The sequence below is a fragment of the Mesorhizobium sp. M4B.F.Ca.ET.143.01.1.1 genome, assembly GCF_004792275.1.
Taxonomy (GTDB): Bacteria; Pseudomonadota; Alphaproteobacteria; order Rhizobiales; family Rhizobiaceae; genus Mesorhizobium; species Mesorhizobium abyssinicae.
Genome location: NZ_SRSR01000004.1, coordinates 164,033 through 219,543 on the forward strand (window position 1 = coordinate 164,033; position 55,511 = coordinate 219,543).

At 64.3% G+C, this 55,511-nt stretch carries 60 protein-coding genes (2 of these 60 running past the window's edge); 23 read left to right on the forward strand and 37 right to left on the reverse strand.

All coding sequences use genetic code 11. The features are described from left to right. From EN786_RS11445 to EN786_RS11495, 11 genes are all read right to left on the reverse strand, one after another. Window positions 1-677, reverse strand: the 5' portion of a protein-coding gene (locus EN786_RS11445; RefSeq protein WP_126054723.1) for a sugar ABC transporter permease. 190 nt of this gene lie to the left of the window's left edge; only the first 677 of its 867 coding nucleotides appear in the window; its start codon is at window positions 675-677; its stop codon lies off the left edge, out of view. Next, window positions 678-1,760, reverse strand: coding sequence for an ABC transporter ATP-binding protein (locus EN786_RS11450; protein WP_127286739.1), 1,083 nt, complete (start codon window positions 1,758-1,760; stop codon window positions 678-680). Window positions 1,761-1,770: 10 nt separating this feature from the next. Beyond that, entirely contained in the window at window positions 1,771-2,850 is a 1,080-nt protein-coding gene (locus EN786_RS11455; protein ID WP_127311277.1) for an ABC transporter ATP-binding protein, read from the reverse strand. Between the two features lie 38 nt (window positions 2,851-2,888). After that, window positions 2,889-4,415: a glycerol-3-phosphate dehydrogenase gene (gene glpD, locus EN786_RS11460; protein ID WP_135908366.1), complete on the reverse strand. Its 1,527-nt coding sequence runs from the start codon at window positions 4,413-4,415 to the stop codon at window positions 2,889-2,891. A 127-nt stretch (window positions 4,416-4,542) separates the two neighbouring features. Then, window positions 4,543-5,310, reverse strand: a complete 768-nt coding sequence (locus tag EN786_RS11465; protein ID WP_127286741.1) for a DeoR/GlpR family DNA-binding transcription regulator — start codon at window positions 5,308-5,310, stop codon at window positions 4,543-4,545. A 127-nt stretch (window positions 5,311-5,437) separates the two neighbouring features. Beyond that, complete coding sequence (locus EN786_RS11470) at window positions 5,438-6,850, reverse strand: aspartate aminotransferase family protein (protein WP_127311650.1); 1,413 nt, start codon at window positions 6,848-6,850, stop codon at window positions 5,438-5,440. A gap of 105 nt (window positions 6,851-6,955) precedes the next feature. Then, window positions 6,956-7,687 (reverse strand): peptidase, encoded by a 732-nt coding sequence (locus tag EN786_RS11475; RefSeq protein ID WP_127285977.1) that lies wholly within the window; start codon window positions 7,685-7,687, stop codon window positions 6,956-6,958. 127 nt (window positions 7,688-7,814) lie between these two features. Further along, window positions 7,815-8,609: a transglutaminase family protein gene (locus EN786_RS11480; protein WP_127285976.1), complete on the reverse strand. Its 795-nt coding sequence runs from the start codon at window positions 8,607-8,609 to the stop codon at window positions 7,815-7,817. Between the two features lie 30 nt (window positions 8,610-8,639). Next, window positions 8,640-9,581, reverse strand: a complete 942-nt coding sequence (locus EN786_RS11485) for an alpha-E domain-containing protein (protein WP_127285975.1) — start codon at window positions 9,579-9,581, stop codon at window positions 8,640-8,642. A gap of 138 nt (window positions 9,582-9,719) precedes the next feature. After that, entirely contained in the window at window positions 9,720-11,132 is a 1,413-nt protein-coding gene (locus tag EN786_RS11490; RefSeq protein ID WP_187331400.1) for a circularly permuted type 2 ATP-grasp protein, read from the reverse strand. Window positions 11,133-11,304: 172 nt separating this feature from the next. Beyond that, the gene (locus EN786_RS11495; protein ID WP_127285973.1) at window positions 11,305-11,541 is read right to left on the reverse strand and encodes an Lrp/AsnC ligand binding domain-containing protein; all 237 of its coding nucleotides are present in this window, start codon (window positions 11,539-11,541) and stop codon (window positions 11,305-11,307) included. A 215-nt stretch (window positions 11,542-11,756) separates the two neighbouring features. On the opposite strand from EN786_RS11495, the gene EN786_RS11500 reads away from it, so the two are divergent. Further along, a complete protein-coding gene (locus EN786_RS11500; RefSeq protein ID WP_127285972.1) occupies window positions 11,757-12,176 on the forward strand; it encodes a DUF4864 domain-containing protein in 420 nt (139 codons plus the stop codon). 5 nt (window positions 12,177-12,181) lie between these two features. Here the strand turns inward: EN786_RS11500 and tgt are convergent, their stop codons facing one another. The 7 genes from tgt to coaD form a co-directional block, all read right to left on the reverse strand. Then, window positions 12,182-13,312, reverse strand: a complete 1,131-nt coding sequence (gene tgt / locus EN786_RS11505) for a tRNA guanosine(34) transglycosylase Tgt (RefSeq protein ID WP_127310646.1) — start codon at window positions 13,310-13,312, stop codon at window positions 12,182-12,184. Continuing rightward, window positions 13,305-13,574 (reverse strand): hypothetical protein, encoded by a 270-nt coding sequence (locus tag EN786_RS11510; RefSeq protein WP_127285970.1) that lies wholly within the window; start codon window positions 13,572-13,574, stop codon window positions 13,305-13,307. Before EN786_RS11510 ends, tgt begins: the two co-directional genes overlap by 8 nt. After that, window positions 13,564-14,652, reverse strand: a complete 1,089-nt coding sequence (gene queA, locus EN786_RS11515; protein WP_127285969.1) for a tRNA preQ1(34) S-adenosylmethionine ribosyltransferase-isomerase QueA — start codon at window positions 14,650-14,652, stop codon at window positions 13,564-13,566. Before queA ends, EN786_RS11510 begins: the two co-directional genes overlap by 11 nt. Beyond that, complete coding sequence (locus EN786_RS11520; RefSeq protein ID WP_127310645.1) at window positions 14,652-15,101, reverse strand: DMT family transporter; 450 nt, start codon at window positions 15,099-15,101, stop codon at window positions 14,652-14,654. The genes queA and EN786_RS11520 overlap by 1 nt, the downstream gene beginning before the upstream one ends. A gap of 13 nt (window positions 15,102-15,114) precedes the next feature. Next, a complete protein-coding gene (locus EN786_RS11525) occupies window positions 15,115-15,627 on the reverse strand; it encodes a peptidylprolyl isomerase (RefSeq protein ID WP_127285967.1) in 513 nt (170 codons plus the stop codon). Window positions 15,628-15,654: 27 nt separating this feature from the next. Next, the gene (locus EN786_RS11530; protein WP_127285966.1) at window positions 15,655-16,242 is read right to left on the reverse strand and encodes a peptidylprolyl isomerase; all 588 of its coding nucleotides are present in this window, start codon (window positions 16,240-16,242) and stop codon (window positions 15,655-15,657) included. 74 nt (window positions 16,243-16,316) lie between these two features. Then, window positions 16,317-16,817 carry a pantetheine-phosphate adenylyltransferase gene (gene coaD / locus EN786_RS11535; protein ID WP_126054740.1) on the reverse strand — a complete coding sequence of 167 codons (501 nt, stop codon included), beginning with the start codon at window positions 16,815-16,817 and terminating at the stop codon, window positions 16,317-16,319. Window positions 16,818-17,009: 192 nt separating this feature from the next. Here coaD and EN786_RS11540 point away from each other — a divergent pair, with 192 nt between their 5' ends. Continuing rightward, window positions 17,010-17,153 carry a hypothetical protein gene (locus EN786_RS11540; protein WP_127285636.1) on the forward strand — a complete coding sequence of 48 codons (144 nt, stop codon included), beginning with the start codon at window positions 17,010-17,012 and terminating at the stop codon, window positions 17,151-17,153. 71 nt (window positions 17,154-17,224) lie between these two features. Here EN786_RS11540 and gyrA read toward each other — a convergent pair whose 3' ends face one another. Beyond that, entirely contained in the window at window positions 17,225-20,011 is a 2,787-nt protein-coding gene (gene gyrA / locus EN786_RS11545; RefSeq protein ID WP_127285637.1) for a DNA gyrase subunit A, read from the reverse strand. A gap of 243 nt (window positions 20,012-20,254) precedes the next feature. Continuing rightward, window positions 20,255-21,082 carry an AraC family transcriptional regulator gene (locus EN786_RS11550; RefSeq protein WP_135908585.1) on the reverse strand — a complete coding sequence of 276 codons (828 nt, stop codon included), beginning with the start codon at window positions 21,080-21,082 and terminating at the stop codon, window positions 20,255-20,257. Between the two features lie 86 nt (window positions 21,083-21,168). Between EN786_RS11550 and EN786_RS11555 the strand changes: the two genes are divergently transcribed. The 3 genes from EN786_RS11555 (at window position 21,169) to EN786_RS11565 (ending at window position 22,833) form a co-directional block, all read left to right on the forward strand. Next, complete coding sequence (locus tag EN786_RS11555) at window positions 21,169-21,699, forward strand: hypothetical protein (RefSeq protein ID WP_127285639.1); 531 nt, start codon at window positions 21,169-21,171, stop codon at window positions 21,697-21,699. Window positions 21,700-21,731: 32 nt separating this feature from the next. Continuing rightward, window positions 21,732-22,109, forward strand: coding sequence for a VOC family protein (locus EN786_RS11560; protein ID WP_127285640.1), 378 nt, complete (start codon window positions 21,732-21,734; stop codon window positions 22,107-22,109). A 94-nt stretch (window positions 22,110-22,203) separates the two neighbouring features. Continuing rightward, window positions 22,204-22,833 (forward strand): MarC family protein, encoded by a 630-nt coding sequence (locus tag EN786_RS11565; protein WP_127285641.1) that lies wholly within the window; start codon window positions 22,204-22,206, stop codon window positions 22,831-22,833. A 30-nt stretch (window positions 22,834-22,863) separates the two neighbouring features. Here EN786_RS11565 and EN786_RS11570 read toward each other — a convergent pair whose 3' ends face one another. From EN786_RS11570 to ssb, 3 genes are read right to left on the reverse strand one after another with little or no spacing between them, the layout of a single operon-like run. Then, window positions 22,864-23,289 carry an OsmC family protein gene (locus EN786_RS11570; RefSeq protein WP_127285642.1) on the reverse strand — a complete coding sequence of 142 codons (426 nt, stop codon included), beginning with the start codon at window positions 23,287-23,289 and terminating at the stop codon, window positions 22,864-22,866. Window positions 23,290-23,318: 29 nt separating this feature from the next. Further along, the gene (locus EN786_RS11575) at window positions 23,319-23,717 is read right to left on the reverse strand and encodes a DUF2306 domain-containing protein (protein ID WP_127285643.1); all 399 of its coding nucleotides are present in this window, start codon (window positions 23,715-23,717) and stop codon (window positions 23,319-23,321) included. Between the two features lie 36 nt (window positions 23,718-23,753). After that, window positions 23,754-24,278, reverse strand: coding sequence for a single-stranded DNA-binding protein (gene ssb, locus EN786_RS11580; RefSeq protein ID WP_127285644.1), 525 nt, complete (start codon window positions 24,276-24,278; stop codon window positions 23,754-23,756). Between the two features lie 209 nt (window positions 24,279-24,487). On the opposite strand from ssb, the gene EN786_RS11585 reads away from it, so the two are divergent. The 9 genes from EN786_RS11585 (at window position 24,488) to EN786_RS11625 (ending at window position 32,947) form a co-directional block, all read left to right on the forward strand. Next, window positions 24,488-24,877, forward strand: coding sequence for a cupin domain-containing protein (locus tag EN786_RS11585; protein ID WP_348627108.1), 390 nt, complete (start codon window positions 24,488-24,490; stop codon window positions 24,875-24,877). Between the two features lie 43 nt (window positions 24,878-24,920). Continuing rightward, window positions 24,921-25,235, forward strand: a complete 315-nt coding sequence (locus tag EN786_RS11590; protein WP_127285645.1) for a metalloregulator ArsR/SmtB family transcription factor — start codon at window positions 24,921-24,923, stop codon at window positions 25,233-25,235. After that, entirely contained in the window at window positions 25,232-25,696 is a 465-nt protein-coding gene (locus EN786_RS11595) for an SRPBCC domain-containing protein (protein ID WP_127285646.1), read from the forward strand. Before EN786_RS11590 ends, EN786_RS11595 begins: the two co-directional genes overlap by 4 nt. Before the next feature lie 16 nt (window positions 25,697-25,712). Further along, a complete protein-coding gene (locus EN786_RS11600) occupies window positions 25,713-26,318 on the forward strand; it encodes an ATP-dependent Clp protease proteolytic subunit (protein ID WP_127285647.1) in 606 nt (201 codons plus the stop codon). A 73-nt stretch (window positions 26,319-26,391) separates the two neighbouring features. Then, window positions 26,392-26,670: a hypothetical protein gene (locus EN786_RS11605; RefSeq protein WP_127311508.1), complete on the forward strand. Its 279-nt coding sequence runs from the start codon at window positions 26,392-26,394 to the stop codon at window positions 26,668-26,670. Window positions 26,671-27,426: 756 nt separating this feature from the next. Then, window positions 27,427-30,348, forward strand: a complete 2,922-nt coding sequence (gene uvrA / locus EN786_RS11610) for an excinuclease ABC subunit UvrA (protein WP_135908368.1) — start codon at window positions 27,427-27,429, stop codon at window positions 30,346-30,348. A gap of 34 nt (window positions 30,349-30,382) precedes the next feature. Then, the gene (locus EN786_RS11615; protein WP_127284543.1) at window positions 30,383-30,847 is read left to right on the forward strand and encodes an N-acetyltransferase; all 465 of its coding nucleotides are present in this window, start codon (window positions 30,383-30,385) and stop codon (window positions 30,845-30,847) included. A gap of 28 nt (window positions 30,848-30,875) precedes the next feature. Next, window positions 30,876-31,682: a DUF72 domain-containing protein gene (locus EN786_RS11620; protein WP_127284542.1), complete on the forward strand. Its 807-nt coding sequence runs from the start codon at window positions 30,876-30,878 to the stop codon at window positions 31,680-31,682. A 113-nt stretch (window positions 31,683-31,795) separates the two neighbouring features. Then, window positions 31,796-32,947, forward strand: coding sequence for a GGDEF domain-containing protein (locus EN786_RS11625; RefSeq protein WP_127312223.1), 1,152 nt, complete (start codon window positions 31,796-31,798; stop codon window positions 32,945-32,947). 19 nt (window positions 32,948-32,966) lie between these two features. On the opposite strand, the gene EN786_RS11630 is transcribed toward EN786_RS11625, so the two are convergent. From EN786_RS11630 to urtA, 6 genes are all read right to left on the reverse strand, one after another. After that, complete coding sequence (locus EN786_RS11630; protein WP_127284540.1) at window positions 32,967-33,140, reverse strand: hypothetical protein; 174 nt, start codon at window positions 33,138-33,140, stop codon at window positions 32,967-32,969. A gap of 425 nt (window positions 33,141-33,565) precedes the next feature. Then, entirely contained in the window at window positions 33,566-34,261 is a 696-nt protein-coding gene (gene urtE, locus EN786_RS11635) for an urea ABC transporter ATP-binding subunit UrtE (RefSeq protein ID WP_127310828.1), read from the reverse strand. Window positions 34,262-34,331: 70 nt separating this feature from the next. Next, on the reverse strand, window positions 34,332-35,078 hold the full coding sequence (gene urtD / locus EN786_RS11640) for an urea ABC transporter ATP-binding protein UrtD (protein WP_127310829.1): 747 nt from the start codon (window positions 35,076-35,078) through the stop codon (window positions 34,332-34,334). A 6-nt stretch (window positions 35,079-35,084) separates the two neighbouring features. Then, window positions 35,085-36,308: an urea ABC transporter permease subunit UrtC gene (gene urtC / locus EN786_RS11645; protein ID WP_127310830.1), complete on the reverse strand. Its 1,224-nt coding sequence runs from the start codon at window positions 36,306-36,308 to the stop codon at window positions 35,085-35,087. Further along, window positions 36,305-37,921, reverse strand: coding sequence for an urea ABC transporter permease subunit UrtB (gene urtB / locus EN786_RS11650; RefSeq protein ID WP_135908370.1), 1,617 nt, complete (start codon window positions 37,919-37,921; stop codon window positions 36,305-36,307). Before urtB ends, urtC begins: the two co-directional genes overlap by 4 nt. A gap of 220 nt (window positions 37,922-38,141) precedes the next feature. Further along, window positions 38,142-39,449, reverse strand: coding sequence for an urea ABC transporter substrate-binding protein (gene urtA / locus EN786_RS11660; protein WP_127310832.1), 1,308 nt, complete (start codon window positions 39,447-39,449; stop codon window positions 38,142-38,144). 292 nt (window positions 39,450-39,741) lie between these two features. On the opposite strand from urtA, the gene EN786_RS11665 reads away from it, so the two are divergent. Continuing rightward, window positions 39,742-40,137 carry a hypothetical protein gene (locus EN786_RS11665; protein ID WP_127310833.1) on the forward strand — a complete coding sequence of 132 codons (396 nt, stop codon included), beginning with the start codon at window positions 39,742-39,744 and terminating at the stop codon, window positions 40,135-40,137. 61 nt (window positions 40,138-40,198) lie between these two features. On the opposite strand, the gene EN786_RS11670 is transcribed toward EN786_RS11665, so the two are convergent. Together EN786_RS11670 and EN786_RS11675 are read right to left on the reverse strand one after the other, a co-directional pair. Next, entirely contained in the window at window positions 40,199-40,906 is a 708-nt protein-coding gene (locus tag EN786_RS11670; protein WP_127284533.1) for a DeoD-type purine-nucleoside phosphorylase, read from the reverse strand. 210 nt (window positions 40,907-41,116) lie between these two features. Continuing rightward, the gene (locus tag EN786_RS11675; RefSeq protein ID WP_127310834.1) at window positions 41,117-43,690 is read right to left on the reverse strand and encodes a PAS domain-containing sensor histidine kinase; all 2,574 of its coding nucleotides are present in this window, start codon (window positions 43,688-43,690) and stop codon (window positions 41,117-41,119) included. A 218-nt stretch (window positions 43,691-43,908) separates the two neighbouring features. Here EN786_RS11675 and EN786_RS11680 point away from each other — a divergent pair, with 218 nt between their 5' ends. Then, entirely contained in the window at window positions 43,909-44,631 is a 723-nt protein-coding gene (locus tag EN786_RS11680) for a flagellar biosynthetic protein FliO (RefSeq protein ID WP_189524279.1), read from the forward strand. Between the two features lie 221 nt (window positions 44,632-44,852). Here EN786_RS11680 and dksA read toward each other — a convergent pair whose 3' ends face one another. Continuing rightward, window positions 44,853-45,269: an RNA polymerase-binding protein DksA gene (gene dksA / locus EN786_RS11685; RefSeq protein WP_126054771.1), complete on the reverse strand. Its 417-nt coding sequence runs from the start codon at window positions 45,267-45,269 to the stop codon at window positions 44,853-44,855. A 246-nt stretch (window positions 45,270-45,515) separates the two neighbouring features. Between dksA and EN786_RS11690 the strand changes: the two genes are divergently transcribed. From EN786_RS11690 to EN786_RS11705, 4 genes are all read left to right on the forward strand, one after another. Then, complete coding sequence (locus EN786_RS11690) at window positions 45,516-46,019, forward strand: histidine phosphatase family protein (RefSeq protein ID WP_135908372.1); 504 nt, start codon at window positions 45,516-45,518, stop codon at window positions 46,017-46,019. 79 nt (window positions 46,020-46,098) lie between these two features. Further along, a complete protein-coding gene (locus tag EN786_RS11695) occupies window positions 46,099-47,571 on the forward strand; it encodes a YcjX family protein (protein ID WP_127309903.1) in 1,473 nt (490 codons plus the stop codon). Next, the gene (locus EN786_RS11700; RefSeq protein ID WP_127309904.1) at window positions 47,568-48,653 is read left to right on the forward strand and encodes a YcjF family protein; all 1,086 of its coding nucleotides are present in this window, start codon (window positions 47,568-47,570) and stop codon (window positions 48,651-48,653) included. The genes EN786_RS11695 and EN786_RS11700 overlap by 4 nt, the downstream gene beginning before the upstream one ends. 89 nt (window positions 48,654-48,742) lie before the next feature. After that, the gene (locus tag EN786_RS11705) at window positions 48,743-49,294 is read left to right on the forward strand and encodes a hypothetical protein (RefSeq protein ID WP_127309905.1); all 552 of its coding nucleotides are present in this window, start codon (window positions 48,743-48,745) and stop codon (window positions 49,292-49,294) included. A gap of 70 nt (window positions 49,295-49,364) precedes the next feature. On the opposite strand, the gene EN786_RS11710 is transcribed toward EN786_RS11705, so the two are convergent. From EN786_RS11710 to EN786_RS11720, 3 genes are all read right to left on the reverse strand, one after another. Beyond that, window positions 49,365-49,631: a hypothetical protein gene (locus EN786_RS11710; RefSeq protein WP_126054776.1), complete on the reverse strand. Its 267-nt coding sequence runs from the start codon at window positions 49,629-49,631 to the stop codon at window positions 49,365-49,367. A gap of 177 nt (window positions 49,632-49,808) precedes the next feature. Beyond that, window positions 49,809-51,017, reverse strand: coding sequence for an MFS transporter (locus EN786_RS11715; protein WP_127309906.1), 1,209 nt, complete (start codon window positions 51,015-51,017; stop codon window positions 49,809-49,811). A gap of 60 nt (window positions 51,018-51,077) precedes the next feature. Further along, window positions 51,078-52,067, reverse strand: coding sequence for an AraC family transcriptional regulator (locus tag EN786_RS11720; RefSeq protein WP_127286307.1), 990 nt, complete (start codon window positions 52,065-52,067; stop codon window positions 51,078-51,080). 160 nt (window positions 52,068-52,227) lie between these two features. Here EN786_RS11720 and EN786_RS11725 point away from each other — a divergent pair, with 160 nt between their 5' ends. Genes EN786_RS11725 through EN786_RS11735 form a run of 3 tightly spaced genes read left to right on the forward strand, consistent with a single transcriptional unit; the run spans window position 52,228 to window position 54,881 of the window. Next, window positions 52,228-54,066: a monovalent cation:proton antiporter-2 (CPA2) family protein gene (locus EN786_RS11725; protein WP_127286306.1), complete on the forward strand. Its 1,839-nt coding sequence runs from the start codon at window positions 52,228-52,230 to the stop codon at window positions 54,064-54,066. Then, window positions 54,067-54,615, forward strand: coding sequence for a DUF924 family protein (locus EN786_RS11730; RefSeq protein WP_127286305.1), 549 nt, complete (start codon window positions 54,067-54,069; stop codon window positions 54,613-54,615). A gap of 26 nt (window positions 54,616-54,641) precedes the next feature. Further along, window positions 54,642-54,881 (forward strand): hypothetical protein, encoded by a 240-nt coding sequence (locus tag EN786_RS11735; protein WP_127286304.1) that lies wholly within the window; start codon window positions 54,642-54,644, stop codon window positions 54,879-54,881. 1 nt (window position 54,882) lies between these two features. Here the strand turns inward: EN786_RS11735 and folK are convergent, their stop codons facing one another. Next, entirely contained in the window at window positions 54,883-55,395 is a 513-nt protein-coding gene (gene folK, locus EN786_RS11740) for a 2-amino-4-hydroxy-6-hydroxymethyldihydropteridine diphosphokinase (protein WP_127286303.1), read from the reverse strand. Continuing rightward, a protein-coding gene (gene folB, locus EN786_RS11745; protein WP_127286302.1) for a dihydroneopterin aldolase crosses the window boundary here: on the reverse strand, window positions 55,379-55,511 show its 3' portion. The gene runs 227 nt beyond the window's last position; the window shows 133 of its 360 coding nt (coding positions 228-360); the start codon falls outside the window, past its right edge; it ends in the stop codon at window positions 55,379-55,381. The genes folK and folB overlap by 17 nt, the downstream gene beginning before the upstream one ends.

Sequence of the window (55,511 nt, forward strand, 5' to 3'; positions counted from 1 at the left end):
TCGGTGTAGATCATGAAGCTGTCCATGAAGCGCAGCAGCACGGCGATCAGAAGCACGCGCTGCATCTTCGGCAGCTGGATGTAGCGGAACACCGCCCAGCGCGAGGCACCGTCGATCTTGGCCGCCTGGTAGAAGGCATCCGGGATCGAGACCAGGCCGGCATAGCAGAGCAGCACGACGAGGCTGGTCCAGTGCCAGACATCCATGATGATGACGGTGACCCAGGCGTCGATCGGATCCTGGACATAGTTGTAGTCGATGCCGAGCGCATTGACGTAGTAGCCGAGCAGGCCGATGTCGTTGCGGCCGAAGACCTGCCAGATCGTGCCGACGACATTCCACGGGATCAGCAGCGGCAACGCCATCAGCACCAGGCAGACCGGCACGCCCCAGCCCTTCTTCGGCATGTTGAGCGCGATGAAGATGCCGAGCGGCACCTCGATGATGAGGATGATGAAGGAGAAGATCAGGTTGCGGACCATCGCTTCCCAGAAGCGGTCGGAGGACAACAGCTCCTCGAACCACTCGGTGCCAGCCCAGAAGAAGACGTTGTTGCCGAAGGTGTCCTGCACCGAATAATTGACGACGGTCATCAGCGGGATGACGGCCGAGAACGCCACCAGCACCAGCACCGGCAGGACAAGGAACCAGGCCTTGTTGTTCCAGGTCTTTTCCATCTATGCCCCCATCTCGACGCGCCAGGAATCGGCATAGATGTTGATGCCTGCAGGGTCGAAGCGAACCTTCGGATCGGCCGGCACGGTGTCGTCCTCGCCGATGACGGCGGCGATCTCGCGGCCCTCGAGGCTGGCGCGGACCACCTTATGGCGACCGACATCCTCGACCTTGCTGACCTTGACGGCCATGCCGTCGCGGCCGAGCCTGACATATTCGGGACGGATGCCGAGCTCGATCGAGCCGGCGCCGGCGTTCGCGCCGACAGTCTTGGGCACGCCCGGCAGTTCGATGCGCTGGCTGCCGATCGTCGCTGTCCTGCCGTCGATCGCCACCGGCATGACGTTCATGCCGGGCGAGCCGATGAAATAGCCGACAAAGGTGTGGCGCGGGCGCTCGAACAGTTCGGCCGGCGTGCCGATCTGGACGATCTCGCCGTCATACATGACCACCACCCGGTCGGCGAAGGTCAGCGCCTCGGTCTGGTCGTGCGTGACATAGACCATGGTGTAGCCGAAGCGGCGATGCAGCTGCTTCAACTGCGAGCGCAGCACCCATTTCATATGCGGATCGATGACGGTGAGCGGCTCGTCGAACAGAATGGCGTTGACGTCGGAGCGGACCAGGCCGCGACCGAGCGAGATCTTCTGCTTCTGGTCGGCGGTCAGGCCGCGCGCTTTCCTGTTAGCCCATGACGCGAGATCGATCATCTCCAGCGTCTCGCGCACCTTGCGGTCGACATCGGCTTCCGGCACGCCGCGGTTGCGCAACGGGAAGGCCAGATTGTCGTAGACGGTCATCGTGTCGTAGATGACCGGGAACTGGAACACCTGAGCGATGTTGCGTTCCTGCGTCGACAGCCTGGTGACGTCCTTGCCGTTGAACAGCAACTGGCCGTGCGAAGGGTGCAGCAGCCCCGAAATGATGTTGAGCAGCGTGGTCTTGCCGCAGCCGGAAGGCCCGAGCAGCGCATAGGCGCCGCCATCCTCGAAGGTGTGATGCACCTCCTTCAGGGCGAAATCTGAGTCCTTCTGCGGATTGGGCAGATAGGAGTGGCGGATGTGGTTGACGTCGATGCGTGCCATCGCTTCCTCCTCAAGCCGCCAGCTTCGGCGCGGCGACGGCGCGGCCGTTTCCGTCGAAGACCATGATGTGGCGCGGGTCGATGAAGACCTCGACTTCGGCGTCCGGCTCGAAGTCGCGGATGCCGTGGGTCAGCATCACCCAGCGCGCGTCGGCGAAATCGAGATGGATGAAGCTCTCCGAGCCGGTGATCTCGGTGATGGTGACCTTGGCGCGCACCGGCACGGCGGCTGCGTTGGGGCGCTCCAGCGACAGATGGTGGGGCTGGAAGCCGATCGTATAGCTTGCATCGGCGATGCCGACGAGCTCCGCCGGCACCGGCAGGGTGACGCCGCCTTCCAGCAGGAAGACCGCACCCTTCTTGGCAAGCACGATGGTGTTGAGCGGCGGGTCGGCGAAGGTCTTCGCCGTCACGAGGTCGACCGGCTTGCGGAACACCTCGATGGTCGGTCCGAACTGGGTGATGCGGCCTTCGGCGAGCGTCGCCGTATTGCCGCCGAGCAGCAGCGCCTCGTGCGGCTCGGTGGTGGCGTAGACGAAGATTGTGCCGGCGGCGGCGAAGATCTTCGGCAGCTCGGCGCGCAACTCCTCGCGCAATTTGTAGTCGAGATTGGCGAGCGGCTCGTCAAGCAGGACCAGGCTGGCGTTCTTGACGATGGCGCGCGCCAGCGCGGTGCGCTGCTGCTGACCGCCGGAAAGGCTGAGCGGCGTGCGGTCGAGATAGGGCGTGAGCTTCAGGAGTGCCGCGGCGTTGCGCACTTCCTTGTCGATCTTCGACTGCTCGGCGCCGGCGACCCTGAGCGGCGAGGCGATATTCTCGTAGACTGTCATCGCCGGGTAATTGATGAACTGCTGGTAGACCATGGCGACGTTGCGCTTCTGCACCGGCTGGCCGGTGACATCCTTGCCGTCGAACCAGACCGAGCCTGACGTCGGCGCGTCGAGACCGGCCATCAGCCGCATCAGGCTGGTCTTGCCTGACAGCGTCGGGCCGAGCAGCACGTTGAGCGAGCCATGCTGAAGTGTCAGCGACACGTCACGGATGTGCTCCGCCGCGCCGACCGTCTTCGACACGTTTCTCAGTTCCAGCATGATGCCTCCTCCGCGGCTCTGTGCATCACACGGCCATCCTATTCGGCTGCCGCGACGTGGCGGCGGCTTATTCCACGCATGAATTCGTCGAGCGTCGCCGCCTGCTCTCGGCTGAGATGCAGGCCGCGCTTGGTCCGGCGCCACAATACATCCTCGGCGGTCAGCGCCCACTCGTTTTGGACCAGATAGCGTACCTCGGCCTCATAGAGATCGGCGCCGAAGTTGCGGCCGAGATCGGCATTCGACTTGGCGAGGCCCAGCACGGCCTGCGCCAGCGTGCCGTAGAGCCGGGTCAGCCGGCGCGCCAGGCGCTGGTCGAGGAACGGATAGGCGCTCTTCAGTTTCGCCACTTGCGCCTCGAAGCCGGTGGCAGGGAAGTTGCCGCCCGGCAAAGGCGCGTCCGCCGTCCAGCGCTTGCCGCGCTTGCCGAGGAAGCCTTCGATCTTTTCCAGCATCGATTCCGAAAGCCGGCGATAGGTGGTGATCTTGCCGCCGAATGCGTTGATGATCGGCGCTGCCCCCTCGCCGCCATCGGACTTCAGCACGTAGTCGCGGGTCGCTTCCTGCGCCTTGGAGGCGCCGTCGTCATAGAGCGGGCGCACGGCCGAATAGGTCCAGACGATGTCCGAGCGCTCGACGGCCTGAGCGAAATATTCGCTCGCCGCCGCGCACAGATAGTCGATCTCGGTGTCGCTGATCTTCACCTCATGCGGATCGCCCGGATAGTCGCGGTCGGTGGTGCCGATCAGCGTGAACTCTTCCTCGTAAGGAATGGCGAAGATGATGCGGCCGTCCTTGTTCTGGAAGAAATAGGCGCGCGGGTCGTCGAACTTCTTGGCGATGACGATGTGGCTGCCTTGCACGAGACGGACATTGTGGACGTCGTTCTGGCCGACCGTCGCCGACAGCACGTGGTCGACCCAGGGGCCGGCGGCGTTGACCAGAAGCCTGGCCTTGACTTCCTCGGTCTCGCCGGTCCGCACGTCCTCGAGCCGGATTGCCCAGAGGTCGCCGTCACGGCGCGCGCCGACGACCTTGGTGCGGGTGCGGATGATCGCGCCGCGGTCGGCCGCGTCGCGAGCATTTAGCGCTACCAGCCGGGCATCGTTGACCCAGCCGTCGGAATATTCGAAGGCCTTGCGGAACAGCGGCTTCAGCGGCTTGCCGGCCGGGTCCCTCGCCATGTCCAGCGTCTTCGTCGCCGGCAGCAGTTTGCGGCCGCCAATGTGGTCGTAGAGGAAAAGGCCGAGCCGAATCAGCCAGGCCGGCCGCAGGCCCTCGGCATAGGGCAGCACGAAACGCATCGGCCAGATGATGTGCGGCGCGTTCTTCCAGAGAACTTCGCGCTCCATCAGCGCTTCGCGCACCAGGCGGAATTCGTAGAACTCGAGATAGCGCAGGCCGCCATGGATCAGCTTGGTCGAGCCGGACGAGGTGCCGCTGGCCAGATCGTTCATCTCGGCGAGAAAGACCGAGAAGCCGCGACCAACTGCGTCGCGGGCGATGCCGCAGCCGTTGATGCCGCCGCCAATGACAAAAATGTCATGGATCGGTGATGCGTCCAAGAAGTCCTCCAGCGATTTCGCATTGCAGCATTTTTGGTCTTTTGCGAAACCGTCACGGAATTAATTCGAAATAGGAACGAATGTCAAACGAAATATCACAGGCGCGTGATGACGCTGCGGAGATAGCCTAGCCGAGCGATGTTTCGATCAGTTGAACCTCGGCTTCGTCGCAGATCTTGCGCACCGAGGGGATGTCGCAGCGGTCGGTGATGAAGGTGTTGACCTGCGACAGATGGCCGATGCGGACCGGCGCGGTGCGCTCGAACTTGGTCTGGTCGGAAACCAGGATGACGTGCCTTGCGTTGGCGATGATGGCTTGCGCAACCTTGACCTCGCGAAAGTCGAAATCGAGCAGCGCGCCATCATGGTCGATGGCCGAGGCGCCAATGACGGCGTAGTCGACCTTGAACTGCCGGATGAAATCGACGGCCGCCTCGCCGACGACACCGCCGTCGGAGCCACGCACGACGCCGCCGGCGATCACTACCTCGATCGAAGGATAGACACGCATCCTATTGGCAACATTGATATTATTGGTGATGACCATGAGGCCGTTGTGGTCCAGCAAGGCCTTGCTGACGGACTCGGTTGTGGTGCCGATGTTGATGAACAGGGAGGCGTTGTCGGGGATCAGCCTGGCGGCGGCGCGGCCGATCGCCTCCTTCTCATCGGCGGCGATCTTGCGGCGCGCCTCATATTCCATGTTCTCGATCCCGGACGGGAACAGCGCCCCGCCATGGATGCGGGTGAGCAGCCTCTGGTCGCAGAGGTCGTTGAGGTCCTTGCGGATGGTCTGCGGCGTCACGTTGAAATGCGTTGCCAGGTCGTCGACCAGCACGCGGCCATGGTCCTTGGCCATCTGGATGATCTCGGCATGACGCGGCGACAGAAACATCGCTCTCCCTCCCGTTTTCGTTTTTCTTGTCTATATCGCAAAACGAAAGCGATGAAAAGGGATAAGCCGGCTAACGAAAACCATATGATCCCAAAGCCAAACCGGCCGCAAGCTGCGGCGAGTTGCTTCAGGTGGGGCGGCGAGCGATTTCGGTGATGACGTCGAATGCCGCCTCGACATCGGCCGCCGTCGCCTCGAACTGGCCGGCCTGGAAACGGATCGCGATCGTGCCATCGACCTTTGTCTGCGTCAGGTAGATGCGGCCGTCATCGTTGATGGCATTGACCAGGCGAAGATTGTGCTCGTCGGGGCTGGCGCCCGGTCCTGTCCGATGCCGGAACGAAAACAGCGACAGCATTGGCTCGGTCACGATCTCGAAGTCCGCCTCCCCCGCAAGCCGCGCGGCGAGAGCCTGGCTCCAGGTGACATGATTGCGGATCATGGTGCGCAATCCTTCCAGCCCATGGGCGCGAAGCAGGAACCAGAGTTTCAGCGCCCGGAACCGGCGACCGAGCGGCACCGACCATTCCGAGTAGTTGATGATGCCGTCGTGGCCGTGGGTCTTCAGATAGTCCGGCTTGATGGCAAGCGTGCGCACGAGATCTTCCGGCCGACGGATGAACTGGATCGAGCAGTCGAATTGCGCGCCCAGCCATTTGTGCGGATTGAACACGATGGAATCGGCGTCCTCGACGCCGGCCCAGAAATGCCGGTACTCCGGGCAGATCATCGCCGATCCGGCCCAGGCGGCGTCAACGTGCAGATAGAGCCCGTGCCGTTTGGCGACAGCAGCCACGGCGGCGATGTCGTCGGTGCCGCCGGTGCTGGTGCCGCCGACGCAAGCGATGATACCCGCCGGCAGCATGCCGGCCTCGCGGTCGGAGACGATCGCGGTCTCGAGGGCCACGGTGTCCATGGCGCGGAAGCGGCCGGCTGCTGGGATGCGGACGAGGTTCTCCTCGCCGATGCCGGCGACCCAGATGGCGCGATCGATCGAGGTGTGGACCTGGTCGGAAGAATAGACGCGCGGCCGCGCCTGCCCGGCGAGACCCTTGCGGTTGCCTTGCCAGTCGAGCGCGCGCTCGCGCATGGTGAGCACGGCGGCCAGCGTCGCCGACGAGGCCGAGTCCTGGATGACACCGGAAAACCCTTCCGGCAGGCCGAGCGCCTGGCGCATCCAGTCGACGGTTCGGGTCTCCAGCTCGGTCGCCGCCGGCGAGGTCTGCCACAGCATGCACTGCGCTGCCATCGCGGAGACTAGATATTCGGCTACCACCGAGACGGGCGCAGCATTGGCCGGGAAATAGGCGAAGAAGCGCGGATGCTGCCAATGCGTCATGCCGGGCACGATCTTTTCCTCGAAATCGGCGAAGATTCGCTCCATCGGCTCCGCGGTTTCTGGAGGCGAGACCTCGATGGCACGGAAAACCTCGCCGGGCGCGAGCGCTGGCCGCACCGGCCGTTCGCGCAAGGTGTCGCGGTAGTCGACGCCCCAGTCGGCGGCACGCCTCGACCATGCGCGGAATTCGCTGTTGTCCATGTTTCCTCCCGATAGCCGGCGGCCGCGCCGGCGAGTTCAGCCGGCTCGAATTTTGATTAACATGTTAAATATATAAAGGCAATGCGCCAGCGAGGTCGCGCCCCCCTAGCCCGGATAGTCCGGCAGGCTGGCAAAGGCCGTCCTCAGCGCGTTCGACCAGCCGTCCGAGATGGTGCGGTAATATTGATCGTCCTGGCCGATGCGCTTCTTCATGCTGACCTTGAAGGCGTCCTTCTCGTAGAACAGGAGATCGAGCGGCAGGCCGACCGACAGGTTCGACTTCAGCGTCGAATCGAATGAGACCAGAAGCAGCTTCACCGTCTCGGCCAGGCTCATGGTGCGCTCATAGGCGCGGATGATGATCGGCTTGCCGTATTTGGTCTCGCCGATCTGGAAGAACGGCGTGTCGTCGGTCGATTCGATGAAATTGCCTTCCGGATAGATCATGAACAGCCGCGGCGGGCTGCCCTTGATCTGGCCGCCGAGGATGAAGGAGGCGTTGAAATAGGAATCGGCCTTGTCGCCGGCCGGCGAGGAATGAGCGATGACCTCCTTGACCGTGTCGCCGACCAGCCGCACCGTCTGATACATGGACGGCGTCTCGAGCAGCGTCGCGTGACGATCGGCAACCGCCTTGGTGCGTTCGTCGAGCAGGCTGACGACGGCCTGCGTGGTCGCCAGATTGCCGGCCGACATCAGCACGATGACGCGTTCGCCGGGCTCCTCCCAGACATGCATCTTCTTGAAGGTGGAGATCGAATCCATGCCGGCGTTGGTGCGCGTGTCCGACATGAACACGAGCCCGCGATCGATCTTCAGGCCGACGCAATAGGTCATGGCTGCACTTCCAGAGCAATTCGAGGAAAAGTGCGTAGCGCCTTTCCGCCCGGAATTGCGTCAAAAACCTGGAGCGGATCGGCGATTCTATCAAAGCCGCACCGCTCCAGCGGCGAATCTTGCTGAATTACTGCTCTACCGTGACGGTGACGGCAAGCTTCTCGTCCGCTTGACCGAGCAGAATCCCCGATATGGGCGAGGCATCGCGGTAGTCGCGACCCGTCGCCACCCTGACATAGCGTTCGTCGGGAGAGATGCCGTTGGCGGCATCGAAGGCAACCCAGCCGAGGCCCTGAACATGCGCCTCGGCCCAGGCGTGGCTTGCTGCCTGCTCGACAGCCGCGTCCATCATCAGATAGCCGCTGACATAGCGGGCCGGAAACCCCATGGCGCGCGCCGCGGCGGCGAAGATATGGCTGTGGTCCTGGCAGACGCCGGTCTTCAACGCCAGCGCCTCCTCGGCCGGCGTCATCACGGTGGTGGCGCCAGGCTTGTAGGCGACACGCTCGCCGATCGTGCCCATCAGCCGGTGCAGCCGCTCGATATCGGTGCCCTTCCCCGCCGAGCCGGCAAGCTCGCGAATGCCTTCGCCGGCGGCGGTCAACGGCGTTTCCTGGGCAAACAGCCAGAGCGGCGCGAAACCATGATGCGGACCGGATACGCCAGTGGTGTCGCGCGTGAGCACCTCGCCCGACGCTTCGATGGTGATGGCGTGAGGCTCGCCTTCGACGCTCAGAAGCCTTGTGTCGTTGCCGAAGTGGTCGGTGAAACGCACCTCCTCGCGCGCGCCGTCGATATTCAGGCCCCAGGACTGCACGGTCTGCGTGTGGCCGCTGACCGGCAGCAGGCGCAGCCGCTGCAGCAGATATTGCACCGGCGCATCGTAGCGGTACTCGGTCCGATGGGTGATCTTGAGCCGCATGGCTTCATTTTCCGTTTGCGAGCATGAAGCTCAATAGAACCTGTAGTCCTGCGCGATCTCGTCGCCGAGCCTGGTGTTGTCGCGGATGAAGTTGGCCAGGAATTCATGCAGGCCGGCGTCGAATATATCCTTGATCGAGCCTGCCCGCAGCATCGCCTGGGTCTTCTCGGCCGTGGCATGGCAGGCGTGGCGCTCGCCATAGTCGTCGCCCAGGAATTTCAGATGCTCGGCGAGGAAGCGGTAGCAGAAGGTGAGCGAACGCGGCATGCGCACGTTGAGGATCAGGTAGTCGGCAATGTTGGTCGGCTTGTAGTCGGCGTCGTAGACCCACCGGTAGGAGCGATGCGCCGACACCGAGCGCAGGATCGATTCCCACTGATAGTTGTCGAGCGTCGAGCCGACCCAGGAGATCGAGGGCAGCAACACGTAATATTTGACGTCGAGGATGCGGGCCGTGTTGTCGGCGCGCTCGACATAGGTGCCGAGTTGCGAGAAATCGAAGATCTCGTTGCGCAGCATGGTGCCGTAGAAGGAGCCGCGGATCAGCGCCGTCTCGCGCTTGATGGCGTCAAGCACGGTCGGCAGGTCGCGTTCGTCGATGGGCTTGGCCAGCATGCGCTTCAGCGACATCCAGGCCTCGTTGATGCTTTCCCAGGTCTCGCGCGTCAGCGCGGTGCGCACCATGCGGGCATTGTTGCGGGCGGTCTCGATCGCCGACATCGTGCTCGACGGGTTCGAGGTGTCGCGCAGCAGGAAGTCCGAGACGTTGGCCGCGGTATAATCCTGATACTTCTGGGTGAAGGCGACGTCGGATCCGGCGCTAAGCAACACGGAATTCCATTCTTCCGACGCGTTCTGCGTACGGGTGAGCGCCATGCGCAGGCCGGCATCGACAAGGCGGGCCATGTTTTCGGCCCGCTCGATGTAGCGGTTCATCCAGTAGAGCCCGTTGGCGGTGCGGCCGAGAAGCATGGGAAGTGGCCCTTCGGGCTAGTGAGTAGGGAATAGGGAGTACGCGGTAGTAAGAGCTTGAATTTCAATGAAATACGGCATTCCCAGTCCCCTATGCTTTCACACTATTGCCTACTCACTAATCCCTACTCACTCAGCTCAATCATCCAGCACCCACGTATCCTTCGTCCCGCCGCCCTGCGAGGAATTGACCACCAGAGAGCCCTCTTTGAGGGCCACGCGCGTCAAGCCGCCGGGCACGATCTGGATACGGTCGGAGACCAGCACATAGGGGCGCAAATCGACGTGGCGCGGCGACAGGCCCTTCTCGGTCAGGATCGGACACGTCGACAGCGCCAGCGTCGGCTGGGCGATGTAGTTCGACGGCTTTGCCGCGAGCTTCTTGGCGAAATCCTGGCATTCCTTCTTGGTCGCCGCCGGGCCGACCAGCATGCCGTAGCCGCCGGAGCCGTGCACTTCCTTGATGACGAGCTCGTTGATGTGCTCCAGCACATATTTCAAGCTGTCCGGCTCGGAGCAGCGCCAGGTCGGGATGTTGCCGAGGATCGCCTTGCGGCCGGTGTAGAACTCGACGATCTCCGGCATGTAGGAATAGATCGCCTTGTCGTCGGCGATGCCGGTGCCCGGCGCGTTGGCGATCGTGATGTTGCCGGCGCGGTATACGTCCATGATGCCGGGCACGCCAAGCGCGGAGTCCGGGCGGAAGGTCAGCGGATCGAGGAAAGAATCATCCACCCGGCGGTAGAGCACGTCGATCTGCTTGTAGCCTTCGGTGGTGCGCATCGCGACGTGGCCGTCGACGACGCGCAGGTCCTGGCCCTCGACCAGTTGCACCCCCATCTGGTCGGCGAGGAAGGCGTGCTCGAAATAGGCGGAGTTGTAGCTGCCTGGCGTCAGCACGGCGATGGTCGGCGCGCCCTTGGTGCTCTGCGGCCTGACCGCTGCCAGCGACTGGCGCAAGAGCTGCGGATAGTTTTCGACCGGCCGCACCTTGATCTGCTGGAACAGCTCGGGAAAGAGCTGCATCATCGTCTCGCGGTTCTCCAGCATGTAGGAGACGCCGGAGGGTGTGCGGGCATTGTCCTCGAGAACGTAGAACTCGTTCTCCGAAATGCGCACGATGTCGACGCCGATGATGTGGGTGTAGACGCCCGCGGGCGGCCTGACGCCGATCATCTCAGGCAGGAAGGCCTCGTTCTTGGCGACCAGTTCCCTGGGCACGCGGCCGGCGCGCAGGATCTCCTGGCGGTGGTAGATGTCGTCGAGGAAGGCGTTCAGTGCCTGGACGCGCTGCTCGATGCCTTGCGTCAGGCGGCGCCATTCATTGCCCGAGATGATGCGCGGAACGATGTCGAAGGGGATCAGCCGCTCCGAGGCTTCCTGCTCGCCGTAGACGGCAAAGGTGATGCCCGTCTTGCGGAAGACGCGTTCGGCGTCCTGCATTTTCTCGGTAAGCCTGGCCGGGTCTTGCTCCTTCAGCCAGCGATCATAAGCCGAATATGGTCTTCTCAGTCCGGAAACTTCCGGAAGCATTTCATCGAACGCTGCCAATCGCGTACTCCCCTGTGAGACCATTTCACTGGCGTCGCCGGAGAAAATCAAGCGCAATCGGTGATTTGATGAGTGACGGCGGTCGTTATGTCAGGACTGCCCAAGATTAAGGCAGGGCCGACAGGACCGGGTCAGGCTTTGCCTTGCTCCCGGGCAAACGACAAAAGGCGACTCAGAAGGCGCGGAAGGTCACGATGGTGAAGGTGTCCTTGATGCCGGGCAGAACCTGCACCTTCTCGTTGATGAAGTGGCCGACATCCTGGTCGTCCTCGACATAGAATTTGGCGAGCAGGTCGTAATTGCCGGCAGTCGAGTAGATTTCCGAGGCGATCTCGGCATCGGCAAGCGCGCTGGCGACCTCATAGGCCTTGCCGAGATCGCACTTAATCTGCACGAAAAATGCCTTCATTGCCCGGTCCTGCCTAGCCTGTGAGCGAATAAGCGGCCCTTTTGGCAGACTGCCGCCCGGCTTTCAAGCATCAGCCGGCCATGCGCAACAGTTGGCTGCTTGGCAGCGCCGAATGGCTGATGCTTGCGAGCTGCTGAAACCACCAAGCGATGCCATGCGTATGTTAGGATGAATCTTCGGACTGCGATTTCCCCCGGGGACAACGGAGACAGGCCATGCGCCGCTCATTATTCGCATTCGCAATCATTCCATTCCTGTTCATGTCCTCGGCCTTCGCCGGCGACGCCGAGATCAAGGCGGCGCAGACGGTCATCGACAGCCAGCTGAAAGCCTTCGTCGCCAATGACGGCGCCAAGGCCTACAGTTTCGCCGCGCCGAACGTGAAGCGCGTCTTCCCGACCGTCGACATGTTCATGAACATGGTGACCAACGGCTACGCGCCGGTGCGCAAGCCGCAAAGCTATGCCTTCGGCAAGGTCGAGCAGACGGGCCCGACCTCGATCATCCAGCAGGTGATGATCGTCGGGCCCGACGGCAAGGACTACGAGGCGGTCTACACGCTGGAGCAGCAGCCTGACGGCAGCTTCCAGATCACCGGCTGCAGCCTGCGGGCGTCGACGTCGCTGAGCACCTGATCCGGTCAGACGACCGGAATATCGCCGCGCGCCCAGGCCTCGGAAATCTCGGCCGCCTGCGCCTCGAAGGCGCCGGCCTGGATGGCGGCGCGGATGTCCTGCATCAGTTTCTGGTAGTAGGACAGGTTGTTCCAGGTGAGCAGCATCGCCCCCAGCGATTCCTGCGAACGCACCAGATGGTGCAGATAGGCGCGCGAATAGTCGCGCGCGGCCGGGCAATCGCTCTCTTCGTCCAGCGGGCGCGGATCGTCGGCATGGCGGGCGTTGCGCAGGTTGACCTTGCCGCGGCGCGTGTAGGCGAGGCCATGGCGACCGGCGCGGGTCGGCATCACACAGTCGAACATGTCGATACCGCGCGCCACCGATTTCAAGATGTCGTCCGGCGTGCCGACGCCCATCAGGTAGCGCGGCTTGCCGGCCGGAAGTTCGGGACAGGTGATGTCGAGCATTTCCAGCATCACCGCTTGCGGCTCGCCGACGGCCAGCCCGCCGACGGCATAGCCTTTCAGATCCATCGCGTTCAGGGCTTGCGCCGAGCGCACGCGCAAATCGGCAATGTCGCCGCCCTGGACAATGCCGAACATCGCCTTGCCCGGCTGGTCGCCGAAGGCCGTCTTGCAGCGCTCGGCCCAGCGCAGCGACAGTTCCATGGCGCGCTCGATCTCCTTCGGCTTGGCCGGCAGTGCCGTGCATTCGTCGAGTTGCATCTGGATGTCGGAATCGAGCAGACCCTGGATCTCGATCGATCGCTCAGGCGACATCTCGTAGGGCGCGCCGTCGATATGCGAGCGGAAGGTGACGCCCTTTTCCGAGAGCTTGCGCAGTTTGGACAGCGACATCACCTGGAAGCCGCCGCTGTCGGTGAGGATGGGATGCGGCCAGCGCGCGAATTCATGCAGGCCGCCGAGCTTCGCCACGCGCTCGGCGCCGGGCCGCAGCATCAGATGATAGGTGTTGCCGAGGATGATGTCGGCGCCGACGCCGCGCACCTGGTCCATATACATGGCCTTGACGGTACCGCCGGTGCCGACCGGCATGAAGGCCGGCGTGCGGATCTCGCCGCGCGGCATCGAAATCACGCCGCGCCGCGCCTTGCCGTCGGTGGCAAGCAGCTTGAAGGTGAAAGCCTCAGCCATTGAAGTCCTTGTCGTGCACAGGCGCGCCGGGTGCCTGCTCGTCGAGCGACTGCCGGTAGCGGATGCAGCCGCGCATGAATTTTTCCCAGGGCGGCACCGCGATGGCAGGTTCGGTCTTTTCCGGCAGCAGGGCCCAGAGGTCGGGGTGATGCCAGCAGAGATCGTGGCCGGTGGAGTCGCGATGGGTGCGAATCCCGGCGCGCAATTTCTTCACCTCCGCGACCAGAGCGTCGCGGTCCATGTGTTCCAGATCATCGTCCATCGCTCGTCTCCGCTCGGTTAAGCAAGCTGGCGTCTCCGTAGGAGTAGAACCTGTAGCCGCTGTCGATGGCATGCGCATAGGCCGCGCGCATCGTCTTCAGCCCGCTGAAGGCCGAGACCAGCATGAACAGCGTCGAGCGCGGCAGATGGAAATTGGTCATCAACAGGTCGGCGGTGCGGAAGTGGTAGCCGGGTGTGATGAAGATATCGGTCGGGCCCGACCATGCGGCGAGTTTGCCGTCTTCCCTGGCGGCGCTCTCCAGCAGGCGCAGCGACGTCGTGCCGACGGCGACGATCCGCCCTCCCCGCGCCCTTGCCGCGTTGAGCGCTTCGGCGGTCTCGGCGCTGACAGAGCCGGTCTCGGCATGCATCTTGTGGTCGGCGGTGTCGTCTGCCTTAACCGGTAGGAAGGTGCCGGCGCCGACATGCAGCGTGACGAAGCGGCGTTCCACCCCCTTGGCGTCGAGAGCGGCAAACAGCTCGGGCGTGAAATGCAGCCCGGCGGTGGGCGCTGCGACCGCGCCCTCCTCCCTGGCGTAGATGGTCTGGTAGTCGCTGCGGTCGCGCTCGTCGTCGTCGCGCTTGGAGGCGATGTAGGGCGGCAGCGGGATGTGGCCGACGGCGTGCAGCGCCTCGTCGAGGAACGGGCCGGAGAGATCGAAGCCGAGCAGAACCTCGCCGGCCTCGCCCTTCTCGATCACCGTGGCGTCGAGCTGGCCGAGGAAGCAGGAATTGGCGTCATGGCCGAAATGGATGCGGTCTCCGGCACTGATGCGCTTGCCCGGCCGCATGAAGGCCTGCCAGCGGTCGGGCGCCACCCGCATGTGCAGCGTCGCCTCGACCTGCGCCTGTGCCTCGCCGCGCCTGCGAATGCCCTTCAGCTGCGCCGGAATGACCTTGGTGTCGTTGAATACGAGCACGTCGCCGTCGCCGAGCAGCGACGGCAGGTCGCGCACCGTACGGTCGGACAGCCCTTCCCCCGGCCTGACGACCAGCATCCTGGCGCTATCGCGCGGCTCGGCGGGGCGCAGCGCGATGCGCGCTTCCGGCAGGTTGAAGTCGAAGAGGTCGACGCGCATCAGAAGAGCCGGATGAGCAGCGCTCCGGCGAGCAGCAACACGGCGCCGGCAATGCGGCCGAGCGAGATCTCGCGCACCGCCACGCCGAGGAAGCCGGCACGGTCGATGAGCATGCCGGCCAGCAGCTGGCCGGCGACCAGGAACGCCATCAGCGCGGCGGCGCCGATGCGCGGCGTGAGAATGGTCGAGAGCGTGACGTAGAAGCCGCCGAGCATGCCGCCGGCGATCAACAGCCATGGCGCCGGCGCCTTCCAGTCGAGCGAAATGCCCTGCAGCTTCACCACGACGACAGCGATGACGCCGAGCACGACCGCGCCCGACAGGAAGGAGAACGCAGCCGCCGCGACCGGGAGCCCCAGGCCGCGCGCCAGCTGCGAATTGATGGGCGCCTGAACGGCGATGAAGGCGCCGGACAGGATGCCAAGCAGGGACCAGACGGCGCCCATCATCGTTATGCCGCCTTTACTTGACGTCGGCCGCGACCTTCAGCGACACGATCTTGTCGGGGTCCTGCACCGGCTCGCCGCGCTTGATCTTGTCGACATTGTCCATGCCTTCGAGGACCTGGCCCCAAACCGTGTACTGGCGGTTGAGGAAGGAGGCGTCATCGAAGCAGATGAAGAACTGCGAGTTCGCCGAATTCGGGTTCTGGGCGCGCGCCATCGAGCAGGTTCCGCGGCCATGGTTGGCGTTGGAGAACTCGGCCTTCAGGTCCGGCTTGTCGGAACCGCCCATGCCCGCGCGCGAAGGCGCGAAAGAGGGCTTGCTCGAATTGCCGAACTTGACGTCGCCGGTCTGCGCCATGAAGCCGTCGATGACGCGGTGGAAGACAACGCCGTCATAGGCGCCTTCGCGCGCCAGCTCCTTGATGCGGGCGACATGGCCGGGCGCCAGGTCGGGGAACAGTTCGATGACGACCTGGCCCTTGGTCGTTTCCATGATGAGGGCGTTCTCGCGGTCCTTGATCTCAGCCATGTCAGATATCCTTTTGAAAAAACAGATTTACTTGTCGGTGGCGATGCGCACTTTGATCATCCGGTCAGGATCGCTGACGGTCCCGTTGTCCGCCTCGTCGCCCTTCTTGATGTTGTCGACCAGCTCCATGCCGCTGACGACATTGCCGACGATGGTGTACTGGCCATCGAGCGACGACGCCGGCGCGAACATGATGAAGAACTGCGAATTCGCCGAATTCGGATCCTGCGAACGGGCCATGCCGACCACGCCGCGCTTGTAGTGCTCGGTCTGCGAGAATTCGGCCGGCAGGTCCGGCAGGTCGGAACCGCCGGTGCCGACGGCCTGGGGGTTGAAGCCCTTCTTCATGTTGCCGAACTTGACGTCGCCGGTCTGCGCCATGAAGCCGTCGATGACGCGGTGGAAGGCGACATTGTCGTAGGCGCCCTCGCGCACCAGCTTCTTGATCTGCGCGACGTGCTTGGGCGCCAGGTCGGGGCGCAGCGCGACGGTCACGTCGCCATCCTTCAGCGTGATGATCATGGTGTTTTCGGGATCGGCGGCGAAGGCCGAGACCGAGGCGGTCACGAGACCGGCCAGCACGACAAGGAACGTAGCGAGCTTCTTCAGCTGCATGGTATTTCTCCGAAGATCTTTTGTTTGGTGCATGTCGTCACCCAAAACCTGCATCCACTTTTGGGCGACATGCACTATTTCGCGAATTTTGCTGTCAGCGCCCCGGCGACGGCCGCCGGCACGAAGGGGCGGATGTCGCCTCCCATCGAGGCTATCTGGCGGACAAGTGTGGCGGTAATAGTTCTGACCGACGGGCTGGCGGGCAGAAAGACCGTCTGCAGTTCCGGCGCCATGGTCTCGTTCATGCCGGCCATCTGCATCTCGTAGTCGAGATCGGTGCCGTCGCGCAGGCCGCGGATCATGATCGAGGCGCCCTCCCGCCTTGCCGCGTCGATGACCAGACCGTCGAACGCCACGACCTTGATGCGGGCACCGTCGCGGCCGAATTCGGCCTTGGTCGCCGCCTCGATTAGCTTCACCCGTTCCTCGAAGGAAAACAGTGGCTTCTTGCCGGGATGAATGCCGATCGCCGCATAAACGATGTCGGCCACGGCGAGCGAGGCCTTCAGCACATCGAGGTGGCCGTTGGTCAGCGGGTCGAAGGAGCCGGCGTAAAGGGCGATGCGTTCGGTCATGGCAGGCTTCTAGCGGGCGCGCGGACGGAAGGCAAATCCGATTGATCAGGCATCCGTGAACCTTTTCGCAGACGTGAACGACAGATGAATGCGACGATCAGCAACGTTTCACGCAGCGTTCACTAGGTTGCCGCTTCAGGAGATGAAACCAAAGTCCCATCTATCCGTTATTAGGCGCAGGAGAACACGCACATGCTGATCTACATGCTAGCCACCGCAATGACAGTCGCCATGCTGATCGCCACCGCATTCGGCCTGCATCAGGAAGCCGTGCGCGTTCGCGCCAAAACGAACACGCGGCGCTTCGAAGCCCGCAAACCCTACCGCCACTACTGAATTCGACCCGCCTGATTGCGGCGACAGTCCTGATTGCGCCGGCCGTCTGGCCGGCGTTGCCGTTTTAAGGCCTATTCGGCGGTATCGGGAGCGGCGTCCGTGGCGTCCGTCTCGCCTTCGGCGCTCTCTTCCTCGTCCGATTGCGGTTCTGAAATCCGCTCCACCGAGACGACCTTCTCGCCCTCGGCCGTGTTGAAGATGGTGACGCCCTTGGTGGCGCGGCTGGCAAAACGGATGCCGAAGACCGGAACACGTATGACCGTGCCGCCGTCCGAAACCAGCATGATCTGGTCATCATTGCCGACCGGGAAGGTCGCCACGAGCTGGCCGATCTCGGCCACCTTCGACACGTCGGTGGCGCGGATGCCCTTGCCGCCGCGCCCGGTCAGGCGGAAGTCATAGGACGACGACCGCTTGCCATAGCCATATTCCGTCACCGTCAGCACGAAGCGCTCGTGCTCCTTGAGGAATTCGTAGCGTTCGTCGGAAAGCTCCGCCTCCTCGCCGATCTCCTCGTTGGTCAGCGCGATCTCTTCTTCCTCGCCGGCCACACCGGCTGCAAGCCGCCGCTCCGCCGCCGCCCGCTTGAGATACGCGGCGCGCTCGGCCGGCGATGCGTCGACATTCTCAATCACCGACATGGAGATGACGCGGTCGGTGTCGGCCATGGCGATGCCGCGCACGCCGACAGAATTGCGGCTCTGGAAGACGCGCACGTCGCTGACCGGGAAGCGGATGCACTGGCCCGAATTCGCGGTCAAAAGCACATCGTCATTGTCGGTGCAGGTCTCGACGCCGAGGATCTCGTCGCCTTCCTCCTCCAGCTTCATGGCGATCTTGCCGTTGCGGTTGACCTGGACGAAATCGGACAGCTTGTTCCTGCGCACGGTGCCGCGCGTGGTGGCGAACATCACGTCGAGCTCGCCCCAGCTCGCCTCGTCCTCGGGCAGCGGCATGATGGTGGTGATGCGCTCGCCCTGCTCCAGCGGCAGCATGTTGATCAGCGCCTTGCCGCGCGACTGCGGGTTGCCGATCGGCAGGCGCCACACCTTTTCCTTGTAGACGATGCCGCGCGAGGAGAAGAACAGCACCGGGGTGTGCGTGTTGGCGACGAACAGCCGGGTGACGAAATCCTCGTCCTTGGTCGACATGCCGGAGCGGCCCTTGCCGCCGCGGCGCTGCGCCCGGTAGAGCGACAGCGGCACGCGCTTGATGTAGCCGGAATGGCTGACGGTGACGACCATGTCCTCGCGCTGGATCAGGTCCTCGTCTTCCATGTCCGCGCCGCCGTCCGAGAGCTCGGTGCGGCGCGGCGTGCCGAACTCGTCGCGAACCGCGATCAGCTCGTCCTTGACGATCTGCTGGATGCGCGCGCGAGACGACAAAATATCAAGATAATCAATGATTTCCGCACCGATCGAGTTCAACTCGTCGGCGATCTCGTCGCGACCGAGCGCGGTCAGGCGCTGCAGGCGCAATTCGAGGATGGCGCGTGCCTGTTCCTCGGAGAGGTTGTAGGTGCCGTCCTCGTTGATGCGATGGCGCGGGTCGTCGATCAGCAGGATCAACGACTCGACGTCGCCGGAGGGCCAGCGCCGCTCCATCAACTGCTCGCGCGCCGTCTGCGGATCAGGCGCGGTGCGGATCAGCTTGATCACCTCGTCGATGTTGGCGACGGCGATGGCCAAGCCGACCAGGACGTGGGCGCGTTCGCGCGCCTTGCGCAACAGATACTTGGTACGGCGGCTGATCACCTCCTCCCGGAAGCTGACGAAGGCCTTCAGCATGTCGATCAGCGTCATCACTTCCGGCTTGCCGCCGTTCAGCGCCACCATGTTGGCGCCGAAGGAGGTCTGCAGCGGCGTGAAGCGATAGAGCTGGTTGAGGATGACGTCGGCGACGGCGTCGCGCTTCAGCTCGACCACGACGCGGTAGCCCTGGCGGTCGCTCTCGTCGCGAATGTCGGAAATGCCTTCGATGCGCTTGTCGCGCACCAGCTCGGCCATCTTCTCGATCATCGAGGCCTTGTTCACCTGATAGGGAATCTCGGTGATGACGATCGATTCACGGTCATTGCCGCGGGCCTCGATGTTGACGCGGCCGCGCATGACGATGGAGCCGCGCCCCGTCGAATAGGCGCTGTAGATGCCGGAACGGCCAAGCACGATGCCGCCGGTCGGGAAATCCGGCCCGGGCACGATCTCCATCAGCGCCGGCAGGTCGATGGCCGGATTGTCGATGAGGGCGATGGCGCCGTTGCAGACTTCGCCGAGATTGTGCGGCGGGATGTTGGTGGCCATGCCGACGGCGATGCCGCCGGAACCGTTGACCAGCAGATTGGGAAAGCGCGCCGGCAGCACCTTCGGCTCGCTGCCCGACGCATCGTAAGTGTCCTGGAAATCGACGGTTTCCTTGTCGATGTCCTCCAGCAATTCATGCGCGACCTTGGTCAGACGCGACTCGGTGTAGCGCATGGCCGCCGGCGGATCGCCGTCGATCGAGCCGAAATTGCCCTGCCCGTCGATCAGCGGCACGCGCAGCGACCAGTCCTGCGCCATGCGCACGAGGGCGTCATAGATCGAGGCGTCGCCATGCGGATGGTATTTACCCATCACGTCGGCGACCGGGCGCGCCGACTTCACATATTTGCGGTTCCAGTGGTAGCCGCTCTCATGCGAAGCGTAGAGGATGCGGCGATGCACCGGCTTCAGGCCGTCGCGCACGTCGGGCAGCGCGCGGCTGACGATCACGCTCATGGCGTAATCGAGATAGGAGCGCTGCATCTCCTCGATGATCGAAATCGGCTCGATGCCGTTGGGGCCGCCGTCCGGCCCGCGCGGTGTCTTCTGGTCGGTCAAATCAGGTCACAATCCAGTCGGGAATCACTTGCTGCTTATATAGGAAGCGGCGCCGAAACTCCAATCTTCATGGCGCTTTTCCAGAGACAATTTTGACGGCAATTTCAAAAGGATACCGCTGATTGCGACGATATGGCCACGGCGGGTTTTGCCGCCGCTGCGGCTGGTTCGCAACCGATCGCCTCATCGAGCGGGAACCGCAAATACGCTGAACTGGCCCCGTTGGCGGCCTTGCGGGTGTCCTCAGCGGCGGCACGTCCGGCCCGCCCGGTAGGCGCCGGGCGCTTCTCCCATCTCGCGTCGGAAGCGGCGGTTGAAGGTCGACAGGTCGTTGAAGCCGGCGTCGAAGGCGATCGTCGAGATCGCCGTGTCGGAGGTTCGCAGCCGCACGGCGGCCCTGTGCAGCCTGGTCCTGAGCAGGAACTGGTAGGGCGTCATCCCGGCCACCTGTCGGAAGGTGCGCAGGAAATGATAGGGGCTGGTCGCCGCGCTGCTGGCGAGGTCGGCGAGCGACAGCGGGCGGTCCGCGTCGAGTTCAATCAGCCGCACCGCCTCGGCGACCCGTTTCTGGTCGCGCCGGCTTGGCGTGACGACGGCATCGGCGGCATCCGAACTCGCCGTGACCACCGCCCCGGCAATGCGCAGGCCGATTTCCTCGAATGCATCAGTATCGCCTGTCTCCCGCGCGGCCTCCGCTTCAGCAAGCAACGACGCGAGCGCCGGCAAGGGCGGCAGGCGCGGGCCGGTGAAGCCAAGCCGCCTGGCGCCAGGCACGTCGGCAACGACGCGTTCCATGTAGGCCGGCGAAAAATGGAAGGAGAGGCAGCGGTCGCCGGCGCCGTGCTCATGCCCGCATTCATAGCAGGCGCCTGGATTGCCGAGCAGGATCGCGCCGGGCGCCAGCATCGCCGTGCCTTCGCGCGTCCGGTAGCGGAACGTGCCCTGGGTCACCGCGGCGACGCAAAAGCCGCGATGCTCTTCCTCGAACGGGCTGTCGCCGGCGCCGGCGGTGCACACCACGTCCGACACCTGCCAGCCTTGCCCGGAAGCAATTTCCTTGTCGCGCGTCATGGCCGGAAAGATAGCAATTTTCCCCAAGCACAGAACCGTGTCCGGCCGCTATTGCTCGCCCTCTCCTGACAAACGAGGCAGCAATCATGACCGATCCTTTCACCGAGGCCCTGCACAGCGCCAGCCCAAACGCCGACCTAGCCAAAAAGCTGGAGCTCTATGGCCGCTTCGTCGGCGCCTGGACGTTCGACGCCACCCGCCATCTCGAAGATGGCACGGTTCTTACCGGGCGTGGCGAGGTGCATTTCGGCTGGGTTCTGGAGGGCAAGGCGATCCAGGATGTGTGGATCCTGCCCGCGCGCAAAACTGGTGTGCAGACATCCCTCGGCGCGTGGACGTTCTACGGCACGACGCTGCGCGTCTACGATCCCGGGGTCGATGCCTGGCACATCTTCTGGAGCGATCCCCGTAACCAATACTACAGCCGGCAACTCGGCCGCGCCGAGGGCGATACGATCGTGCAGATCGGCGCCGATGGCTCCGGCGCGTCGGTGCGTTGGAGCTTTTCGCGCATCACCGAGAATTCGTTCCGCTGGCTCGGCGAGCGCTCGCCTGACGGCGGCGCCACCTGGCGGCTCGAGGTCGAATTCCTCGCCCGCCGCACGACTCAAGGCTGATCGGCCAACCTATTGCAAAAACGGAGAAAACGATGCTTGACCACATCTCGCTCGGCGTTCGCGACGCGACTGTCTCGAAGCGCTTCTACGATGCCGTGCTGCAACCGCTCGGCTATAGCTGTCTCAGCCAGTCGCCCGGCTCGCTTGGCTATGGCGCCGATGCGGTGGCGCTCTGGGTGAATGAAGCGGCGCGGCCGGTTTCGGCGGACACGGAGTCCGGCCTGCATTTCTGTTTCGCCGCGCCGACGCGCAAGAGCGTCGATGCCTTCCATGCGGCTGCGTTGCGTGACGGCGGCGGCGACAATGGCCCGCCTGGCCTGCGCGCCGCCTATGGCGACAACTACTATGCCGCCTTCGTCATAGACCCTGACGGGTACCGGCTTGAGGCTTACTGCGGCAAAGCCGAATAGCCGGCTGAAATCCCCTCCCTTCCTGTTCCCACCGCTTCCGCTTTGCTCTACCAATTGGCGAGCTTGGGCTTCGCCCGGCAGGAGGGGACCAGCGATGCCGAGTTTCGACAGCCTGTTCAACGCCTTCGTCACCATACTGGTGACCATCGACCCCCCGGGGCTGGCGCCGCTCTTCCTCGCCGTGACGCGCGGCATGAACCGCGAGGAGCGCCAGCAGGTTTCGGTGCGCGCCTCGGTGATCGGCTTCCTGGTGATGGCGCTGTTCGCGGTTGCCGGCGCGTCGATCCTGTCGGTGTTCGGCATCACGCTGCCGGCCTTCCGCGTCGCCGGCGGTTTCCTGCTGTTCTTCATCGCCTTCGAAATGGTGTTCGAGCGCCGGCAGGACCGCAAGGAGAAGATCGGCGACGTCGCCATCACCAAGGATATGATCCACAACATCGCCGCCTTCCCGTTGGCGATCCCGCTGATCGCCGGCCCCGGCGCGATCTCGGCTACGGTGCTGCTGTCGGGACACTTCGACGGGTTCGCGGCGCAGGCGGCGCTGGTCGGCATCATCTTCGTCTGCCTCGCCATCACCTATCTGGTGTTCGTGCTGGCGGAGCGCATCGACCGCATCCTCGGCCAGACCGGCCGCTCCATCCTGACGCGGCTGCTCGGCGTCATCCTGGCGGCGCTGGCGGTGCAGTTTGTCGCCGACGGGGTCAAGGCGCTGATGGCTGCTTGAGCCGTACCCTACTGCCTACTGCCTATTGCCCTATTTCGCCGCCGTATCGACGACCTCGAAATCGTGGGTGACGGTGGCCGTCTTGGCCATCATGGCGGTGGCGGAGCAATATTTTTCGATCGAGAGGTCGATCGCCCGCTTGACCTTGTCATGCGAGAGCGCGCGGCCCTTGACGATGAAATGCATGTGGATGCGGGTGAAGACCCTGGGCTCCTTCTCGGCGCGGTCGGCGTCGAGCTCGACGACGCAATCCTCGATCGCCTCGCGGCCTTTTTCGAGAATGTGGACGACATCGTAGGCCGAGCAGCCGCCGGTGCCGATCAGCACCAGCTCCATCGGGCTCGGCCCCGGCGTTTTGCCCTCCGGGCCGGACGCGGTTCCGAGGACAACCTTGTGGCCGCTGCCGGACTCACCGACGAAGGTGCGTTCCTCGACCCATTTGACGCGTGCTTTCACGGCATTTTCCTTGCGAGGCCTTGGCTAGCCTATTGACCGAACATGACCGTATGCATGATCCGGCCAGGCAGCAGCGTGAAGATGCCGGCGCCGATCAAGGCGAAGACATAGAGCTTGATCATAGCGCCGCGATGCGCGGCGACGCGATGGGTGTGCGCATACCACACCGCCAGCGGCGCGGTGACCAGCACCAGGATCGACAGCAGATGGATCGGACTAAACGGGCCGATCAGGCGGATCTGCTGGATCCAGAAACTCGAGACGGCGATGACCAGCATCAGCGCCGCCCAGGCATAGCCCATCACGCGGTGGCTCGGCGTGCCTTTCGGCAGCGCCAGCTGCGCGCCGCCAATCGCCAGGGCGGCAAGGGCCGCGAATGCATGCCACGGAATGGGAGGGGGCGCGGATAGCAATGGTCCGAGCGACATCTCCCCTCCTCAATGCCGGTTACGTGGTCCTGGCGCTCAGAACGGGATCTCGTCGTCGAGTTCGCGCGACGCGCCGCCGCCGCCACCCCTGGAGCCGCCACCACCGCCGCCGCGGCTGAAGCTGTCGTTCGGGCCGGACTGGCCGAAATCCGAGCCGCGGCTGCTGTTGCCGCCACCGGCATAGCTGCCGACCTGACCGCCGCCCTCGCCGCGCGCGTCGAGCATCTGCAACTCACCGCGGAATTTCTGCAGCACGACCTCGGTCGTGTAGCGGTCATTGCCGGTCTGGTCCTGCCATTTGCGCGTCTGCAACTGGCCCTCGACATAGACCTTCATGCCCTTCTTCAGATACTGCTCGGCCACCTTGGCGATCTGGTCGTTGAAGATGACGACGTTGTGCCACTCGGTCTTTTCCTTGCGCTCGCCGGAATTCTTGTCGCGCCAGCTTTCCGAGGTGGCGATGCGGATGTTGACGACCGGCTCACCCGAGTTCAGGCGGCGGATTTCCGGGTCCGCCCCGAGATTGCCGACCAGAATGACCTTGTTGATGCTACCCGCCATCGTACTTCTCCGCGCTCATCCGAAACAAATTTTTGACGCTGCACCTTACAGCTTGCGGGCAATCGCCGCCCGTCGTGACTGGCTTTTCCCACAAGGTTTTTGTTCTCTTTTCGTTCTAGGATGTGGGCGACGCGCTGTCAATGGTTGTCAGCAGCATGTAGTGTTCCGGCCCGGAATTTCCACGTGATCGGGAATGGATGGAGTGCCAGGTGAATTCGATCGCACATGGGGACCAGCCGCGCGAACAGTGGCGCGCCGGTGTCGAGACACGCATGCACGTCTCGGCCAGAAATGGCGCCGCGCAGCTTTGCATCTTTGAGCAGTGGGTCGAACCCACGGTCGGCGCCCCGACGCATTGGCATTCGGTCGAGGAAGTGCTCACCGTCATCGCCGGCACGGCCGAGATGTGGATCGACGACGAGCACAGCGTGCTCACCGCAGGACAGTCTCTCATCATCCCTGCGCACAGGAAGCACGGCTTCCGCAATGTCGGCAACGAACCGCTTCACATCCATGCGGTGCTCGCTTCGCCGATCTTCGAAGCGACGTTCGACGGGCCGGCCGGACTGGTGAGACGCTGGCTTGCTGACGGTTCGTAAACAGCGCTTGCCAAATCAATAAGTATCGACTTATGCTTCAGCCATGATCGAGGCAGAGATTTTCCGCGCGCTGGCCGACCCGACGCGCCGCGCCGTCTACGAGCGGCTCGCCGCCAGCGAGATGACCGTGTCGGAGCTGCGCACCGGCATGACGGTATCGCAACCGGCGGTTTCCCAGCACCTGGCGGTGCTGCGCGGCGCCGGCCTGGTGGTCGAACGGCGCGCCGGCCGCAACGCCTATTACCGCGCCGACCCGCAAGGTCTCGAGCCGCTGCTCGGCTGGATCGAACGCTACCGCGCGTTCTGGCCGGAACGCATCGAGAAACTGAAGACAGTTCTGAAGGGAATGGACCAATGACGGAACGTCCTCCTGCCGAAGCGCCGCTCGACTTCGAATGCGAGCTTGCCGATCCGCCAGAGAAGGTCTGGCGCGCGCTGACCGAACCGGAACTGCTGGCGGCCTGGATGATGCCGAACGACATCACGCCTGAAGTGGGCAGCCGTTTCGCCTTTGCCGGACCCGAGGCGCCGATCGAATGCGAAGTCCTTGAAGCCGAGCCTGGACGACTGCTGCGCTATTCGTGGCGCGAGCGGCCCGGTGCCGACGATGCAGACAAGCTTCCAGCATTGGACAGCATCGTCACCTTCACGCTTGCCCGCACGGTTTCCGGCGGCACGCATCTGCGCATCGTCCATGACGGCTTCGCCCGCACACCCGCCGTCGTCATGGCTGGCGCCGGCTGCCGGCTCGCTTTCAACGCGCAAGGCGCAGGACGCGCGATCGCGGCGAATGCGCCGCTGTTGCGGCGCGCGGCCTGAGCAAGGGAGAAACGAGATGAGCGGGCTTGCCAATCTGGTGCCGATGGTGATCGAGCAGTCGAGCCGCGGCGAACGCGCCTTCGACATCTTCTCGCGGCTGCTGCGCGAGCGCATCATCTTCATCAACGGAGAGATCAACGACGGCATGTCGGCGCTGGTCTGCGCGCAGCTCCTGTCGCTGGAGTCCGACAATCCCGACAAGGAGATATCGCTCTACATCAACTCGCCTGGCGGGGTGGTGACCAGCGGCTTCGCCATCTACGACACGATGCGCTACATCTCCTGCCCCGTGTCGACCGTGTGCATGGGCTTTGCCGCCTCGATGGCGTCCTTCCTGCTGATGGCGGGCGAGCCGGGGCGCCGCATCGCGCTGCCCAACTCCAGCATCGTGCTGCATCAGCCGCTGGGCGGCTTCCAGGGCCAGGCTTCCGACATCCAGCGTCACGCCGAAGGCATCATGCGCACCAAGCGGCGCATGACCGAGCTCTATGCGCATCATTGCGGCCGGACCTACGAGGAGGTCGAGCGCACGCTCGACCGCGACTATTTCATGACTGCCGAGGAGGCGAAGGCCTGGGGCCTCGTCGACCATGTCTACGACACCCGCAAGAAGGCCGCGTGAAGGAATGCCGGCGCGCGGCAATTTGATCGCGTGCGATCTGGCATCGCTGCCGTGCCGACCCTATAGTCCGGCAATGATTGGCAAGCATTCTTCCACACTCCTGGGAATCGTGGCGGTCGCGTGCGTGTTGGCGGGCGCCGCCGTCGCCGATGACAGCGCGACGCAGAAGGGCGCGCTGCCCGGCGTCAGCAGCGACTATCGCATCGCCAAGCCTGCCCCGCAGCCCGAACCCGACGACGCGCTGCCCGCCGGCGGCAACGGCCAGTTCAAGATCGGCGATACCGACGTCAGGATTTCCGGCGGCATAACCATCGACATGGCGACGGGCGGGATCAGGCCGCCGGGCCACTAGCCGGCTACCGTCCGGGCGCTTCGCTGCCTAGACTGCGATTCCAATGTTTCCAATGGCAATGGGGTGTAGCGTGCTTGCACAAACGAACAGCCCCGCCGTTGCTTCCGCAAAACGGACGGGGCTTTTCTGGATTTGAAATCCAAACTTGCCGGGAGTGTTCTGCCGGCGTTTGATTTCGGATGCATCGCGGCATTCAGCCGACGATCCGACTATCGTCTCTAATTGTGAGGATTCGACAGGTCACGGTTTGTCGGGCTGACGCTCACGCCTGCCCTGGCACTTATGCCCGCCGCGGCTCCATCTTGGTGTGGAGCCTCAAGGGACTGTCCGGTGGCGTCATGCTCCGCTCCTGGGTCCGTTGCGACAATTGTCGTCCAGAGCGCAAATCGCAAAACCTGCGGCGTCTCGCAGGCCACCTTTGGGCGGCGAGGCCATCGAAAGACAGCCGGCTCCGTTGGACCTGTGGACACTGCTCCCCTCGCTCGGAGACGTCAACCATCGAATAGCCGGTTACCGAAAAATGTGATCGCCGGGAGGTTACGTCCAGGTCAAGTCGAGACCGGATTTCCACACCGCTTTGTCAGGAGCGTGTTCGGCCTTTGTTCTTTCCGCTTGCTCGCCCGCGCGAAAGACGCTTAAACGCTTTTGTCGAGAATTGTGGCGTCTCTCGACGTGGCGGGAAAATTACCTACATAGGGGATGGCCGGGAGAAACCCGCCGATCCCACGAATTCCAGACCTGAGGCGGCGACCGGCGATGGCCGACCATAAATACCTTTCCATTCGCGGGGCGCGCGAACACAATCTGAAGAACGTCGATCTCGACCTGCCGCGTGACAGCCTTATCGTCATGACCGGCCTGTCAGGGTCCGGCAAGTCGTCGCTCGCCTTCGACACGATCTATGCCGAAGGCCAGCGCCGCTACGTCGAGAGCCTGTCGGCCTATGCGCGCCAGTTCCTGGAAATGATGCAGAAGCCTGATGTCGACCAGATCGACGGGCTGTCTCCCGCCATCTCCATCGAACAGAAGACGACGTCGAAAAATCCGCGCTCGACGGTCGGCACCGTCACCGAGATCTACGACTACATGCGCCTCCTGTTCGCGCGCGTCGGCGTTCCCTATTCGCCGGCCACCGGCCTGCCGATCGAGAGCCAGACGGTCAGCCAAATGGTCGACCGGGTGCTGGCGCTCGAGGAAGGCACGCGCCTGTTCCTGCTGGCGCCGATCGTGCGCGGCCGCAAGGGCGAGTACCGCAAGGAACTCCTGGAGCTGCAGAAGAAGGGTTTCCAGCGCGTCAAGGTCGACGGCGTCTTCTACGAGATCGCCGACGTGCCGGCGCTGGACAAGAAGTACAAGCACGACATCGACGTAGTCGTCGACCGCATTGTCGTGCGCGGCGACCTGGCGACGCGACTTGCCGATTCCATGGAGACGGCGCTTAAGCTCGCCGAGGGCCTGGCCGTCGCCGAATTCGCCGACAGGCCGCTCGACGCCAGCCTGACCGGTGAGGACTCGGTCAACAAGTCGAAGAACGAGACGCATGAGCGCATCCTGTTCTCGGAGAAATTCGCCTGCCCGGTTTCGGGCTTCACCATTCCGGAGATCGAGCCCAGGCTGTTCTCCTTCAACAATCCGTTCGGCGCCTGCCCGACCTGCGACGGTCTCGGCAGCCAGCGCGCCATCGACGCCAATCTGGTGGTGCCCGACGAGAACCTTTCGCTGCGCGACGGCGCCGTCAGCCCGTGGGCGAAGTCGACCTCGCCCTATTACGCGCAGACGCTGGAAGCGCTGGGCAAGGCCTATGGCTTCAAGCTCGGCGACAAGTTCAAGGATCTTTCCGCCGCGGCGCAGGAAGCCATCCTGCACGGCACCGGCGAGCGCGAGATCACCTTCCAGTACGATGACGGTCTGCGCTCCTACAAGACGACCAAGACCTTCGAGGGCGTCATCCCCAATCTCGACCGGCGCTGGAAGGAGACCGAATCCGCCTGGATGCGCGAGGAGATCGAGCGCTTCATGTCGGCGACCCCCTGCCCCTCCTGCAACGGCTACCGGCTGAAGCCGGAGGCGCTGGCGGTGAAGATCGCGGGAAAACACATCGGCGAAGTGACCGAGCAGTCGATCCGCAAGGCCGACCAGTGGTTCACCGATCTGCCGGCGCAGCTCAACGACAAGCAGAACGAGATTGCGGTGCGCGTGCTCAAGGAGATCCGCGAGCGGCTGCGCTTCCTCAACGATGTCGGCCTCGACTATCTGACGCTTTCGCGCAATTCCGGCACGCTGTCGGGCGGCGAGAGCCAGCGCATCCGGCTCGCGTCGCAGATCGGCTCGGGCCTCACCGGCGTGCTCTATGTGCTGGACGAGCCGTCCATCGGCCTGCACCAGCGCGACAATGCACGCCTGCTCGACACGCTGAAGCACCTGCGCGACATCGGCAACACAGTGATCGTGGTCGAGCATGACGAGGACGCGATCCTGCATGCCGATTATGTCGTCGATATCGGTCCGGCCGCCGGCATCCACGGCGGCGAGATCATCGCGCAAGGCACACCGCAGCAGATCATGGCGACCCCCGCCTCGATCACCGGCAAATACCTGTCGGGCGAGCTCGAAGTGGCCACACCTGGCGTGCGCCGCGAGGCGAAGAAGAATCGGCGTATCAAGGTCGTCGGCGCGCGCGGCAACAACCTGAAGAACGTTACCGCCGAGATCCCGCTCGGCACCTTCACTGCCGTGACCGGCGTGTCCGGCGGCGGCAAGTCGACCTTCCTGATCGAGACGCTCTTCAAGGCGGCGTCGCGCCGCATCATGGGCTCGCGCGAGCATCCGGCCGAGCATGACCGCATCGAGGGGCTGGAGTTCCTCGACAAGGTCATCGACATCGACCAGTCGCCGATCGGCCGCACGCCGCGTTCCAATCCCGCCACCTATACCGGCGCCTTCACGCCGATCCGCGACTGGTTCGCCGGGCTGCCCGAGGCCAAGGCGCGCGGCTATCAGCCGGGACGCTTCTCGTTCAACGTCAAGGGCGGCCGCTGCGAGGCCTGCCAGGGCGACGGCGTCATCAAGATCGAGATGCACTTCCTGCCCGACGTCTACGTCACCTGCGACGTCTGCCACGGCAAGCGCTACAACCGCGAGACGCTCGACGTGCTGTTCAAGGGCAAGTCGATCGCCGACGTGCTCGACATGACGGTCGAGGAAGGCGTCGACTTCTTCGCTGCCGTGCCCGGGGTTCGCGACAAGCTGGAGACGCTGAAGCAGGTCGGCCTCGGCTACATCCATATCGGCCAGCAGGCGACGACCCTGTCGGGCGGCGAGGCGCAGCGTATCAAGCTGGCCAAGGAATTGTCGCGCAAGGCGACAGGCAAGACGCTCTACATCCTCGACGAGCCGACCACCGGCCTGCATTTCCACGACGTCGCCAAGCTGCTCGAAGTGCTGCATGAGCTGGTCGACCAGGGCAACACGGTGGTGGTCATCGAGCACAATCTCGAAGTCATCAAGACCGCCGACTGGGTGCTCGACCTCGGCCCCGAAGGCGGCGACGGCGGCGGCGAGCTGGTCGCCTCCGGCACGCCGGAAGCGATCGTGCGCGAGAAGCGCAGCTACACCGGCCAGTTCCTCAAGGAGCTGCTGGAGCGGCGGCCCGGAGGCAAGCGCGAAGCGGCGGAGTGAGTGCCCGGATCGTCAGTGCCTGGAGAGAGTTTGAATGACAATCACAAAGGCGCTTGCGGCGGATCTCCCCGCGGTCGTTTCGCTGACCACCGCCGCCTACGCGCCCTACACCGCTCTGCTCGGCGCGCCACCCATGCCGGTGACGGAAGACTATGCGCCGCGCATCGAGCGCGGCGAGGTCTGGCTGCTGGAGAGCGGTGCTGAGCTTGCCGGGCTGATCGTGCTCGAGCGCCATGCCGACCATGTCATGATCTTCAGCGTGGCCGTGTCGCCTGCGTTTCAAGGCAAGAAGTTGGGCATCGCGCTCCTCGACTTCGCTGACGAGCAGACACAGACATGGGGTCTGCCGGAGGTGCGGCTCTACACCAATTCGCGGATGGAGCGAAACATCGCGCTCTATACGGCCTATGGTTTCCGGGAAACGGGTCGCCGGGCACACCCCTACCGGCCAGGATGGATTGTGGTCGACATGGCCAAGCCGGTCGGCCAAGCCGCCTGATAGCTCTTTTGAAACTGGGAGGATGACAATGGCCAGCCAAGGAACGATCCGCTCGGGCATGGGCGGCTGGACGTTCGAGCCGTGGGACACGTCCTTCTATCCGGACAAGCTGTCCAAGGCCAAGCAGCTCCAATACGCCAGCCGGCAGGTGCCGAGCATCGAGGTCAACGGCACCTTCTATTCCAGCTTCAAGGAGCCGACCTTTGTGAAATGGGCAAACGAGGCGCCGGACGGTTTCGTCTATTCGCTGAAAGGCAACCGCTTCGTCACCAACCGGCGCGTGCTGGGCGAGGCCGGCGAGTCGATGATGCGTTTCCTCGGCTCCGGCGTCGCCGCGCTCGGCGACAAGCTCGGCCCGATCCTGTGGCAGTTCGCGCCGACGAAGAAGTTCGACGCGGACGATTTCGAAGCCTTCTTGAAGCTGCTCCCCGAGAAGCAGGACGGCGTCGCGCTGCGCCACGCGCTTGAAGTCCGCCACGACAGCTTCATCGTGCCGGAATTCGCGGCGCTTGCGCGCAAGTACAAGGCGGCGATCGTCTATGCCGACCATGCCAAATATCCGGCTATCGCCGACGTCACCGGCGATTTCGTCTATGCGCGGCTGCAGACCGGCAGCGACGACAATCCCGACTGCTACACGCCGAAAGGGTTGGATGAGTGGGCGACGCGGGTAAAGACCTGGGCGCAAGGCAAGCAGCCGGCCGACCTGCCGCGCGTCGAACCCAAAATCGACGCGCCGGTCAAGCCGCGCGACGTGTTCGCCTATTTCATCACCGAGGGCAAGGTGCGCGCACCGTTCGGCGCCATGGCGCTGATGAAGCGCGTGACGGGCTGACGCGGCAAAATCTCGGTATCTTCGCGGATATCGTAACGGTATCGACACTTCCTTGCGGCACTAATAGCCGACGCCAGAGCAGACTCTGGCGCCGCCGCCGGCAAGGACAGGGCATGCTGCTCGACTACAATTCAATGCTGCTGGCGGTCGGCTTTTCCGCCGCCTGCCTCAGCATGACGTTGTTCGGCACATGGCTGACCGCCCGCTCCGACAGGTTCCTTCTGACCTGGGCCATCAGCGTGCTGGTGATCGTCGGCGAGGTGTTTGTCTATGACGCCTATATCGAAGCCCCTGGGCCTGTCCTGGGCGTTCTGACGCTGGCACTTCTGCTGCTCGGCTTTTCGGTGATGCTGGGTGCCGCCCACCAGTTCAGGACAGGGCGCTCGCCATTGCCGCGCGTCGTGGTGGGCGCCAGCATTTCGCTCGCTTTGGCGCTGCCGCCCATGGCGCTCGGCTATGACGGGCTTGGCTTCATGCTGGAGAATTTCCTTGCCGGCCTGCTGCTGTTCGCGACGGCGCATGAATACTGGCGCGGGCGGGAGGAAGCGCCTGCGCCGCTGCAGGGTGTCGCGCTGCTCTATTCGCTGACCGCAGCTTCGTTCGTGCTGTGCGCCGCGGTGCTGGTCTGGGACGGCAGGCTGGTGCTCGGCCACGCGCCGAGCAACTGGGCCGAGGATCTCAGCCTCATCATCGTCATCGCCTCGATGACCGGCATCGGCGGGCTGTCGCTGGCGCTGAACCAGGGGCGGCTGGCGCAGCATCACCGGCGCAATGCGCTCACCGATCCGCTGACCGGCCTGCTCAACCGGCGCGCGCTGTTCGACCTGCATGGCGAGGCGCCTGTCGGCGCTTTCATGGCGGTGGTGGTGTTCGACCTCGACGGCTTCAAGGCGATCAACGACGAATTCGGCCATGCCGCCGGCGACGCGGTGCTGAAAGTATTCGCCGAGGAACTCGCCGCCAATCTTCAGCCAACCGATGCCGCCGCGCGCCTTGGCGGCGAGGAATTCGCGCTGGTGCTCAAGCGCACCTTGCCGGAAAAGGTGGAGTTCGCCGCCGAGCGCATCCGCGCATCGTTCGCGGCGCGCCGCATCGAAACCGAGACGCGCCCGCTGTCCTGCACCGTCAGCGCCGGCTACGCCTTCGGCAGCCAGGACGGCACCAGCTTCGACAAGGTGCTGAGCGCCGCCGACAAGGCGCTTTATGCCGCTAAGCGGAGCGGCCGCAACCGCGTGCTTGCCGCGACGCTGCGGCGCGCGAGCTAGCGCCCGGCCTGCCTTCGCTTCAGTGCGCCATCACCTCGTTGTAGGCATCGAGGTCGACGTAGAAGACCTTGGTCATTTCACCAATCAGCTCGTCCGGATCGTAGCCCTGCGACCTCAGGATGTTGATGGCGGTGATGATGTCGACGCGCTCGGTGAGGCGTCGCTTCTGGTAGTCCTCGACAAAACGATCCATCGCCTTTCCCCCTGGCAAGAGTCTTTTGGACGCATTGACCGACAATCACTGCGGGGAAGCTAGGCCTGCTTGCTTGCGTGGAACTTGCCGGCTGGGCCCGCGCCTTCCCCCTCATTCGCGACTGGTACGGAAAGCGGCCGACTCACCAAGGCCAGGAAAAGACTAGCATGCGGCATTAAACGCGCCAGGGCTGTCGAACACTTCGTCATCCTTGGGCGCAGCGACGCGAAGCGGAGCGAAGACGCTAGGATCCATGCCGTTACTTGGAAGCGCCACTAACGGCGCAGAATTGGGAATGGTTCGGGCGCTGAGCGAGGATTTTATTCTGTACCGCTGCATCATTCGGCAGAGGTAACGGCATGGATCCTGGGGCCTGCGCCGCGTCGCTTCGCTCCTTGCTTCGCCCCAGGATGACGAAAAGGCAGCTACACCGTCAGGAACTTCCTTACATCCGCCCGGTCGAGATCCTGCGCCGGGCCGGTGTGGACGATCTGGCCGCGGTCCATGATGTTGACCTCGTCGGCGAGCTCGCGGCAGAAGTCGAGATACTGCTCGACGAGCAGCACGGCAATGCCGGCCTGGTCGCGCAAATAACGGATGGCGCGGCCGATGTCCTTGATGATCGACGGCTGGATGCCTTCGGTCGGCTCGTCGAGCACCAGCAGCTTCGGCCGCATCACCAGCGCCCGGCCGATGGCGAGCTGCTGCTGCTGGCCACCGGAGAGATCGCCGCCACGCCGGCCAAGCATCTGCCTCAACACCGGAAACAGCTCGAAGACGTGCGCTGGAATGTTGCGGTCGGCGCGTTTCAGCGGCGCGAAGCCGGTCTCCAGATTCTCGCGTACCGTCAGCAGCGGGAAGACCTCCCTGCCCTGCGGCACGAATGCGATGCCCGACCGGGCGCGGTCATACGCCGCGCTCCGGTCGAGCGCCTTCCCCTCGAAGGCAACGCTTCCGCTCGTCAGCCTGTGGTGGCCGACGATCGATCTCATCAAACTGGTCTTGCCGACGCCGTTGCGGCCGAGCACGCAAGTGATCTTGCCGGCGCCGGCCTTCAGCGAAACGCCGCGCAGCGCCTGGGCGGCGCCGTAGTGCAGCGTGGCATTGGAGACTTCGAGCATGGTCAGCGTCTCCTCCAGCGCTTGAGGAAGGCAAGGTCGAAACGATGGAAGGGAACCCGCCAGATCATGCTCAACGCCCCAGATAGACTTCGACGACACGCTCGTCGGCCGAGACGAAATCGAGCGTGCCTTCCGACAGAACCGAGCCCTCGTGCAGGCAGGTGACCTTGACGCCGAGCTCGCGCACGAAATGCATGTCGTGCTCGACGACGATGACCGAATGGTCGCGGGCGATATCCTTGAGCAGGCGCGCCGTCTCCACGGTTTCGGCATCGGTCATGCCGGCGACCGGCTCGTCGACCAGCAGCAGCTTCGGGTCCTGCGCGAGCAGCATGCCGATCTCCAGCCATTGCTTCTGGCCGTGGCTGAGATTGGCGGCGAGCTCGTCGCGCTTGTCGCCCAGACGGATAATGCCGAGGATGTCGTCGATGCGCCGCACGTCCGCCGTCGAGCGGCGATGGAACAGCGCCGGGAAGATCGAACGCGGCCCCTTCAGCGCCAGCATCAGATTCTCTTCGATGGTGTGGCTCTCGAAGACGGTCGGCTTCTGGAATTTTCGGCCGATGCCCATCATGGCGATCTCGGCCTCGTCATGCCGGGTGAGATCGACCTGGCCGTCGAAGAAGACTTCGCCCTCGTCCGGCCGCGTCTTGCCGGTGACGATATCCATCATCGTCGTCTTGCCGGCGCCGTTGGGGCCTATGATCGCGCGCATCTCGCCCTTGTCGAGCACCAGCGACAGATTGTTGATGGCGCGGAAGCCGTCGAAGGAGACCGAGACGCCGTCGAGGTAGAGGATGGTGTGCGACTTGCTCATGATCGGTCACTCCGCCGGCTGAGGTTCGGGCCCGGAGGCCGACCATGAGCCCGGCGTCCTTGCGGCGCTGCGTACGATCTTCGGCTGCGGCTCCTGCGGATCGCTGCCGGCTTCCGCAGCGAGCGAGGCTGCGCGCAGTGCCCTGGCCTTGCTGCGCCAGCTGTCCCACATGCCGACGATGCCCTTGGGCAGCAGCAGTGTGACGGCGACGAACAGTCCGCCCAGCGCGAACAGCCAGAATTCCGGCAGCACGCCGGTGAACCAGGACTTGCCGGCATTGACGAGCAGGGCGCCGACGATCGGGCCGACAATGGTGCCGCGACCGCCGACGGCCGCCCAGATCACCACCTCGATCGAGTTGGACGGCTCGAACTCGCCAGGATTGATGATGCCGACCTGCGGCACATACAGCGCGCCGGCGATGCCGGCCATGATCGCCGACACGGTGAAGGCGAACAGCTTGACGTTCTCGGCCCGCCAGCCAAGGAAGCGGGTGCGGCTCTCGGCATCGCGCACCGCCATCAGGAGCTTGCCGTACTTTGAACGCACGATCGCCGAGGTCAGCAGAACGGCGAGTGCAAGCGTCATGGCGCTGGCCGCGAACAGGGCCGAGCGCGTCGCATCGGCCTGCACGTTGAAGCCGAGGATGTCCTTGAAGTCGGTCAGGCCGTTGTTGCCGCCGAAACCCATGTCGTTGCGAAAGAAGGCGAGCAGCAGCGCATAGGTCATAGCCTGGGTGATGATCGAGAGGTAGACGCCGGTGACGCGGCTGCGGAAGGCGAACCAGCCGAAGACGAAGGCGAGCAGGCCGGGCACGGCAAGCACCATCAGCGCTGCGAACCAGAAATGGTCGAAGCCGTACCAGAACCAGGGCAGTTCCTTGTAGTTCAGGAACACCATGAAGTCCGGCAGGATGGGGTTGCCGTAGACGCCGCGCGAGCCGATCTGGCGCATCAGGTACATGCCCATCGCATAGCCGCCGAGCGCGAAGAAGGCGCCATGGCCGAGCGAGAGGATGCCGCAATAGCCCCAGACGAGATCGAGCGCCAAGGCAAGCAGCGCGTAGCAGAGATATTTGCCGACCAGCGCGACGATATAGGACGGCACGTAGAAGGCGCTTGCCGGCGAAACGGCGAGGTTGAGCAACGGCACGAGGACCGCCGCCGCGAGCAAGATGAGAACCGTGATGGCGATGCGGCGGTCGCCGCCGAAGAGGCGTTGCGCGATCATGCTTCCACCGCCCGGCCCTTGAGCGCGAACAGGCCGCGCGGGCGCTTCTGGATGAACAGGATGATCAGCACCAGCACGACGATCTTGCCGAGCACGGCGCCGGCATAGGGCTCGAGGACCTTGTTGACGATGCCGAGCGAGAAGGCGCCGACCAGCGTGCCCCACAGATTGCCGACGCCGCCGAAGACGACGACCATGAAGCTGTCGATGATGTAGCCGCGGCCGAGATTGGGCGAGACGTTGTCGATCTGGCTGAGCGCGACGCCGGCGATGCCGGCGATGCCCGAGCCGAGCGCGAAGGTCAGCGCGTCGACCCAGGGCGTCCTGATGCCCATGGAAGCGGCCATGCGGCGGTTGGCGGTGACTGCGCGCATGCGCAGGCCCCAGGGGGTGCGCTTCATGACGTAGAGCAGCACGCCGAACACCAGGAGCGCGAAGACCAGGATCCACAGCCGGTTCCAGGTGATGGCCAGTTGCCCGATGTCGAACGAGCCCGACATCCAGGACGGATTGCCGACCTCCTGGTTGGTCGGCCCGAAAATGGTCCGCACCGCCTGCTGCAGGATCAGCGAGACTCCCCAGGTCGCAAGCAGCGTCTCCAGCGGCCGGCCGTAGAGGAAGCGGATGACGCCGCGCTCGATGGCGAGGCCGACGAGTGCGGCAACCAGGAAGGCAAGCGGCAGCGCGATGACCAGCGACCAGTCGAACAGGCCGGGGAACGACGTGCGGATCACCTGCTGGACGACGAAGGTCGTGTAGGCGCCGAGCATCACCATCTCGCCATGCGCCATGTTGATGACGCCCATGACGCCGAAGGTGATGGCAAGGCCGATGGCCGCGAGCAGCAGCACCGAACCCAGCGAAATTCCGTACCAGATGTTCTGGCCGGCATCCCACAGCGCCAGCGTCGAATTGATGGCGGCGATCGCGGACGATGCCGCGTCCTTGACCGCGCCCTGGGAGTTCGCCTCGACCGAGGTGAGCAGCGAAACCGCGTCGCGGTCGCCGCGCGCGGCAATCAGGGCGATCGTGGCGAGCTTATCGTCCTCTGGCCTGTCCGAGACGAGGACCGAAGCCGCGCGGGCCTGTTCGAACAGCGCTTTGACGCTTGCATCCGTTTCAGCAGCGATGGCCGCATCGAGCGGCTCGATGTTCGCGGCGTCGGGCGTCTTGAACATGGTGGCGGCGGCGGCGATGCGCACGGCCGGGTCCGTGGCGCGCAGCGTCAGCGTGCCGAGCGCATCGCGGATGACGCGGCGCAAGCCGTTGTTGACCTTGATCTTGGTGAGGTCGGTCTTGGCCGCCGAGGCTGACTTCTCGCCGCTCAGCGGATCGAGCAGGTCGATGCCGTCGCCGGCGTCCTTGCCGACGAAGACCTGGGAGTCGGCCTTGCGGATATAGAGATTGCCGTCGGCGAGCGCCGAAAGCGGCGGCTCGACCGCGGGATCGCCGGTGGCTGCAAGCTCGCGCACCACGGCCTCGGTGGCGGAGAAATTCGCGGCGGTGGCGAATTTGGCGATGACGGCGCGAAGATCGGCTTCGGCGGCGCTGGACGGCAACAGGCTTGCCATCACCAGCAGCAGCGTCAGGCCAATCGCGCGGATCAGGATCATCGGTTCAGGTGGCTCCCAGAGGGATTGAGCTTGGTGTCCGGGCGGGCTGGAGGTCGAGCCCGCCCGGCTGCGGTCCCGGTCGCGGAGAGGCCCGCGACCAATCAGACCCGGGAGGTTACGGGCCAAGGTCCGGACCTGGCCATGGGCCTGGCGGCCCAGACCTGGCCATGGGCCTTGGCGGCCCAGACCTGGCCATGGGCCTTGGCGGCCCAGACCTCGATCAGTTGGTTCCCTTGCCGCCGCACTTGCCGGTGGCAACGTTGAAGTTGCCGCAGGCCAGAGGCGCGCGCCAATCTGAGATCAGGTCCTTGGAGTCAGGCAGGTAATCCGACCATTCGTCGCCCATCACGAGGCCCGGCGTCTGCGAGACGGTCTCGAACTGGCCGTCGGCCTGGATCTCGCCGATCAGCACCGGCTTGGTGATGTGATGGTTCGGCATCATGGTCGAATAGCCGCCGGTCAGGTTCGGCACCGAGACGCCGACCATGGCGTCAATGACCTTGTCCGGATCTGTGGTGCCGGCCTTCTCGACCGCCTTCACCCACATGTTGAAGCCGATATAGTGGGCTTCCATCGGGTCGTTGGTGGTGCGCTTGTCGCTCTTGATGAACTTGTGCCAGTCGTCGATGAACTTCTTGTTCTCGGGCGTGTCGATGCTCTCGAAATAGTTCCACGCGGCGAGATGGCCGACCAGCGGACCGGTGTCGAGGCCGGCCAGTTCTTCCTCGCCGACCGAGAAGGCCATGACCGGGATGTCCTCGGCCTTGATGCCCTGGTTGCCGAGTTCCTTGTAGAACGGCACGTTGGCGTCGCCGTTGACGGTCGAGACGACAGCCGTCTTCTTGCCGGCCGAGCCGAACTTCTTGATCGCCGAAACCTCGGTCTGCCAGTCGGAGAAGCCGAACGGCGTGTAGTTGACCATGATGTCCTCGGCCGGCACGCCCTTCGCCTTCAGATAGGCTTCGAGGATCTTGTTGGTGGTGCGCGGATAGACGTAGTCGGTGCCTTCCAGCACCCAGCGCTTCACCGAGCCGCCGTCCTCGCTCATCAGGTAGTCGACGGCCGGAATGGCTTGCTGGTTCGGCGCGGCACCGGTGTAGAAGACGTTGCGCTCGCTCTCCTCGCCCTCATACTGGACGGGGTAGAACAGGATGTTGTCGAGTTCCGAGAACACCGGCAGCACGGACTTGCGCGACACGGAGGTCCAGCAGCCGAACACGGCCGCGACCTTGTCCTTGGAGATCAGTTCGCGCGCCTTTTCGGCGAACAGCGGCCAGTTGGAGGCCGGATCGACGACGACGGCCTCGAGCTTCTTGCCGAGCAGGCCGCCCTTGGCGTTCTGCTCCTCGATCAGCATCAGCATGACGTCCTTCAGCGTCGTCTCCGAAATCGCCATGGTCCCCGACAGCGAATGGAGGATGCCGACCTTGATCGTGTCGTCGGCCGCCTTGGCAGGCGCCGTCAGCAGGCCGGCGGCGAGTACGCCGGCCGAAAACATTTTTGTTATTGTCGAGAAATTACCCCTCATATTGTACACTCCCAAGCTGGTTGTTTTGCATCGCAACATAGCTATGCAACCACCATGCCAAACAGCGAAGCGGCACTGGAAATGTCGAAATATCCCAATCTTATCAGCTTGTTACGATATTAGTCGTCAAACATGTAATGGGTTGCCAAAGACCCGAATGCGGCAAAATTGCGCAATGCTGCCTATCTTTTGCCCATATTAGTCTGGTGCTCAAAAATTGGGCCTTGCGACATACGGCAAGTTGCGGCGCGGCGCCGAAATAGGGCAAGGTCCGCTTGAACCGAGCCATGCCATGATTTCCCGTATCTCCAGCATTTTCAGCGTCGTGCTTCTGTTAGCCGTGACGGGGGCAGCCCGCGCCGACTTCACCGAGGGCAAGATGCCCGACGGGATCTACCATTGCGAGGTCTACCTGCTCGGCGCCTTCCTCAACCTCGGCGACATCACCATCAAGGGCAATGTTTACAGCGGTCCGGTGACCTTCGGCGCCGCACCGCAAGGCTACAACTATCAGATGAATGCCAATGGCGAGATCAGCTGGCTCGGTCCGCTGGGCGGCTATACGAGCGGCGGCAACTCCGTTTCGATGACACAGGCGACGCTGGAGGGCCCGGATGGTCCGTCCTTCGACATCATCATGAAGCAGCCCGACGGAGCCTTCACGGCCTCGACCTGCACCAGGGGATAACCTGCCTGTCCGCCGAAGAGAGCACCGGCAGCCGTTCGCGAGAACGCGAGGCGGCAGGCCTTCAGCTTTCCGCGGCGACTTCGAGCGCCAGCCGCGTCATGTCGGTGAACAGTTCCTGGCGCTCGGAATAGTCGGTCTGCTCGCCATTGGTGACATGATCGACCACGTTTAGCAGCGACAGCGCTCGCGCGCCAAAATGGGCCGAAATGCGGTAGAGGGCGCTGGTCTCCATATCGACGGCGAGCGCTCCCAAGGCCATGGCTTCGGCATAGCGGGCGCGGCCCTTTGGATGATAGAAAATATCGCTGCAGATGGTCAGCCCCGCCCGGTGCTCGATGCCAAGCGTCTCGGCCCGCTGCAATGCCCGGGCAAGCAGCGCCGGATCGGGACCGGCGGCGGCGTAGAGTCCGAAGACCTGGCCGCTGTCGGCATTCTCGGCGCGGACCGATTGCGAGACCACCAGGCCGCGCAGGGGCACCTCGGCGCTCAGGCCGCCACAAGTGCCGGTTCGGATCAGCGTCTTGACGCCGTGGAAGTCGAGAAGCTCATGGGCGTAAATCAGGAAGGACGAGACGCCGATGCCGGTCGACTGGATGCTGACCGGCTTGCCCCGGTACCGGCCGGTGAAGCCCAGCGCGCCCCTGCGGCGATTGACGCAGCGCGGCGCCTCGAGAAAAGTCTCAGCCATCCATTCGGCGCGCTCCGGGTCGCCCGGCAGCAGCACCGTTTCGGCAAAATCACCCTTTTCCGCTTCGTTGTGCGGCGTCACGGCATCTACCCCAATTCCCCGCCGCGTTTGTCACCGCAATCATGGCGATCTCGCGCCGATGCGCAAGCCGCGATTGCAAAGCTCCAGTGGCCGGACTCACTGGTTATGAGCGGACGGATCGCTCTCCGGCGCCGCCACCTGTAAACGGCATGGCGCGGGCGTCTGTGCGCTCGATCACATTCAGTCCGCCGTTTTGATGCGCGTCGTCGTTCAGGATTCCAACACGTCCTTGACGATGGTCGCCAACTGCTTGAGCGAAAACGGCTTCGGCAGGAAGCCGAAATGGGCCTCAGCCGGCAGATTCCTGGCAAAGGCGTCCTCTGCGTAGCCCGAAACGAAGACGAACTTGATATCCGGCTGTCGCTTGCGCAGTTCGCCGAGCAGCGTCGGCCCGTCCATCTCCGGCATCACGACGTCGGAGACGACGATGTCGACCTTGCCGCCGAGCGCCTCGAACACTTCCAGCGCCTCGACGCCGGAGGACGCCTCGTGGACGGTATAGCCGCGCGAGGTCAGCGCCCGCACGCCGCCCATGCGCACGGCATCCTCGTCCTCGACGAGCAGCACGGTGGCCGAGCCGGACAGGTCCTTGGCGGCCTCCGCCGGCTTCACCGGCGCCGCCGGCGCCTCGCCCGGCTCGCTTGCCGGCCTCGCCTCCGCGATGTGGCGCGGCAGGAAGATGCGGAACACCGAACCCTTGCCGACTTCCGAATCGCAGAAGATGAAGCCGCCCGTCTGCTTGATGATGCCATAGACCATCGACAGGCCGAGCCCGGTGCCCTTGCCGACCTCCTTGGTGGTGAAGAAGGGCTCGAATATCTTCTTCAGCACGTCAGGCGCGATGCCGGTGCCGGTGTCCTCGATCTCGACCACGACGTAGTCGGCCGGGGTGAGTTCGCGGTAGGAGAAGCTCTTGCATTCCTCGGCCGTGACGTTGCGGGTGCGCACCGCGAGGTCGCCGCCCGCCGGCATCGCGTCGCGCGCGTTGACGGCGAGGTTCACCACCACCTGCTCGAACTGCCCGATATCGACCTTGACTGGCCAGAGATCGCGGCCGTGGTCGATCTTCAGCTTGATGTCGTTGCCGACCAGACGGGCGAGCAGCATCCTGAGATCGGCCAGGACATCGGTGAGGTTCAGCACTTCCGGCCGCAGGGTCTGCTTGCGCGAGAAGGCGAGAAGCTGCCTTACCAGCGAAGCCGCCCGGTTGGCGTTCTGCTTGATGTTCATGATGTCGGGGAAGGACGGATCCGACGGACGGTGGTTGGTCAACAGCAGGTCCGACGCCATGATGATGGCGGTCAGCACATTGTTGAAGTCGTGCGCGATGCCGCCGGCGAGCTGGCCGACCGCCTGCATCTTCTGGCTCTGCGCCATCTGGCCCTCGAGCGCCTTCTGCTCGGTGGTGTCGACGGCATAGACGATGGCCGATTCCTCGGCGCCCTCGCCGCCGGTGCCCTCGGCGACCGCATTGACGTAAAAGCGGATATGCCGCTCCTCGTTGCCGGGCAACAGCGTGTCGATCGGCTCGATGTCGGCCTGCCGTTGCCTAGCCTTCTCGAAGGCCTCGGCGAACGCCGCCCGGTCGCGCTCGTGGACGACGGTGTCGAGCCGCACGCGGCGGTCGACAGCGTCGCGATCGACGACCGAGGAAAACAGCGACAGGAACGGCGCGTTGGTGCGCAGGATGCGGCCGCTGGCGTCGACGCCGGCGATCGCCATCGGCGTCGAATTGAAGAAGCGGGTGAAGCGGACTTCCGAGGCGCGGAGATCGGCCGAGGCATCCTCGCCCTGGGTGCGGTTGAGCACGATGGTGCGGGTCGGACCGCCGACGCCCTCGCGGCTCGCCGAGACGCGGTGCATGAAGCGTACCGGCAGCGCCTCGCCGGTCATCGTCGTCAGGTCGAGGTCGATGACGGCGTTGCGCGTGGTGCCGGGGTCGGCCTTGACCGAGCGGACCAGCGCCATGCCGTCGCCGGCAACGATCTCGGGCAGCGAGACGGCGCCCGGCGTGAAGCTTGCCAGATCGATGCCGAGCCATTCGGCGAGCGTGGCGTTGATGTAGGTGACGCGGCCTTCCTGGTCGGCGGAAAAGAAACCGGCCGGCGCATGGTCGAGATGGTCGATCGCCTTTTGCAGGTCGAGGAAGAAACGCTCCTGCTCGGCCCGTTCCTGCGAGATGTCGGCAAGCTGCCAGGCAAGCATCGGCAGCCGCTGGCCGGGCACATTGAAGGCACGAGCGCGGGTGCGGTACCAGTGCGCGCCGGGCTCCGCGCCGGGGCGGATGGACTGCGCAAGCCTGAACTCGCCGTCGCCCGCCTGGCCGTCGCGCAGGCCGGACGCCAGCCGGTAGATGGTCATCGAGGCTTCGGGAACGTCCGACAGCAGCCCCTCGACCGTCTTGAGGTCGGCCGCCGACGAAGCGCCCGTCATGTCGGCGTAGGCCCGGTTGGCGTAGACGATGCGGCCCTTGGTGTCGGTGACCAGCAGGCCTTGCGACATCGAATCGACGAAGGCTTTCGAAAGTTCGTCGCTGGTCGAACGCGGCGCGACCTGAACGAAGCCGATCGCAGTAGCAAACAGGAACCCGACGCCGATCATCGCCAGCACGCCGAGCATGCCGAGCAGGAAGGGATCGCCAAGGCGCTCGCGGAAAAGCCCGAAAACGATCGCCGCACCGGTCAGGACAACGATGAATATGATAAGCCGGGTCACGGCACCCGGACGCGTATTCTGGTCGACGATCGGTACCGGATAGAAATCGCCGCGCGTTTCCTTGGCCATGTGCCCCCTGCTCGTGATTCCGGTGCCCGACACCCCGCGGACGGCCGGTTGAATCACATTCTCCTGTAGCGGAAAAGGCCCCGGTGGCAAATGTCAGATAAAAATGGCGCCAGGCCGTGGATTCGTGTTTCAAACTGTTCACGAAGCGTGATGCCAACTTGCGGCGGCCGGTCCGCACGGTCTAGTGTCGCGTCACCTCAAAAAAGGGCGGTGCACCGATGCTGCAGTGGCTGGATAGCGTGGCGGGTCCTGGTTATGTCGCCGCAATCCTGTGGACGTTTGCCGCGCTCGTCCTGCTGGTGGTCGTTCTCCTCATCATCAAGCTGGTGCGCAGCCTGACCTTCGGGACATTCGTCGCCGGCGGCCGCAACCGCAAGACCAGGCTGGCCGTCATGGATGCCACCGCCGTCGACAGCCACCGCCGGCTGGTGCTGGTGCGCCGCGACGACATCGAACATCTCATCCTGATCGGCGGGCCGACCGACGTCGTCGTCGAGCGCGATATCAGGCTGGCGGCGCCGCGCCGCCCGGCGCTGACCGGAGACGGCGGCCAGCAGCAGGCCCAGGCGCCGCGGCCGCGCCCCGCCCAGCCGGGCCCCGTGCCTGTGAGGCAGGCGCCGCCCGCGCCGCAGCCGGTAAGCGCCACGCCGCCGCCCGCCCGCCCGCGCCAAGCCGCGCCGTCACCGGCGCCGAAGCCAGCCGCTCCGAGCTACCAGGCGAGCAACATCACGCCGCTGCCAGCCTATGGATCGGCGAACACCAATGCCGTCCGGCATGCCCCACCGCCGGCGAAGCCAACCTCCATCGACGATACGCTGATTCAGGAGCTCGAGGTTTCGCTCGATGAATCGCATGCGAGCAAACCGGCCGCCAAGGCGCCGCCGTCGCTCGACGATGAAATGACGAAGCTGCTCGGCGAACTCGCCAGCCAGAAGCGCTAGAACGGCGCGTCGTTTCGCGAAGACGCAGAACGCGCCATCTGCTTGTTTCGACACGATTTCGGACGGAAAGCCGTTTCACGCCTGTTCCTGGATTTACCTGCCCCAGCAAGGCCGAAATCCGGCGACATCGCTTGGGCAACCGAGGGAGCCGCGTCACGCGGGCACAAAAATGGCCGGTCGCCCGGCCATTTTCTAAACCCCTGGGTGATTATCCCAGCGCGTCAGTCGTCGCGATAGACCTTCTCCCGGCGCTCGTGGCGCTCCTGCGCCTCGATCGACAGTGTCGCGATCGGACGCGCATCGAGCCGCTTCAGCGCAATCGGCTCGCCAGTCTCCTCGCAATAGCCGTAAGTGCCTTCGTCGATGCGCTGGAGCGCGGAATCGATTTTCGAGATGAGCTTGCGCTGACGATCGCGGGCGCGGAGTTCAATTGCTCGGTCGGTTTCCGAGGAGGCGCGGTCGGCGAGGTCGGGATGGTTGGCGTTTTCTTGCTGCAGGATTTCGAGGGTTTCGCGCGCTTCGCGCAAAATGTCGTTCTTCCAGGCGACGAGCTTCATTCGAAAGTAAGATTTCTGCCGTTCGTTCATGAACGGCTCGTCTTCAGAGGGTACGTAATCGGCGGTAACGATGTCGTTCATTCGACTCACCCAACAACCCCAAATTTGGCGCCTATATATTCGCGCAGAGAAGCGTGCACAAGCGCAATCGGCGACCGTTTCACGCAAATGTAATATCGGACCCACAGCTGTCCATGATATCGTTATGCTTGCGAGCGGAAATCGAATTCATCCATGATTCGTTGTGGTTGAAGGCTATTGGCCATTGTGCGCCATGGCTTTCTCGTGGCTAATCCCATTGTGCCAACCAGGCATTTTGGGGGAGCGGTGAGCAAACTCTACCTGTTGAGACATGCCAAGGCCGGATGGGCTCTGCCCGGAGTCCGTGACTTCGATCGTCCGCTCGATGCCTCCGGCATCGCCGATGCCGAGGCGATCGGGGCAGCCATGCGCAGCCGCAACTACGTGCCCGACCTGACCCTTTGCTCCAACGCAAAACGGGCCCGCCAGACCCTGGAGGGACTGGCCGGCCAGACAGATACCGGCCGGGTGCTGTTCTTCGACACACTCTACAGCGAGGACGCCGCCGGCTATCTCGGCATCATCCGCGACAATGGCGGGGTGGGCTCGCTGCTGGTCATCGGCCACAATCCGATGACGGAGGATCTCGCCATGGCGGTCTCGGGCGACGGCGAGGAGGCCGCGCGTGGCATAATGAACTATGGTTTCCCGACATCTGGCCTCGCAGTCGTCCGCTTCCCCGGCAGTCTTGCCCATGCCGATCAGGGCAGCGGCTATCTCGAGGCCTTTCTGACACCGGCCGATCTCTGAGACCCAAATTGGCGGCGCCATTCCAAACCGCAGCCTGAGTGCCTATATCGGGAACCGACGGGCCCTCAGAGAGCATGTTTTGGCATCATCGCTGACCACTTTCACCGACGAGGCGAAGATCGCTCTCGACACGCTTTCAGGGCGCGCTGCCGGGCTCTTTTCGCCGTCGCTCAGGTTGGGCGTCACCGGGCTTTCCCGCGCCGGCAAGACAGTGTTCATCTCCGCGCTTGTCCACAACCTGATCCATGGCGGCCGCCTGCCGCTGTTCGAGGCACAGAAATCGGGACGCATCGCGCGCGCCTTCCTCGAGGAGCAGCCCGACGACGCCGTTCCCCGCTTCCAGTACGAGGATCATGTCGCGGCGCTGGTCAACGACCGTGTCTGGCCGGACTCGACGCGCGCCATTTCCGAGCTGCGGCTGACCATCGAATACGAATCAGCTTCCGGCTGGAACCGTATGTTTTCGGCTGGAAAATTGTCGCTCGACATCGTCGACTACCCGGGCGAATGGCTGCTTGACCTGCCGCTGCTCGGCAAATCCTTCGCCGATTTCTCGCGCGAGGCGATGGAGATGGCGGCACTCCCCGTGCGCGCCGATCTTTCCGAGGGCTGGCGGACGCTCGCTGCCACGATCGATCCCAATGCCGATGCCGACGAGATGACGGCGCGCCGGCTTGCCGAGGGCTTTTCGGCCTATCTCAAGGCGTGCAAGCTCGACGAGCGCGCGCTGTCGACCTTGCCGCCCGGCCGTTTCCTGATGCCCGGCGACCTCGACGGCTCGCCCGCGCTGACCTTCGCGCCGTTGCCGGCACTGGCCGAGCGGCGGCCCCGCCCCGGTTCGCTGCAGGCGATGATGGAGCGGCGCTACGAGGCCTACAAGACGCATGTGGTGAAACCGTTCTTCCGCGAGCACATCACGCGTCTCGACCGCCAGATCGTGCTGATCGACGCCATGCAGGCGCTGAACGCGGGCCCGGCCGCCATGGCCGACCTGGAGCGTGCCGTCACCGAAATCCTCGCCTGTTTCCGCCCCGGCCGCGGCAATTTCCTCACCGACCTGTTTTCACGGCGCATCGACCGCATCCTGGTGGCGGCGACCAAGGCCGATCACCTGCATCATGAAAGCCATGACCGGCTGCAGGCGATCGTGCGCCGGCTTGCCGACCGCGCGGTGGCGCGGGCGAACTTCACCGGAGCCGATGTCGACGTGGTCGCCATGGCGGCCGTGCGCGCCACCCGCGAAGGCACGGTCAAACAGGGCCGCGAAACCCTGCCCGTCATCATCGGCACGCCGCTGAAGGGCGAGCGGATCAATGGCGACACGTTCGACGGCAAGACCGAAACAGCCATATTTCCTGGTGACTTGCCTGAGAAAGTTGACACGGTTTTCAATCCCTCCGTAGCATCGCCGTATGGCGGCGACCCGGCGATCCGCTTCGTGCGATTCCGCCCGCCAAAGCTCGAACGCACGGCCGAAGGTGTTACGCTGTCGCTGCCGCATATCCGTCTCGACCGGGCGCTGCAGTTCCTGATTGGAGACCACCTGGCATGAGCGCGCCCCGCAAACCCGCTGCATTCCGCATCGAGCCGGAGCCGAGCCGGGAGGCGCCGAAGCCGCGGCCCGTCGAGGCTGAGCCGGCGCGCCGGCCACGCGCGGCAAAGGCCGACGTGGCAGTCGTCATTCCATCCGAGATCGACGTCTTCGACGAGCCCGACATCGTTGCCGCCGAGCCGCCGCCGGCCACCGCGCCGCGCAAGCGTTCCCTGCTCGCCCGCCTGTTCTTCGGCGCCGTGGGCGTGCTGGTTTCGCTGGCGGTCGGCCTTTGGACGGACCAGCTCATCCGCGACCTGTTCGAACGCGCCGAATGGCTGGGCTGGCTGGCCGCCGGCATGGCGGCGATCGCGGTGCTGGCGCTGGTAGTCATCCTGGTGCGCGAATTCCTGGCGATTGCCCGCCTGGCCGAGGTCGAAAAACTGCAGCGGCGGGCGCTTGACGCGGTCGCCCGCGACGACCCGAAGGCGGCGCGGTCCGTCGTCGACGAGCTTTCAGCCTTCGTCGCCGCCAAGCCGGAGACCGCGGCCGGCAGGCGCGCGCTCGCCAAACTGCGCGGCGAGATCATCGACGGCGGCAATCTGGTGCGGCTCGCCGAGACCGAGATCCTCGGCCCGCTCGATGTCCGCGCCAGGGCGATGATCCTCGAAGCGGCAAAGCGCGTTTCGCTGGTGACCGCGGTCAGCCCGCGCGCCCTCGTCGATGTCGCCTACGTCGTGTTCGAGGCCGGGCGACTCATCCGCCGCCTGTCGGAGCTCTATGGCGGCCGGCCGGGCACGCTTGGCTTCTTCCGGCTGGCGCGCAACGTCCTTGCGCACCTGGCGGTGACCGGCTCGATCGCCGTCGGCGACAGTTTCGTGCAGCAGATCGTCGGCCACGGGCTTGCCGCGAGGCTTTCGGCGAAACTTGGCGAGGGGGTCGTCAACGGCATGATGACGGCACGAATCGGCATAGCGGCGATGGAAACGGCGCGGCCCCTGCCCTTCATCGCCGCGAGGCGGCCTGGACTGAGCGATTTCCTCTCCGCGCTGACATCGTTCGCGGCCAGGAAAGATGGCGAAACTTCGGCCCCCGGCAAGTAATCGGCGCCGCCAAGTGACGAAGCATTAACCAATCTTGTTCATGGTCTGACACGTCTAGCAAACAGCGTTCTTGCTGCCGGGTGTCGTCTATGAAAAGAGTAAATCTGTACAGCGTCCTGCCTCTTGCGGTCGCGGTTGTGGCACCTTTGGCCCTTGCCGGAAAAGCGCTTGGAGCCGAACCCGACAAGCAGTTCTTCCGGTCGGTCGAGGGCAAGTGGGTCGGCCCGGGCGAAATCGTTGCCGGCAAGTACAAGGGCACGAAATTCACCTGCAATTTCAATGGTACGACGCCCGACGGCAAGACCGGCATGACGCTCGACGGCGATTGCCGCGTCGGCGTGTTCACGCAGAAGATGTCCGCCACCGTCGAACGCAAGGGTCGCGACTACAAGGGCAACTTCATGGGTGGATCGTCCGGAAACGGGCTCGACATCATCGGCGGCAATGTCGTCGACGCCCAGAAGGTCGTCTTCACCATCAACCGCAACCAATTGAACGGCGTCATGCAGGCGCGCATCCCCGACGACAATTCGATGACGGTGACGGTCGCCGTGCGCGTGAACAAACAGCTGGTGCCGGTGATCGGCATGAGCCTGAAGCGGGTAGACACCGTCGAAGTCGGCTCGATCGCGCCGAACTGAGATCCACAACCTGCAACAAAAAAAGGCGGCGGCCTCAAGCCACCGCCTCGCTCGTTTTCGATTTGGACGCTCAGCCCTTGATGGCGGCCGTCACTTCGTCATAGGCCTTGCAGGCCTCGGCCAAAGTCGACGCGTCCTTGTACTTGTCCGTCACAGCCTGGACCTTGGCCGACAGGTCGGCTGCCTTGGACGGATCCTTGGTGATCGCTTCCTGCAGCGCGGCAGTCATGTCCTGCGCCTTCTTGGTCGCCATCTCGGCGGTGCACTCAGGCGCCTTCGAACAGGCCGAACCGGCAAGCGCCGCAACACCCACGGCGACGAGCAAAAACTTCTTCATGTCAGTCATCTCCTCAAAAAAGGGAGCGGTGGTCGCTCCCTCCCAATGGCCGAAGCCGAGCGTCCCTTAGCCGTCGATTGTGGCAACACGCAACGCGTGCATCACGTAAACTTGTGTAACGCGGCTGCAACATCGCGGCGGCCCGGAGCCTGGCCGCCGCGATGGTCGACGCAGGGTTCAGCTGCGAGGCTGTAGCAGCGCCAGCAGAGCCGTCGATGCGGCAAGGATGGCAGTAAGCGTCAGGGGCGCCGTAGCGCCGTAATTGTCCACGACATAGCCACCGACAACCGCGCCAATGGTGATGGCGACCTGGAAAGAGACGACCATCAGGCTGCCCGCCGCTTCCAGCGCGTCAGGTGCCGCACGCGACAGATTAGTCGGCAGCACCACCGGCCCCATGCCGAACGCCAAGCCCCAAAGCGTAACGAAGCCGAAGGCAGCGCCGATGTGCACACCCCAAAGCACCAATGCTAGCGCCGCAAACGCCATCAACGCAGCGGTGATCACGAGCGCCGTGCGGATATTGGCATCGGCCAAGCGGCCGCCGGCAATGTTTCCGACCACTGCGGCGATGCCAAATCCAAGCAGCGCGAGCGCTATCGGCCCGGTCGCAAGCAGCGTCACGTGTTCGAGGAAGGGGCGCACATAGACTGAGCCGGCGAAATGCCCGGTCATGAGCAAGACAATGGCAAGCATGCCGAGTTGAATGCCACGCCGCCGTGTCAGCCGAAATACGTCGGCAAGGCTATTGCTTGCACTTGCAGGCAAGGTCGGCAGGCTGAGAAACTGCAGCAGCATGGCAACCAGCGCCAGCCCCGCTGTCATCGCCATGGCGCTGCGCCATCCCAGCCAGTCGCTGATCAGCGCTCCCATCGAGGGTGCGGCAATGGTGGCGAGCGAGACGCCAAGAGTGACGATGGCCATGCCTCGACCTGTCGCGTTGGCGCCAACCAGCCTCGCCACGACGGCAACCGAAAGCGCCCAGAACGCGCTGAGCGCGATGCCGAGCCCGGCTCTGCCAAGCAACAGCAGCCAGAAATTGGGCGCCAGCGCCGCAAGAATATTGGAAGCGACCGCCAGGGCCATGAGGCCAATCAGCACCGTCTTGCGGTTCAATCGGCCGATGAGAACATTGCTCAGCATGGCCGTCACGGCGCCGACCGAAGCGGTGGCGGTGACGACCTGTCCGGCCGTTCCCTCGCTGATGCCGAGATCGCGCGCCATCGGCGTCAATAGACCGGCCGGCAGGAATTCGGCGGACACCAGGGCAAAGCTGGTGGCCGCCAGTGAAATGACCGCGAACCAGGTGGCTGCGCCCCACGCGGTTGGCGCATCGGCATCAAGGCCGATCGCTGCGTCTTCAAGCTGTAATGTTGTGTCAGTCACGGAAGAATCTCCAAAAATTGGAGATCTTAGATAGGCAAGTCCGCCCGGATGATATGTACCTTAGAATCCGAAATTCATATCTATTCGTCCGGGATTTGTGCGACGCACAACGCCCGGCGAAACATTGGTGATGCGTTTGAACGCGCGAGCGAAGGATGCCTCGGAATCGTAGCCCAAACGGGTAGCGACTTCGGCAACCGACAAGCCGTTCTGGCCCAGCAATTCGCGGGCAAGCTGCATACGCATGCGGGCGAGATAGTGTGCGGCGCCTTCCCCCAGGACAGCGCTGAAGCGCTCGGCGAAAATCGAGCGCGATTGGCCTGCCACGCTCGCCAAGCTTCCCAGCGTCCAGTTATGGCCGGGGTCGCGGTGCATGGCTGCCAGAGCGCGGCCGATATGCGGGTCGCGGATGGCTGCGAGCCAACCGGTGGTCGACGCGCCGTTGCAATTGACCCAGCAGCGGATGAGCCGGGCCGTTAGCAAGTCCGCCATACGCGACAGGATCGTGGCGCTGCCCATCTGCGGTTGCGCGGCCTCCACCGTCATGGCCGCCAGCAGAGGACCGACGACAGGGTCATTCCCAGCCACGTCGCAACCCTTGATGACAGGCGGCATCAACGTAATCAATGGGTTGAGCGCACAGGAGCCCAAGGCCATGGAGCCGCAGAAAAGAGTGCTCGTCGCGCCCGTTCCCTGCCGAACCACTTCGCAGACATTGCCGCCCAGCTTGATTACCTGGCAACCTTCGAGCGAGCCGCCTTCAACGTCCGGCGCGCTCGCCAGCCGGTGGGCGATGCCTTGCGGCAGCAGGACCAGATCGCCATTGCGCAACTCCTGCCAGCCCTGCGCTTCGGTGTGAATCCAGCATGGACCCTGGCCGACAAAATGAAACCGCAGCAGCTGTTGTTTCGGAAAGTCTATGCTCCACGGATGCCGGAGCTCGCAACGGCCGTAGTTGACGCCACTCAAGCGAAAGTCCTGCAGAACTTCGCTGAGCGCATCCATCGGAATATGCGTCGGCGAAGACGGGCGGGACGAATGGTCAAGCATTTACCAGATATAGATGCCGATCGTCCGACAGGCAAGCGGAGACCATTGTTCCACCAGAGGAATCGCGTCAACGGCACCTGCCCGTCCTGGTAGGTTTCCCACCCTTGCCTCTGGCTCCAACTGCATGCAAGGAGTGCTGCTGAACACAGGGACAAGAGGCATGGCGGTAGAAGCATCGGGCAGCGATCTTATCCAGGTGGTGGCGCTGCTCGCGGCCGGCGTGGTCGCGGTCCCGATCTTCAAGCGCATGGGGCTCGGCTCCATCCTCGGCTATCTCGCCGCCGGCGTCGTCATCGGCCCGTTTGGCCTCGGAATCTTCTCCGAATCGGAAGCCATCCTCCACGTCGCCGAACTCGGCGTCGTCATGTTCCTGTTTATCATCGGGCTGGAGATGCAGCCGTCGCGACTCTGGGGCCTGCGCCGCGAAATCTTCGGCCTCGGCGCGCTGCAGGTCGGCGTCTGCGCGGCGCTGCTCACCAGCGTCGGGCTCGCCGGCGGCTTTCCGATCGCGCAGTCCTTCGTCGCCGGCGCCGGCTTCGTCCTGACCTCGACGGCGATCGTCATGCAATTGCTGGAGGAGCGCGGCGAGATCGCCACGCCCAAGGGCCAGCGAATCGTCTCGATCCTGCTGCTGGAGGACCTGGCGATCGTGCCGTTGCTGGCGCTGATAGCCTTCCTGGCGCCGGGCGGCGCCGAGACCAGCCTGTCGCAGCGACTGACCGAGGTCGGCATCGGCCTTGCCGCGATCGTTGGCCTGGTGGTGGCGGGGCGTTATCTGCTCAATCCGTTCTTCCGCATCCTGGCCGAGGCCCGCGCCCGCGAGGTGATGACGGCAGCGGCGTTGCTGGTGGTGCTGGGATCGGCGCTCGCCATGCAGCTTTCGGGCCTGTCGATGGCGATGGGCGCGTTCCTCGCCGGCGTGCTGCTTTCCGAATCGACCTTCCGCCATCAGCTCGAGGCCGACATCGAACCGTTCCGCGGCATCCTGCTCGGCCTGTTCTTCCTCGCCGTCGGCATGTCGCTCGACCTGCACGTCGTGGCCGCGAACTGGCGGCTGGTCGCCATCTATGTCGTCGCCTACATGGTGATGAAGGCGCTCGGCATCTACGTCGTCGCCCGCATGCTGAAGACCGGTCATCGCGAGGCGTTGGAACGCGCCGTGTTCATGGCGCAAGGCGGCGAATTCGCTTTCGTGCTCTATTCGGCGGCGGCGGCGGTCGGCATCATCGACGGCCAGGCCAACGCGACGCTGACGGCGATCGTCATCATCTCCATGGTGCTGACGCCGCTCGCCATCATCGCGCTGCGCTATGTGACGCCGCGCGACGAGCAATCGCTCGACGGCGTCGACGTCGCCGAAGGCCTTTCCGGCAGCGTGCTCATTATCGGCTTCGGCCGCTTCGGCCAGATCGCCTCCCAGCCGCTGCTGCTGCGCGGCATCGATGTGTCGATCATCGACAACGAGGTCGAGATGATCCAGGCGGCGGCCGATTTCGGCTTCAAGGTCTATTACGGCGACGGCACGCGGCTGGATATCCTGCACGCAGCCGGCGCCGGGCGGGCGCGCGCAGTTCTGATCTGCGTCGACAAACCGGAAGCCGCGGTGCGCATCGCGCAGTTGATCAAGGCCGAATTCCCGCTGGTGACGATCCTGGCGCGCGCCTTCGACCGCGGCACTGCCTTGCAGCTCATACGTGCCGGCGTCGACTACCAGCTGCGCGAGACCTTCGAATCTGCATTGGTCTTCGGCGGCTCGGCGCTCGAAGCGCTGGGCGTCGACCCGGAAGACGTCGCCGAGGTGATCGAGGATGTCCGCCGTCGCGACACCGCGCGCTTCGAGATGCAACTGGCCGAAGGCGTGCGCGCCGGCCAGCGCTTCCTGAAGGGCAATATCGGCACGCCGATCCCAACGCCGCTGACGCCGCCGCGCCGCACCGGCCAGGCGCTCAACGAGGAGACCGCCGGCGTGCTAAGCAAATCCGAGCCTGCGGAGGAATAGATGGCTGAACTGGACAAACGGGCGCTCACCGTCACCGCATTCTGGCGTGAGGCCGGCGAGGACGCCTGGTTCGAGAAGAACGATGCCTTCGACGCGGATTTCCGCAACCGGTTTCTCGACCTGCACTTCGCCGCCGCGCGGCGCGAATGCGACGACTGGTGCGAACACGCCGAAGGTTCGCTGGCGCTGATGGTCCTGCTCGACCAGTTTCCGCGCAACTGCTTTCGCGGCACCGGCCATATGTATGCGACCGATCCGCTGGCGCGGTACTTCGCCGGCAAGGCCATTGCCGCCGGCCATGACCTGGCGCTCGAAGAGAACATTCGCGTTTTCCTCTATCTGCCCTTCGAGCATTCGGAACTGCTCGTCGATCAGGCGCGAGCGGTGGAACTCACCTCCACCAGTGCCCAGGCCGATCTGAAATATGCGGTCGAGCACCGCGACATCATCCAGCGCTTCGGCCGCTTCCCGCATCGCAACCGGATGCTCGGCCGCGAGACGACGCCGGAGGAACAGGCCTTCCTCGACGGCGGCGGATTTTCCGGCTGATTGGCAGGCACGCGGATACTGGTCACATGATTGAGCTGGCTGGACGCAACTATGAGGCCACGATTGGAAGTGATGTCCAACGCGATGGCATGTATCTGGAACTCGCCGACCAATATGAGCACATAGTGGGCGAGATTTTCTTCTCGGATGTCGATGGGAAGATGACGCTTACGCTATCCCAGCCTGATGTGCCGCTGGAAGTGGTTGAGTGGATGATTGCGACGGCAAAGGTCCGCCTTCCACCAACGGATCCGGCTGCGGGTTAGCCTATTGCAGCCACCAGTCGCGGCCCGAGGGCAGGCGCTCGATACCGGACGCATCGACAGCGCCGAGGCGCTCCGACACGCTCTTGCCGCCGATGGCAAGCTCCGGCGCGATCTCGGCCAGGGGCGCGAGCACGAAGGCACGCTCCAGCATGCGCGGATGCGGCACTTCCAGGCCCGTCTCGTGGATGATGCGGTCGCCGAACACCAATATGTCGATGTCGATCAGCCGGGGCCCCCAGCGCTCCTCGCGCACCCGCTTCAGCCGACGCTCCGCATCGAGGCAAAGATCGAGCAGTTCGCGCGGCGCAAGCCCGGTCGCGATCGTGGCGGCGGCATTGAGGAAATCCGGCTGGTCGAGCTTGCCCCAGGGCGGCGTGCGGTAGAGCGAGGAGACCGCGACGACGCTGGTCTTGTCGTCGCCATCCAGAAGGCGCAGCGCGGCCGCCATCGACTTGGCGGGATCGCCGAGATTGCCGCCAAGGCTGAGGTAGACCGTGTTATTCGGGCCAGACAACGGTCACCTCGACATGGTCGAGCACGCCGGGCACCGGCGCGTTGGGCTTGCGCACGGTGATCTCGGCCCGCTTGATCTGCGGAAACCGCGCCGTCAGCGCCTTGGCCACTTCCAGC

Coding starts and splice junctions, on each gene's coding strand:
- EN786_RS11615 (WP_127284543.1), top strand. CDS start 30,383: ATGACAATCACAAAGGCGCTTGCGGCGGATCTCCCCGCGGTCGTTTCG.
- EN786_RS11510 (WP_127285970.1), bottom strand. CDS start 13,574: ATGGACGATGATCTGGAACACATGGACCGCGACGCTCTGGTCGCGGAG.
- EN786_RS11450 (WP_127286739.1), bottom strand. CDS start 1,760: ATGGCACGCATCGACGTCAACCACATCCGCCACTCCTATCTGCCCAAT.
- coaD (WP_126054740.1), bottom strand. CDS start 16,817: ATGACCGAACGCATCGCCCTTTACGCCGGCTCCTTCGACCCGCTGACC.
- dksA (WP_126054771.1), bottom strand. CDS start 45,269: ATGAACGACATCGTTACCGCCGATTACGTACCCTCTGAAGACGAGCCG.
- EN786_RS11725 (WP_127286306.1), top strand. CDS start 52,228: ATGGCGGTAGAAGCATCGGGCAGCGATCTTATCCAGGTGGTGGCGCTG.
- EN786_RS11710 (WP_126054776.1), bottom strand. CDS start 49,631: ATGAAGAAGTTTTTGCTCGTCGCCGTGGGTGTTGCGGCGCTTGCCGGT.
- EN786_RS11620 (WP_127284542.1), top strand. CDS start 30,876: ATGGCCAGCCAAGGAACGATCCGCTCGGGCATGGGCGGCTGGACGTTC.
- EN786_RS11550 (WP_135908585.1), bottom strand. CDS start 21,082: ATGACGCGCGACAAGGAAATTGCTTCCGGGCAAGGCTGGCAGGTGTCG.
- EN786_RS11625 (WP_127312223.1), top strand. CDS start 31,796: ATGCTGCTCGACTACAATTCAATGCTGCTGGCGGTCGGCTTTTCCGCC.
- EN786_RS11575 (WP_127285643.1), bottom strand. CDS start 23,717: ATGTCGCTCGGACCATTGCTATCCGCGCCCCCTCCCATTCCGTGGCAT.
- EN786_RS11730 (WP_127286305.1), top strand. CDS start 54,067: ATGGCTGAACTGGACAAACGGGCGCTCACCGTCACCGCATTCTGGCGT.
- EN786_RS11455 (WP_127311277.1), bottom strand. CDS start 2,850: ATGCTGGAACTGAGAAACGTGTCGAAGACGGTCGGCGCGGCGGAGCAC.
- EN786_RS11540 (WP_127285636.1), top strand. CDS start 17,010: ATGCTGATCTACATGCTAGCCACCGCAATGACAGTCGCCATGCTGATC.
- EN786_RS11560 (WP_127285640.1), top strand. CDS start 21,732: ATGCTTGACCACATCTCGCTCGGCGTTCGCGACGCGACTGTCTCGAAG.
- urtB (WP_135908370.1), bottom strand. CDS start 37,921: ATGATCCTGATCCGCGCGATTGGCCTGACGCTGCTGCTGGTGATGGCA.
- urtC (WP_127310830.1), bottom strand. CDS start 36,308: ATGATCGCGCAACGCCTCTTCGGCGGCGACCGCCGCATCGCCATCACG.
- EN786_RS11485 (WP_127285975.1), bottom strand. CDS start 9,581: ATGCTTCTCGGCCGCACCGCCAACGGGCTCTACTGGATGAACCGCTAC.
- EN786_RS11630 (WP_127284540.1), bottom strand. CDS start 33,140: ATGGATCGTTTTGTCGAGGACTACCAGAAGCGACGCCTCACCGAGCGC.
- urtA (WP_127310832.1), bottom strand. CDS start 39,449: ATGAGGGGTAATTTCTCGACAATAACAAAAATGTTTTCGGCCGGCGTA.
- uvrA (WP_135908368.1), top strand. CDS start 27,427: ATGGCCGACCATAAATACCTTTCCATTCGCGGGGCGCGCGAACACAAT.
- EN786_RS11525 (WP_127285967.1), bottom strand. CDS start 15,627: ATGGCTGAGATCAAGGACCGCGAGAACGCCCTCATCATGGAAACGACC.
- EN786_RS11705 (WP_127309905.1), top strand. CDS start 48,743: ATGAAAAGAGTAAATCTGTACAGCGTCCTGCCTCTTGCGGTCGCGGTT.
- EN786_RS11600 (WP_127285647.1), top strand. CDS start 25,713: ATGAGCGGGCTTGCCAATCTGGTGCCGATGGTGATCGAGCAGTCGAGC.
- EN786_RS11495 (WP_127285973.1), bottom strand. CDS start 11,541: ATGAAGGCATTTTTCGTGCAGATTAAGTGCGATCTCGGCAAGGCCTAT.
- EN786_RS11475 (WP_127285977.1), bottom strand. CDS start 7,687: ATGACCTATTGCGTCGGCCTGAAGATCGATCGCGGGCTCGTGTTCATG.
- EN786_RS11470 (WP_127311650.1), bottom strand. CDS start 6,850: ATGGACAACAGCGAATTCCGCGCATGGTCGAGGCGTGCCGCCGACTGG.
- EN786_RS11530 (WP_127285966.1), bottom strand. CDS start 16,242: ATGCAGCTGAAGAAGCTCGCTACGTTCCTTGTCGTGCTGGCCGGTCTC.
- EN786_RS11465 (WP_127286741.1), bottom strand. CDS start 5,310: ATGTTTCTGTCGCCGCGTCATGCCGAGATCATCCAGATGGCCAAGGAC.
- EN786_RS11605 (WP_127311508.1), top strand. CDS start 26,392: ATGATTGGCAAGCATTCTTCCACACTCCTGGGAATCGTGGCGGTCGCG.
- ssb (WP_127285644.1), bottom strand. CDS start 24,278: ATGGCGGGTAGCATCAACAAGGTCATTCTGGTCGGCAATCTCGGGGCG.
- EN786_RS11665 (WP_127310833.1), top strand. CDS start 39,742: ATGATTTCCCGTATCTCCAGCATTTTCAGCGTCGTGCTTCTGTTAGCC.
- EN786_RS11500 (WP_127285972.1), top strand. CDS start 11,757: ATGCGCCGCTCATTATTCGCATTCGCAATCATTCCATTCCTGTTCATG.
- EN786_RS11595 (WP_127285646.1), top strand. CDS start 25,232: ATGACGGAACGTCCTCCTGCCGAAGCGCCGCTCGACTTCGAATGCGAG.
- EN786_RS11735 (WP_127286304.1), top strand. CDS start 54,642: ATGATTGAGCTGGCTGGACGCAACTATGAGGCCACGATTGGAAGTGAT.
- queA (WP_127285969.1), bottom strand. CDS start 14,652: ATGCGCGTCGACCTCTTCGACTTCAACCTGCCGGAAGCGCGCATCGCG.
- EN786_RS11675 (WP_127310834.1), bottom strand. CDS start 43,690: ATGGCCAAGGAAACGCGCGGCGATTTCTATCCGGTACCGATCGTCGAC.
- EN786_RS11680 (WP_189524279.1), top strand. CDS start 43,909: ATGCTGCAGTGGCTGGATAGCGTGGCGGGTCCTGGTTATGTCGCCGCA.
- EN786_RS11555 (WP_127285639.1), top strand. CDS start 21,169: ATGACCGATCCTTTCACCGAGGCCCTGCACAGCGCCAGCCCAAACGCC.
- urtE (WP_127310828.1), bottom strand. CDS start 34,261: ATGCTCGAAGTCTCCAATGCCACGCTGCACTACGGCGCCGCCCAGGCG.
- tgt (WP_127310646.1), bottom strand. CDS start 13,312: ATGGCTGAGGCTTTCACCTTCAAGCTGCTTGCCACCGACGGCAAGGCG.
- EN786_RS11565 (WP_127285641.1), top strand. CDS start 22,204: ATGCCGAGTTTCGACAGCCTGTTCAACGCCTTCGTCACCATACTGGTG.
- EN786_RS11720 (WP_127286307.1), bottom strand. CDS start 52,067: ATGCTTGACCATTCGTCCCGCCCGTCTTCGCCGACGCATATTCCGATG.
- EN786_RS11480 (WP_127285976.1), bottom strand. CDS start 8,609: ATGCGGCTCAAGATCACCCATCGGACCGAGTACCGCTACGATGCGCCG.
- EN786_RS11520 (WP_127310645.1), bottom strand. CDS start 15,101: ATGATGGGCGCCGTCTGGTCCCTGCTTGGCATCCTGTCCGGCGCCTTC.
- EN786_RS11590 (WP_127285645.1), top strand. CDS start 24,921: ATGATCGAGGCAGAGATTTTCCGCGCGCTGGCCGACCCGACGCGCCGC.
- urtD (WP_127310829.1), bottom strand. CDS start 35,078: ATGAGCAAGTCGCACACCATCCTCTACCTCGACGGCGTCTCGGTCTCC.
- EN786_RS11700 (WP_127309904.1), top strand. CDS start 47,568: ATGAGCGCGCCCCGCAAACCCGCTGCATTCCGCATCGAGCCGGAGCCG.